General features: G+C 57.2%; 50 protein-coding genes and 3 tRNA genes (1 of these 53 cut by a window edge). 24 read left to right on the plus strand and 29 right to left on the minus strand.

Annotated features, from left to right (window positions below):
- Positions 1 to 769, minus strand: partial view of an efflux RND transporter periplasmic adaptor subunit gene (locus V6L81_RS08835; RefSeq protein ID WP_095003011.1) — the 5' portion only. 383 nt of this gene lie to the left of the window's left edge; the window shows 769 of its 1,152 coding nt (coding positions 1–769); it begins with the start codon at positions 767 to 769; the stop codon falls past the left edge of the window.
- A gap of 265 nt (positions 770 to 1,034) precedes the next feature.
- Between V6L81_RS08835 and V6L81_RS08840 the strand changes: the two genes are divergently transcribed.
- From V6L81_RS08840 to V6L81_RS08850, 3 genes are all read left to right on the plus strand, one after another.
- Complete coding sequence (locus tag V6L81_RS08840) at positions 1,035 to 1,691, plus strand: TetR family transcriptional regulator (RefSeq protein ID WP_095003031.1); 657 nt, start codon at positions 1,035 to 1,037, stop codon at positions 1,689 to 1,691.
- A gap of 393 nt (positions 1,692 to 2,084) precedes the next feature.
- Entirely contained in the window at positions 2,085 to 2,783 is a 699-nt protein-coding gene (locus tag V6L81_RS08845) for a CoA transferase subunit A (RefSeq protein WP_095020417.1), read from the plus strand.
- 2 nt (positions 2,784 to 2,785) lie between these two features.
- Complete coding sequence (locus V6L81_RS08850; protein ID WP_095003013.1) at positions 2,786 to 3,415, plus strand: CoA transferase subunit B; 630 nt, start codon at positions 2,786 to 2,788, stop codon at positions 3,413 to 3,415.
- 135 nt (positions 3,416 to 3,550) lie between these two features.
- On the opposite strand, the gene fdxA is transcribed toward V6L81_RS08850, so the two are convergent.
- Entirely contained in the window at positions 3,551 to 3,874 is a 324-nt protein-coding gene (gene fdxA, locus V6L81_RS08855) for a ferredoxin FdxA (protein WP_016779762.1), read from the minus strand.
- A 129-nt stretch (positions 3,875 to 4,003) separates the two neighbouring features.
- Positions 4,004 to 6,583, minus strand: a complete 2,580-nt coding sequence (gene mutS, locus V6L81_RS08860) for a DNA mismatch repair protein MutS (protein WP_095003014.1) — start codon at positions 6,581 to 6,583, stop codon at positions 4,004 to 4,006.
- 188 nt (positions 6,584 to 6,771) lie between these two features.
- On the opposite strand from mutS, the gene V6L81_RS08865 reads away from it, so the two are divergent.
- From V6L81_RS08865 to recX, 5 genes are all read left to right on the plus strand, one after another.
- Positions 6,772 to 7,497, plus strand: a complete 726-nt coding sequence (locus V6L81_RS08865; RefSeq protein ID WP_095019810.1) for an XRE family transcriptional regulator — start codon at positions 6,772 to 6,774, stop codon at positions 7,495 to 7,497.
- A 280-nt stretch (positions 7,498 to 7,777) separates the two neighbouring features.
- A complete protein-coding gene (locus V6L81_RS08870; RefSeq protein ID WP_095003016.1) occupies positions 7,778 to 8,122 on the plus strand; it encodes a phage holin family protein in 345 nt (114 codons plus the stop codon).
- Between the two features lie 22 nt (positions 8,123 to 8,144).
- Entirely contained in the window at positions 8,145 to 8,675 is a 531-nt protein-coding gene (locus tag V6L81_RS08875; RefSeq protein WP_186348334.1) for a CinA family protein, read from the plus strand.
- An 83-nt stretch (positions 8,676 to 8,758) separates the two neighbouring features.
- Complete coding sequence (recA, locus tag V6L81_RS08880) at positions 8,759 to 9,865, plus strand: recombinase RecA (RefSeq protein WP_016779767.1); 1,107 nt, start codon at positions 8,759 to 8,761, stop codon at positions 9,863 to 9,865.
- 8 nt (positions 9,866 to 9,873) lie between these two features.
- Positions 9,874 to 10,341, plus strand: coding sequence for a recombination regulator RecX (recX, locus tag V6L81_RS08885; protein WP_095003018.1), 468 nt, complete (start codon positions 9,874 to 9,876; stop codon positions 10,339 to 10,341).
- A gap of 167 nt (positions 10,342 to 10,508) precedes the next feature.
- Here recX and V6L81_RS08890 read toward each other — a convergent pair whose 3' ends face one another.
- The gene (locus V6L81_RS08890) at positions 10,509 to 11,624 is read right to left on the minus strand and encodes a TIGR00730 family Rossman fold protein (protein WP_095003019.1); all 1,116 of its coding nucleotides are present in this window, start codon (positions 11,622 to 11,624) and stop codon (positions 10,509 to 10,511) included.
- 207 nt (positions 11,625 to 11,831) lie between these two features.
- The gene (locus V6L81_RS08895) at positions 11,832 to 12,242 is read right to left on the minus strand and encodes a PA3611 family quorum-sensing-regulated virulence factor (RefSeq protein WP_095003020.1); all 411 of its coding nucleotides are present in this window, start codon (positions 12,240 to 12,242) and stop codon (positions 11,832 to 11,834) included.
- Positions 12,243 to 12,449: 207 nt separating this feature from the next.
- Between V6L81_RS08895 and V6L81_RS08900 the strand changes: the two genes are divergently transcribed.
- From V6L81_RS08900 to V6L81_RS08910, 3 genes are all read left to right on the plus strand, one after another.
- Complete coding sequence (locus tag V6L81_RS08900) at positions 12,450 to 13,205, plus strand: tRNA-uridine aminocarboxypropyltransferase (RefSeq protein ID WP_095003021.1); 756 nt, start codon at positions 12,450 to 12,452, stop codon at positions 13,203 to 13,205.
- A gap of 303 nt (positions 13,206 to 13,508) precedes the next feature.
- On the plus strand, positions 13,509 to 14,159 hold the full coding sequence (gene erdR, locus V6L81_RS08905) for a response regulator transcription factor ErdR (RefSeq protein ID WP_095003022.1): 651 nt from the start codon (positions 13,509 to 13,511) through the stop codon (positions 14,157 to 14,159).
- 75 nt (positions 14,160 to 14,234) lie between these two features.
- Complete coding sequence (locus V6L81_RS08910; RefSeq protein WP_016779774.1) at positions 14,235 to 14,597, plus strand: diacylglycerol kinase; 363 nt, start codon at positions 14,235 to 14,237, stop codon at positions 14,595 to 14,597.
- Here the strand turns inward: V6L81_RS08910 and V6L81_RS08915 are convergent.
- Positions 14,594 to 15,520, minus strand: coding sequence for a LysR family transcriptional regulator (locus V6L81_RS08915; RefSeq protein ID WP_095003023.1), 927 nt, complete (start codon positions 15,518 to 15,520; stop codon positions 14,594 to 14,596). The two genes, V6L81_RS08910 and V6L81_RS08915, sit on opposite strands and share 4 nt — an antisense overlap.
- 117 nt (positions 15,521 to 15,637) lie before the next feature.
- Between V6L81_RS08915 and fpr the strand changes: the two genes are divergently transcribed.
- Positions 15,638 to 16,417, plus strand: coding sequence for a ferredoxin-NADP reductase (gene fpr / locus V6L81_RS08920; RefSeq protein WP_019827846.1), 780 nt, complete (start codon positions 15,638 to 15,640; stop codon positions 16,415 to 16,417).
- 121 nt (positions 16,418 to 16,538) lie between these two features.
- On the opposite strand, the gene tsaA is transcribed toward fpr, so the two are convergent.
- The 5 genes from tsaA to rimO form a co-directional block, all read right to left on the minus strand.
- Complete coding sequence (tsaA, locus tag V6L81_RS08925) at positions 16,539 to 17,234, minus strand: tRNA (N6-threonylcarbamoyladenosine(37)-N6)-methyltransferase TrmO (RefSeq protein WP_095019814.1); 696 nt, start codon at positions 17,232 to 17,234, stop codon at positions 16,539 to 16,541.
- A 134-nt stretch (positions 17,235 to 17,368) separates the two neighbouring features.
- The gene (locus tag V6L81_RS08930; protein WP_095003025.1) at positions 17,369 to 17,830 is read right to left on the minus strand and encodes a DUF1456 family protein; all 462 of its coding nucleotides are present in this window, start codon (positions 17,828 to 17,830) and stop codon (positions 17,369 to 17,371) included.
- Positions 17,831 to 17,910: 80 nt separating this feature from the next.
- Positions 17,911 to 18,621, minus strand: coding sequence for an rRNA pseudouridine synthase (locus V6L81_RS08935; RefSeq protein ID WP_095003026.1), 711 nt, complete (start codon positions 18,619 to 18,621; stop codon positions 17,911 to 17,913).
- Positions 18,622 to 18,692: 71 nt separating this feature from the next.
- On the minus strand, positions 18,693 to 19,157 hold the full coding sequence (locus tag V6L81_RS08940; protein WP_095019816.1) for a GNAT family N-acetyltransferase: 465 nt from the start codon (positions 19,155 to 19,157) through the stop codon (positions 18,693 to 18,695).
- A 104-nt stretch (positions 19,158 to 19,261) separates the two neighbouring features.
- Entirely contained in the window at positions 19,262 to 20,602 is a 1,341-nt protein-coding gene (rimO, locus tag V6L81_RS08945) for a 30S ribosomal protein S12 methylthiotransferase RimO (RefSeq protein ID WP_086795996.1), read from the minus strand.
- A gap of 304 nt (positions 20,603 to 20,906) precedes the next feature.
- On the opposite strand from rimO, the gene V6L81_RS08950 reads away from it, so the two are divergent.
- Entirely contained in the window at positions 20,907 to 22,808 is a 1,902-nt protein-coding gene (locus V6L81_RS08950) for a potassium transporter Kup (RefSeq protein ID WP_095020421.1), read from the plus strand.
- Positions 22,809 to 22,978: 170 nt separating this feature from the next.
- Here V6L81_RS08950 and V6L81_RS08955 read toward each other — a convergent pair whose 3' ends face one another.
- From V6L81_RS08955 to V6L81_RS08975, 5 genes are all read right to left on the minus strand, one after another.
- Complete coding sequence (locus V6L81_RS08955) at positions 22,979 to 24,259, minus strand: virulence factor family protein (protein ID WP_095019817.1); 1,281 nt, start codon at positions 24,257 to 24,259, stop codon at positions 22,979 to 22,981.
- Positions 24,259 to 26,901 carry a bifunctional lysylphosphatidylglycerol flippase/synthetase MprF gene (gene mprF, locus V6L81_RS08960; RefSeq protein WP_338660622.1) on the minus strand — a complete coding sequence of 881 codons (2,643 nt, stop codon included), beginning with the start codon at positions 26,899 to 26,901 and terminating at the stop codon, positions 24,259 to 24,261. The genes V6L81_RS08955 and mprF overlap by 1 nt, the downstream gene beginning before the upstream one ends.
- A 259-nt stretch (positions 26,902 to 27,160) precedes the next feature.
- Positions 27,161 to 27,237 (minus strand) — tRNA-Met (locus V6L81_RS08965).
- Between the two features lie 161 nt (positions 27,238 to 27,398).
- A tRNA-Met gene (locus V6L81_RS08970) sits at positions 27,399 to 27,475 on the minus strand.
- Between the two features lie 193 nt (positions 27,476 to 27,668).
- A tRNA-Met gene (locus tag V6L81_RS08975) sits at positions 27,669 to 27,745 on the minus strand.
- 289 nt (positions 27,746 to 28,034) lie between these two features.
- Here V6L81_RS08975 and dinB point away from each other — a divergent pair.
- A complete protein-coding gene (gene dinB, locus V6L81_RS08980) occupies positions 28,035 to 29,096 on the plus strand; it encodes a DNA polymerase IV (RefSeq protein ID WP_095003345.1) in 1,062 nt (353 codons plus the stop codon).
- Positions 29,097 to 29,209: 113 nt separating this feature from the next.
- Here the strand turns inward: dinB and V6L81_RS08985 are convergent, their stop codons facing one another.
- The 4 genes from V6L81_RS08985 to V6L81_RS09000 form a co-directional block, all read right to left on the minus strand.
- Positions 29,210 to 30,163: a hypothetical protein gene (locus V6L81_RS08985; RefSeq protein WP_095003346.1), complete on the minus strand. Its 954-nt coding sequence runs from the start codon at positions 30,161 to 30,163 to the stop codon at positions 29,210 to 29,212.
- Between the two features lie 17 nt (positions 30,164 to 30,180).
- A complete protein-coding gene (locus tag V6L81_RS08990) occupies positions 30,181 to 31,896 on the minus strand; it encodes a proline--tRNA ligase (protein WP_095003347.1) in 1,716 nt (571 codons plus the stop codon).
- A 103-nt stretch (positions 31,897 to 31,999) separates the two neighbouring features.
- Positions 32,000 to 33,544 (minus strand): AmpG family muropeptide MFS transporter, encoded by a 1,545-nt coding sequence (locus V6L81_RS08995; RefSeq protein ID WP_095003348.1) that lies wholly within the window; start codon positions 33,542 to 33,544, stop codon positions 32,000 to 32,002.
- Positions 33,545 to 33,586: 42 nt separating this feature from the next.
- Entirely contained in the window at positions 33,587 to 33,940 is a 354-nt protein-coding gene (locus V6L81_RS09000) for an MGMT family protein (RefSeq protein WP_095003349.1), read from the minus strand.
- 141 nt (positions 33,941 to 34,081) lie between these two features.
- Between V6L81_RS09000 and V6L81_RS09005 the strand changes: the two genes are divergently transcribed.
- Entirely contained in the window at positions 34,082 to 35,095 is a 1,014-nt protein-coding gene (locus V6L81_RS09005) for a DUF481 domain-containing protein (RefSeq protein ID WP_095003350.1), read from the plus strand.
- Positions 35,096 to 35,273: 178 nt separating this feature from the next.
- Here the strand turns inward: V6L81_RS09005 and V6L81_RS09010 are convergent, their stop codons facing one another.
- From V6L81_RS09010 to V6L81_RS09030, 5 genes are all read right to left on the minus strand, one after another.
- Complete coding sequence (locus V6L81_RS09010) at positions 35,274 to 36,263, minus strand: fimbrial protein (RefSeq protein ID WP_095019393.1); 990 nt, start codon at positions 36,261 to 36,263, stop codon at positions 35,274 to 35,276.
- 10 nt (positions 36,264 to 36,273) lie between these two features.
- Positions 36,274 to 38,865 carry a fimbria/pilus outer membrane usher protein gene (locus V6L81_RS09015; protein ID WP_338660623.1) on the minus strand — a complete coding sequence of 864 codons (2,592 nt, stop codon included), beginning with the start codon at positions 38,863 to 38,865 and terminating at the stop codon, positions 36,274 to 36,276.
- A 99-nt stretch (positions 38,866 to 38,964) separates the two neighbouring features.
- On the minus strand, positions 38,965 to 39,642 hold the full coding sequence (locus V6L81_RS09020; RefSeq protein ID WP_095003365.1) for a molecular chaperone: 678 nt from the start codon (positions 39,640 to 39,642) through the stop codon (positions 38,965 to 38,967).
- Positions 39,643 to 39,735: 93 nt separating this feature from the next.
- On the minus strand, positions 39,736 to 40,257 hold the full coding sequence (locus V6L81_RS09025; RefSeq protein WP_095019395.1) for a fimbrial protein: 522 nt from the start codon (positions 40,255 to 40,257) through the stop codon (positions 39,736 to 39,738).
- A 783-nt stretch (positions 40,258 to 41,040) separates the two neighbouring features.
- Positions 41,041 to 41,799 carry an SDR family oxidoreductase gene (locus V6L81_RS09030; protein ID WP_095019396.1) on the minus strand — a complete coding sequence of 253 codons (759 nt, stop codon included), beginning with the start codon at positions 41,797 to 41,799 and terminating at the stop codon, positions 41,041 to 41,043.
- A 52-nt stretch (positions 41,800 to 41,851) separates the two neighbouring features.
- Here V6L81_RS09030 and V6L81_RS09035 point away from each other — a divergent pair, with 52 nt between their 5' ends.
- From V6L81_RS09035 to groL, 4 genes are all read left to right on the plus strand, one after another.
- A complete protein-coding gene (locus tag V6L81_RS09035) occupies positions 41,852 to 42,577 on the plus strand; it encodes a HugZ family protein (protein ID WP_095020921.1) in 726 nt (241 codons plus the stop codon).
- 71 nt (positions 42,578 to 42,648) lie between these two features.
- A complete protein-coding gene (locus tag V6L81_RS09040; RefSeq protein WP_095003356.1) occupies positions 42,649 to 43,119 on the plus strand; it encodes an FxsA family protein in 471 nt (156 codons plus the stop codon).
- Positions 43,120 to 43,360: 241 nt separating this feature from the next.
- Entirely contained in the window at positions 43,361 to 43,654 is a 294-nt protein-coding gene (locus V6L81_RS09045) for a co-chaperone GroES (RefSeq protein ID WP_016779794.1), read from the plus strand.
- 49 nt (positions 43,655 to 43,703) lie between these two features.
- Positions 43,704 to 45,344, plus strand: a complete 1,641-nt coding sequence (gene groL / locus V6L81_RS09050; protein ID WP_016779795.1) for a chaperonin GroEL — start codon at positions 43,704 to 43,706, stop codon at positions 45,342 to 45,344.
- A 226-nt stretch (positions 45,345 to 45,570) separates the two neighbouring features.
- On the opposite strand, the gene V6L81_RS09055 is transcribed toward groL, so the two are convergent.
- Positions 45,571 to 47,520: an LTA synthase family protein gene (locus V6L81_RS09055; protein WP_095020922.1), complete on the minus strand. Its 1,950-nt coding sequence runs from the start codon at positions 47,518 to 47,520 to the stop codon at positions 45,571 to 45,573.
- A gap of 203 nt (positions 47,521 to 47,723) precedes the next feature.
- Between V6L81_RS09055 and colR the strand changes: the two genes are divergently transcribed.
- From colR to V6L81_RS09080, 5 genes are all read left to right on the plus strand, one after another.
- A complete protein-coding gene (gene colR, locus V6L81_RS09060; RefSeq protein WP_016779797.1) occupies positions 47,724 to 48,407 on the plus strand; it encodes a two-component system response regulator ColR in 684 nt (227 codons plus the stop codon).
- Complete coding sequence (locus V6L81_RS09065) at positions 48,397 to 49,677, plus strand: HAMP domain-containing sensor histidine kinase (protein ID WP_095003358.1); 1,281 nt, start codon at positions 48,397 to 48,399, stop codon at positions 49,675 to 49,677. The genes colR and V6L81_RS09065 overlap by 11 nt, the downstream gene beginning before the upstream one ends.
- 196 nt (positions 49,678 to 49,873) lie before the next feature.
- Positions 49,874 to 50,554, plus strand: coding sequence for a class I SAM-dependent methyltransferase (locus V6L81_RS09070; protein ID WP_338660624.1), 681 nt, complete (start codon positions 49,874 to 49,876; stop codon positions 50,552 to 50,554).
- A 3-nt stretch (positions 50,555 to 50,557) separates the two neighbouring features.
- Positions 50,558 to 51,274, plus strand: a complete 717-nt coding sequence (locus tag V6L81_RS09075; RefSeq protein ID WP_095019398.1) for a lipopolysaccharide kinase InaA family protein — start codon at positions 50,558 to 50,560, stop codon at positions 51,272 to 51,274.
- Complete coding sequence (locus tag V6L81_RS09080) at positions 51,274 to 51,495, plus strand: hypothetical protein (protein ID WP_095003361.1); 222 nt, start codon at positions 51,274 to 51,276, stop codon at positions 51,493 to 51,495. The genes V6L81_RS09075 and V6L81_RS09080 overlap by 1 nt, the downstream gene beginning before the upstream one ends.
- A gap of 176 nt (positions 51,496 to 51,671) precedes the next feature.
- On the opposite strand, the gene V6L81_RS09085 is transcribed toward V6L81_RS09080, so the two are convergent.
- From V6L81_RS09085 to V6L81_RS09095, 3 genes are read right to left on the minus strand one after another with little or no spacing between them, the layout of a single operon-like run.
- The gene (locus V6L81_RS09085) at positions 51,672 to 52,769 is read right to left on the minus strand and encodes a DUF1513 domain-containing protein (RefSeq protein ID WP_095003362.1); all 1,098 of its coding nucleotides are present in this window, start codon (positions 52,767 to 52,769) and stop codon (positions 51,672 to 51,674) included.
- A gap of 14 nt (positions 52,770 to 52,783) precedes the next feature.
- Positions 52,784 to 53,848, minus strand: coding sequence for an imelysin family protein (locus V6L81_RS09090; protein ID WP_095003363.1), 1,065 nt, complete (start codon positions 53,846 to 53,848; stop codon positions 52,784 to 52,786).
- Between the two features lie 26 nt (positions 53,849 to 53,874).
- Entirely contained in the window at positions 53,875 to 55,290 is a 1,416-nt protein-coding gene (locus V6L81_RS09095; RefSeq protein WP_095019401.1) for a di-heme oxidoredictase family protein, read from the minus strand.
- Between the last annotated feature and the right edge of the window lie 717 nt (positions 55,291 to 56,007).

Below are 56,007 nucleotides of genomic sequence, written 5' to 3' on the forward strand. Positions count from 1 at the left end.
AACCGGTGGTTTCATCAACCGAGACTTCGGCGAACTCAAGGCGACCTTCCTGGCCGTACTCGCTGCCGTCAGGCAGGGTCAGCTTGACCTTGGCGGCGTTTTCACCGGCCTTCTTCAAACGGCCACTGGCCAGGTCACGGCGCAGTTCGAGCATTTCTACCGAGGACTGGGTCACGTCAACATAGATCGGGTCCAGTTGGGTGATCACGGCCAATGCATTGGCCTGGCCACTGGTGACCAGTGCACCTTCGGTGTACAGCGAGCGACCGATGCGGCCGGTCAGCGGCGCCAGCACCTTGGTGTAGCGCAGGTTAACCTGGGCGGTGTTCAGCGCGGCTTCTGCTTCCAGGCGGGCGGCTTCGGCGTTGTCGTATTCCTGACGGCTTACGGCTTGCTCGGCGACCAGTTGCTTGTAGCGCTGAGCCAGTGATTTTGCCGATTGCAGGGTGGCGCGGGCGCTGAGTACGGCGCTTTCATAGATCGCCGGATCGATTTGATAGAGCTGCTGGCCGATCTTGACGTCACTGCCTTCTTTAAAGAAGCGCTTGAGGATGATGCCGTTTACCTGCGGGCGTACTTCTGCCGAACGATATGACGCGGTGCGGCCAGGCAGATCGGTGGTCAAGGTAAATGGCTGGGTTTTCAGCGTGACAACGCCGACCTGAGGGATTTGCGGGGCAGGTGCTGCCTCTTCCTTTTTGCATCCGCTGAGCAGCGAAGCAAGGGCGATGGCAGCAACCAGAGCGGTAACAGCTGGCTTGAATTGCATGAAGATCCTCGGGTCAGGCACGCGAAAGCGCACAAGAATAGTGGAAGGGTAAAGAAAGCTGTTCCGGGTGGATAAATAGCTTGCTAAGTAATATACTTACATTCGTGTCTGTTTGTAAATAGTGGGACGCTGTCTCGCCAAGCCTTACAGCGCCATTTTTCATGCGTGTAGTAGACCGGGATAAGGCATAACAAGCGCCACCCGATGTTGGTCCGGGCAAGTGACCGTAGAGGCCCGGATCCTTCTGATTGAGGTTTTTATTGCCATGGTGCGTCGTACCAAAGAAGAAGCTCTTGAGACCCGGAGCAAAATCCTCGAAGCGGCCGAACAGGCCTTCTATGAGCGCGGGGTTGCCCGCACGACGCTGGCTGATATCGCCACACTGGCGGGTGTCACCCGTGGTGCCATTTACTGGCACTTCAGCAACAAGGCCGAGTTGGTTCAAGCCATGCTCGACAGCTTGAATGAGCCTCTGGATGAAATGGCCAGGGCAAGCGAAAGCGAGAACGAAGTCGACCCGCTTGGCTGCATGCGCCAATTGCTGATTCACTTGTTTCGCCAGGTTGCCATTGACCCAAAAACCCGGCGTATCAATGAAATTTTGTTCCATAAGTGCGAATTCACTGACGAAATGTGTGATTTACGGGCTCAACGCCAGATGGCGATGCTCGATTGCAACAGCAGGATCGAGCTGGCCCTGAGCAATGCCATTCATCGTCAACAGCTCCCTGAAAATCTGGATGTTCGCCGTGCTGCCATCTGCCTGCATGCCTATATCGACGGAATACTCGGACAATGGCTGCTGGTTCCCGACAGCTTTGACCTGTACACACACGCGCAATCCTGGGTCGATACGGGGCTGGACATGCTGCGCACAAGCCCAGCTTTAAGAAACTCCGGCAATATCCGAGAGGGAGTCTAGTAGGCTCAAGCAATAAGGCGAGTGAAGATTTTGCCCTTTGGGCCATTTGATGGCAGATGGCATTTATATACGTCTGGCCCGCGGGTTTAAAGTTAGCGAGCTAAGTATTTTGTAGCTAAATTGTTATCGTTTAGTTAAACGTCCCACAGCCAGATGTAATTAATCCTAAGCGATTGCGGATTAAGGATTACTGAACGGCGGCATCTTTCTCGGTTATTTTTTCCAATCAACCCTTCCTGCCTTGGCTTCCCCTACACTTGAGCAACGCTTTGGCCTCAGGCCAGAGCTGCCAGCAACGGGGGAGCGGGCAACTGCCAGGCTGTTTTCCTCTCCCGACTGAAGCAAACAGACTGCGACGGTGTGGTGTGTCGTGGACAATTCGAGGAATAACAAGTGAACAAGATTTACTCGAGTGCTGAATCCGCTTTGCAAGGCCTGGTCGAAGACGGCATGACCCTGGCTGTAGGCGGTTTTGGCTTGTGCGGTATCCCCGAAGCGCTGATCGCGGCTTTGCGCGATACCGGCAAGCGCGAGCTGACGGTGATCAGCAATAACGCCGGGGTTGACGGATTTGGTCTGGGGCAACTGCTGGAAACGCGCCAGATTCGCAAAATGATTTCTTCCTATGTTGGCGAGAACAAAGAGTTCGAGCGCCAGTACCTGGCGGGCGAGCTGGAGCTTGAGTTCACCCCGCAAGGCACCCTTGCGGAAAAGCTGCGGGCGGGCGGGGCGGGTATCCCGGCGTTCTTTACCAAGACTGGCTACGGCACGCTGGTAGCTGAAGGCAAGGAAACCCGGGAGTTCGATGGCGAGTGGTATGTCATGGAGCGTTCACTGCGCGCCGATGTAGCCCTGGTCAAGGCCTGGAAGGCCGATACCTCTGGCAACCTGCTATTCAATAAAACGGCACGCAACTTCAACCCTTTGGCGGCCATGGCGGCCAAGGTGTGTGTGGTGGAAGTGGAAGAGATTGTCGAGGTTGGCGAGATCGAGCCCGATCAGGTGCATTTGCCCGGGATTTACGTACAACGGCTGGTGCTCAACGCTGCGCCGGAAAAACGCATTGAACATCGCACTGTGCGGAGCGCCTGACCATGGCCTGGACTCGTGAAGAAATGGCGCATCGTGCCGCCCAAGAACTGCAGGACGGTTTCTACGTCAACCTGGGTATCGGTTTGCCCACCCTGGTGGCGAACTACATTCCTGAAGGTATGGATGTGTGGTTGCAAAGCGAAAATGGCCTGCTGGGCATTGGTCCGTTTCCGACTGACGATGAAGTCGATGCCGACCTGATCAACGCCGGCAAGCAAACCATCACGACTTTGCCGGGGAGCAGCTTCTTCAACAGTGCCGATTCGTTCGCGATGATTCGTGGCGGTCATATCAACTTGTCGATTCTGGGGGCGATGCAGGTGTCCGAGAAGGGCGACCTGGCCAACTGGATGATCCCCGGCAAGATGGTCAAGGGCATGGGCGGGGCGATGGATCTGGTAGCCGGGGTCAAGCGCGTTGTCGTGCTGATGGAGCACACGGCCAAGGGCGGCGTCCATAAACTGCTCAAGCAGTGTGATCTGCCGCTGACGGGCGTGGCCGTGGTCGACCGGATTATCACCGACCTGGCCGTGCTGGATGTGACCGGGCAAGGACTCAAGCTGGTGGAACTGGCGCCGGGAGTCACCCGCGAGCAGCTTCAAGAGGCCACGGGCTGCGCAATCAACGGTTAGGAGCCAAGCCTCTGGTAGCAAGTGCCGTAGAAACGAGGCTGCTGCTACGCAGACGACTGCCTTCTAGTTTTAAGGTGTTTTCGCCGAGTCAAATACGCAAAAAGCCCCAAAAGGGGCTTTTTGCTTAAACGTGAATCAGCGTTCCAGGTCGACGATCTTGCCTGGTTTGCCATCCCACTCGGCCGCGTCCGGCAGAGGGTCTTTGCGTTCAGTGATATTTGGCCAGATTTCAGCCAGCTCGACGTTCAACTGAATGAAATTCTCCATGCCGGCAGGCACTTCATCTTCAGAGAAGATCGCCTGTGCAGGGCATTCAGGCTCACAAAGCGCGCAGTCAATGCACTCATCCGGGTGAATCACCAGGAAGTTCGGGCCTTCGTAAAAGCAGTCCACCGGACAGACTTCTACGCAGTCGGTGTACTTGCACTTGATGCAGTTGTCGGTGACGACGAAGGTCATTTCTAATTCTCTCCTCAGGCGGCGGCAGCGAAGCCCTTCCAGAACGGGTTCGCCGGGTTCGGGAGTGATATCTAAAGACCAGGCTAAAAGGTCAGTAGCATCCCGAACCGCGCGCGATTCTAGCAGCTTTTAAAGGCGTGTCTTTAATGTGTAGAGCAAATCGAGCGCTTTACGTGGCGTCATGTTGTCCAGATCGGCCCTGGAAAGGTCATCCAGCACCGGGTGCGGCAGGCTGGCAAACAGGTCGCTTTGTTGTGGCGCAGGCTTTTTGCCAGGCTTCGCAAGTGGCACTTCATGGGGCAGGCTGGTGGTCTCCAGGCGGCTCAAATGCTCGCGGGCACGGCTGATGACTTCACTCGGTACCCCCGCCAGTTGCGCCACGGCCAGGCCATAACTCTGGCTGGCCGGGCCCGGCAGAACATGGTGCAGGAACACGATACGTTCATTGTGCTCGGTTGCGCTCAAATGCACGTTGGCGACCAGCGGTTCACTTTCGGGCAGTACCGTCAGTTCGAAGTAGTGCGTGGCAAACAAGGTGTAGGCGCGCAACTGGGCCAGACGTTCTGCTGCAGCCCAGGCCAGGGACAGGCCGTCAAAGGTACTGGTGCCACGACCCACTTCGTCCATCAGCACCAGGCTGCGTTCGGTGGCGTTGTGCAAAATATTGGCGGTTTCGCTCATCTCGACCATAAAGGTCGAACGGCCACCTGCCAGGTCATCACTGGAACCGATCCGGGTAAAAATCCGGTCAACCAGCGACAGCTCGCAACTGGCTGCTGGCACAAAACTGCCGATATGGGCCAGCAATACGATCAATGCAGTCTGGCGCATATAAGTCGATTTACCGCCCATGTTAGGACCGGTAATCACCAGCATGCGGGTGTTGTCATCCAGCCCCAGGTCGTTGGCCACAAACGGCGTAGTCAGCACTTGCTCGACCACCGGGTGGCGACCCTGGCTGATGCGCATGCACGGCTCTTCAACAAAGCGCGGGCAGTTCAGGTCCAGGTTCAGCGCACGCTCGGCCAGGTTGCTCAGCACATCCAGCTCGGCCAGGGCGGCGGCGGTGTCCTGCAGCGGTGCGAGGTGGCCGATCATCTCTTCGAGCAATGCCTCATAGAGCATTTTCTCACGAGCCAGGGCACGGCTCTTGGCCGACAGGGCCTTGTCTTCGAAGGCTTTCAGCTCAGGGGTGATAAAGCGTTCGGCGCCTTTGAGCGTCTGGCGGCGGATGTAATCGGCCGGAGCCTGTTCGGCCTGTTTGCTTGGCAGCTCGATAAAGTAGCCGTGGACCCGGTTGTAACCGACCTTGAGGTTGGACAGGCCGGTGCGGGCTTTTTCTCGGGCTTCCAGGTCAATCAGGAACTGGCCGGCGTTTTCGCTCAGTGCCTGCAACTCGTCCAGCTCGGCGTCATAGCCGGTTTTAAGCACGCCGCCATCGCGGATCACCGCGGGTGGGTTATCATTGATGGCTTTTTCCAGCAGTGCGCCCAGTTCGGGGTAGGTGCTGGTGATCGTGGCCAGTTGCTGCAAGTGCGGCGCTTCGAGGCCGAGCATGGCGTCTTGCAGTTCCGGCAGCGCGTTCAAGGCATCACGCAGGCGGGCCAGGTCGCGGGGGCGCGCGTTGCGCAGGCCGATACGGGCCAGGATCCGCTCCAGGTCACCGATTTCCTTGAGCTGTGGCTGCAGCTTTTCAAAGCGATAGCCATCGAGCAGGCAGGTAATTGAAGACTGGCGCGCCAGCAGCACGCTCAAATCGCGCAACGGACGGTTCAACCAGCGGGTCAGCAAGCGGCTGCCCATCGAGGTCTGGCAACGGTCGACCACCGATTGCAGGGTATTGTCGCGACCGCCGGCCAGGTTGGTGTCCAGCTCCAGGTTGCGGCGGCTGGCGCCGTCGAGCACCACGGTGTCGTCCAGGCGCTCATGGCGCAGGCTGCGCAAGTGGGGCAGGGCCGTGCGCTGGGTTTCCTTGGCATAGCTGAGCAGGCAGCCTGCAGCGCCGATGGCCAGGGTCAGGTTTTCGCAGCCAAAGCCTTTTAGATCCTGGGTTGAGAACTGCTGGCACAGGCTTTTCAGGGCCGAGTCACGCTCAAAGTCCCACGGCGCACGGCGACGAACGCCACGACGTTTTTCCGCTGGCAGGCCTTGTGGCCAGTCATCCGGGATCATCAGCTCAACCGGGTTGATGCGCTCAAGCTCTGCCAGCAGGTTTTCCCAGCCCTTGATCTCCAGCACCGAGAAGTTGCCACTGGTGATATCCAGCACGGCGAGGCCAAACAGACGCTCATCGCCCAGCACCGCGGCAATCAGGTTGTCGCGGCGCTCATCCATCAGCGCCTCGTCACTGACGGTGCCCGGGGTGATGATGCGTACGACCTGACGCTCAACCGGGCCTTTGCTGGTGGCCGGGTCGCCGACCTGCTCGCAGATCACTACCGACTCCCCCAGCTTGACCAGCTTGGCCAGGTAACCTTCGGCCGCATGGTAAGGGATCCCGCACATCGGAATCGCCTGCCCGGCAGACTGGCCACGTGCCGTGAGGGTGATGTCCAGCAGTTTGGCGGCTTTCTTCGCGTCTTCGTAGAAGATTTCGTAGAAATCGCCCATGCGATAAAACATCAGCTGGTCAGGGTGCTGGTTCTTCAGGCGCCAGTACTGCTGCATCATCGGGGTATGGCTGGACAGGTCGGAAGTATTTTTACTCATCAGGACTTAGGCGGATTCGTTCAGAAGTGGGGGAAAGGCAGGCCGTGGCCTGAGGTTTTCGCAATGGGCGCAAGGTTAACATGTCAGCCCCTTGCATCTACAGGTGCGCACCGGGCGCGCTGACTGGCTGCTATAAATAGAAGAAATAGCATTTGCCATCAATAAACACGGCCAGCACTATTGCCGCCATGTCAAAACGAACTGTTTCAACCGTCCTTAAAGAGCTGCTGGCCCGGCACGGTATCAGCGCGATGGCGCTTCACCGCAGTACGGGAGTACCGCAACCTACGTTGTCGCGAATATTGAGCGGCAAAATTGCCGATCCTTCCGACAGGCATATCTCCAAAATCGCCGAGTATTTCCACATCAGCACCGATCGCTTGCGCGGCCGGGAGGATGTGCGGGTGCCTGAAATCGAGCTACGTCACCCAGAGTTGCGTGATATTTGCCTGTGGGATGACGACACCCCGGTGGCGGACGATGAAGTGTCCATTCCATTTTTGCGTCAGGTTGAACTGGCCGCCGGCTCAGGGCGCTTTGCCATTGAGGAGAGCGAACGCGCCAGGTTGCGTTTCGGCAAGCGCAGCCTGCGCCATAACGGCGTGGAGTTCGATCAGGCCAAGTGCGTGACCGTACGCGGCGACAGCATGCTGCCAGTCCTGCGCGATGGCGCAACGGTGGGAGTCAATGCGGGCAAACGTACCCTTGACGAAGTGGTTGATGGCGACCTGTATGCGGTCAATCACAATGGCCAGTTGCGGGTGAAACAGGTGTATCGCCTGGCGGGCGGTATTCGTTTGCGCAGTTTCAATCGCGACGAGTTCCCGGATGAGGACTACGCCTACAACGATCTCGAGGATGAACAACTGGTCATTCTTGGTCATGTGTTCTGGTGGGGCATGTACGCCCGCTAACCATAAGTCTTGGAACACCCTGTGGGAGCGAGCCTGCTCGCGAATCAGCTTTCGCGAGCAGTATTTTCACCCAACCAACAGACAATTCTCACCGTATTTGCAGGTCTTGGCCGACTTGTTGAAATTGTCCGAATAAATATATGCACTGGTGCATTGACTGTATATCCATACATGCATAGTCTTTATTCCATTGCGGCCAACGATGGATCTCAGGCAGGGGTATGACGTTTCAGCCAGACCGGAAATTGGCGCTTATCAATAAGGACACAGGAGTGATCACATGATGAATGAACCGCAAGTCTTACTGGAAATGCCGGTTTTACTGGTCATCCTCCTTGCCTTGGTAGGCGGCGTTTTTGGCGAGATGTGGCGGGCAGACAAGGACGGCACCAGCGGATGGCCACTGATGCGGCGCCTGGCGTTGCGTTCGGGCGCGTGCGTGGTGTGCGGTGTCTCGACCTTTATGCTGCTGTACTCGGCCGGGATGTCGATTCTGGCCGCAGGGGCCCTGGGTTGCCTGACCGCACTGGCCGGTGCAGATGCGGCAATCAGCCTGTACCAGCGCTGGGCCGCGAAGCGGCTCGGGGTAGATGCTGCGCCCGGTGACTCGCGGATCGAGCCGTAACAGGCGCTTTTTGGTGTAGGTTATGGCGCAGACCCGCCATCAGGAGAGGACAGTGGATCAAATATCTCAACTTGCATCTGAACTCGGGCTGCTGTTAAAGGCTCTCAATGCCCAGGTGACAACCGCCGAGTCCTGCACCGGTGGCGGCATTGCCGAGGCCATCACCCGTATTGCCGGCAGCTCCGCGTGGTTTGAGGCGGGGTTTGTGACCTACTCCAACCAGCAAAAGACCCGGCAACTGGAGGTTCCCGAGCCTTTATTCACCCGGGTGGGGGCGGTCAGCCGCGAGGTGGTCGAGGCGATGGTGCAGGGTGCGCAGGGCCAAAGCGGGGCGCGATTTGCCGTGGCGGTCAGTGGTGTGGCCGGGCCGGGGGGCGGTTCGCCCGAGAAGCCGGTCGGCACCGTGTGGCTGGCGTGGGGCGCCGGCGACGAGGTATCCAGCGAGCGCAGGCACTTTGCGGGCAACCGCGATGAGGTGCGCCGGCAAACCGTGATTGCCGCTCTGGAAGGTTTAATACGCCGAACGGTACGAGAAATAAAAAATCAGGGGTAGGCGATCCTCTAACCCTGTGGAATAATACTGTCTACTTATACAGTTATCGGCCGTCGGGCCTTATTGATTACGAGAGGACTTTAATGGACGACAACAAGAAGAAAGCCTTGGCTGCGGCCCTGGGTCAGATCGAACGTCAATTCGGCAAGGGAGCCGTGATGCTGATGGGCGACCAGGAGCGTCAGGCCGTGCCGGCGATCTCCACCGGCTCGTTGGGTCTGGACATCGCACTGGGCATTGGCGGTCTGCCAAAAGGCCGTATTGTTGAAATCTACGGCCCTGAGTCGTCGGGTAAAACCACCTTGACCCTGTCCGTGATTGCACAGGCGCAAAAGGCCGGTGCTACCTGCGCCTTCGTCGATGCCGAGCACGCCCTTGATCCTGAGTACGCTGCCAAACTGGGCGTAAACGTTGATGACCTGCTGGTTTCACAGCCTGACACCGGCGAACAGGCACTGGAAATCACCGATATGCTGGTGCGTTCCAATGCGGTTGACGTGATCATCATCGACTCCGTTGCTGCACTGACGCCAAAAGCTGAAATCGAAGGCGACATGGGCGATACCCACGTTGGCCTGCAAGCCCGTCTGATGTCGCAAGCGCTGCGTAAAATCACCGGTAACATCAAGAACGCCAACTGCCTGGTTATCTTCATTAACCAGATCCGCATGAAAATCGGCGTGATGTTCGGCAGCCCTGAAACCACCACCGGTGGTAACGCACTGAAGTTCTACGCTTCGGTACGTCTGGATATCCGCCGCACCGGCGCCGTAAAAGAAGGTGATGTGGTGGTGGGTAGCGAAACCCGCGTGAAAGTGGTCAAGAACAAGGTGGCACCACCGTTCCGTCAGGCTGAATTCCAGATCCTGTACGGCAAGGGTATCTACCTGAACGGTGAAATGATTGACCTGGGCGTACTGCATGGCTTTGTTGAAAAAGCTGGCGCCTGGTACAGCTACAACGGCAGCAAAATCGGTCAGGGCAAGGCCAACTCCGCCAAGTTCCTGGACGATAACCCGGACATCAAGGATGCGCTGGAGAAGCAGCTGCGTGAGAAGTTGCTCGGGCCAAAAACCGATGCCGAACTGGCAGAGCTGAAAGTCATGCCAAAAATGAGCAAGGCTGCCAAAGAAGCTGCAGCGCTGGCTGAAGCCGAAGAAATGGAAAACGCCACCGACGGCGATAACTGATCACTGCCATGATTGCCGTCCTGGATACCCCCGTCGCGGTGCGACGGACTGCAATGGATCTGCTCGCGCGACGCGAGCACGGTCGAGTCGAGCTGACGCGCAAGTTGCGTCAGCGCGGCGCTTGCCCCGACATGATCGACGCTGCCCTTGACCGTTTGACGGAAGAGGGGCTGTTGTCCGAGTCTCGTTACCTTGAAAGCTATATCAACTACCGTGCCGGTTCCGGTTATGGCCCTTTGCGAATTCGTGAAGAGCTTGGCCAGCGTGGGCTGGTGCGTGGAGATATAGAGGAGGCGTTGCGAGAATGCGGTTTCGACTGGCAAGAGCGACTGGAAGAGACCTGGCGCCGCAAGTTTTCCGGTCAGTTGCCCGCTGATGCAAAAGAGCGTGCCCGCCAGGGGCGCTTTTTGAGTTACCGCGGTTACCCGCTTGAAATGATTGGCCGCCTGTTAAGCGGCCGGGAGTTTGATGACTGAAGCTGTTGGCGCTCGTACCCTTTAAGGTTCGGATTCAGTGGGCGCCACAAAACCTGTGGGAGCAGGCTTGCCTGCGAAGGCGGCAATGCGGTTTGCCTGCCAGATCGTGCCGCCTGCATCGCGAGCAAGCCCGCTCCCACAGTACCAGCCCACTTACCAATTCCGGCTTAATCAGCCAGCGACTCGTGCATCTGCGCCGTAGGCGCATTATCAGTTGCAGCCCAGTTTTGCGGCAGGTTGATAAAGTCGACCAGTTCGCGCAGCCGTCCCTGATTGCGCCCGCTAAACGCAAAGCCCAGGCAGGTCAGGTGGTTGAGTTTTGGGTCGTCATGTTCAAAGTGGCAGTATTGCTCTTGATGGAAGCCATCACTCAGGCAGATATCGGCAAACGCCTGCTGTATCTCCTTGAGTGCCTGCACACTGACCGGCCGCTTCATGCGGATCACAAAAGTTTTGTTCAGCCAGCGGCTTGAATGGAAGTTGCTGTAGAACTGGTTGATTTCAGCAAGGGCCTCTTCGGCGCTATGCACCAGGCGCATCAACTTCAAATCGTTGGGCAGGATGTACTGGTTGGCTTCCAGCTGGTTGTGAATAAAGTCCAGCGCCCCCTGCCAGAACTTGCCCCCCGGCACATCCAGTAAAACTACCGGCACCAACGGGGTTTTGCCCGTTTGCATCAGGGTCACTACTTCCAGCACTTCATCCAGCGTGCCAAAACCGCCCGGGCACATCACCAGAGCATCTGCTTCCTTGGTGAAAAACAGTTTGCGGGTAAAGAAAAAGTGAAACGCCAGAACATTGGGCGTGCCATTGATGGTGGGGTTGGCCCGTTGCTCGAACGGCAGGGTGATATTGAACCCCAAACTGTGAGCCAGGCCTGCACCTTCATGGGCGGCAGCCATAATGCCAGCGCCGCCGCCGGTAATGACCATCATGTCGGACTTGGCCAGCACGCTGCCCATTTCCCGTGCCAGGGCATAGAGCGGGTGTTCTACCGGGGTTCTGGCCGAGCCGAAGACCGTGACTTTGCGACGGCCCTTGAACTGCTCCAGGGTGCGAAAGGTTTTTTCCAGTTCGCGAATGGCTTGCAGGGTGATCTTGGCATTCCAGCGATCAAGGTCGTCATGGGCCATGCGCAATACGGTCAGCAGCATCTCGCGGTAAAGCGCCCGGTTAGGGCTGTCGGGTGCAACCCGCTGCAGTTGCTCGTCCACTTCTTGTGCAAGCTCAAGACCCTGCTCCTGGAAAAACAGCGTCAGGGAGTCATTGGATTGATCAGGCATGTATTTCTCCTTCTACGCAACATCCTTGAAAACGCCGCAACCTGAGCAGGCGCTGAGACACTGAGTGTCACAATGATGCTTCGATGATGGTCCTGAGATGTCTTGACTGGCAATAGCTAATTGCCTGACATACATGAAGTTTAGCGGAAGGAGGCAGGGCTGCAGAGCGGGGTCATACGCCGTACGGGGTACGGCGTGGCGGGGGATTTACTTTTTGCGCTGACAGTTTTCAGCGCGGAAATCCTGGATCAGGACCGGGCTGTTGGTTTTGTACTCCCTGAAGCTGTAGCGCAGCGTGGCGCCTTGAGCCATCAGGGTACGGAAACCTGCATTGCTGCACACGCTGCGACCCAGTTGCGGCACGGTCTCTTCTGGGTTGGAGCGCATCTGGGCGGCCAGTGTCGGGCTGGCTTCCAGGTTGTTGATCAGCACAGTGCCGTCTACCGTAAAGCCTTTATCCAGCAGGTCTGCATTGATTGCTCGCGGTTTGCCTTCATTACTTTTCTCTGCAACCTTGAGCAAGGTTTTGTTCAGCTCAAAATCCTTGAGAGAGGCTGCGTGTGCGGCCAGAGGCAGTGCAAGCATTAGAGCGACGGTCGGAATGATATGGCGCAGCATGAATCTCTCCTGATTTCAGTGACGCAGACTTGGACAGGCCATATATCTGTGCGTTCAGTGGCGCGGGAGTATAGGTCAGCATAGCCATGCAGGAAATGCCAAAGGTCATGGAATCGCGCCTCTGGTAAACTTGGCTCCTTTCTATTGTGAATCCGTTTATGCGCCAATTCTGGCGAATGGACGCTTGGCGCCTTTAAAGTAAAAATCATGACCCTGACGACCTTTTCCCCGAATGCTGTAGCCCGTTTACGAGACGAGCGTGAAGAGGAGAGCACCAAGCCCTACCTGGCCCGCGGCTCGCGGGCTCCGCGTTGCCATACCTGCCGTGTGATCGAAAGCCACTGCCTGTGCAGCTGGCGACCCCGGGTCGAGACACGTTCGGGGGTGTGTCTGGTCATGACTAAAAAGGAAGTGTTCAAGCCCAGCAATACCGGCTGGTTGATCGCAGATGTGGTCAAAGACAATTTTGCCTTTATCTGGTCACGCACTGAAACCGACGAAGCCTTGCTGGCGTTGCTGGCCGATCCACAATGGCAGCCGTATCTGGTGTTTCCCGGCGAGTACGTCGCGCCTGAGCGGGTAACGCACACGGTGGATCTGGACAGCAGCAAGCGTCCGTTGTTTATTCTGCTGGATGCCACCTGGACCGAAGCACGCAAGATTTTCCGCAAAAGCCCGTACTTCGACACCTTGCCGATTTTGAGCCTGCTGCCTGAGCGGCTTTCGCGTTACCGCTTGCGCCGCTCTACCCGCAGCGAGCATCTGTGTACCGCGGAAGTTGCCAGCCTGTGTCTTGAACTTGCCGGTGACTCCCAGGCCTCAAGTGCGCTGGATGCCTACTTCGATGTCTTCAGTCAGCATTATCTGGATGCCAAGAACCAGTTGCCGATCAATGAGTCCAGCGCAGCGCACCAGGAACTGGGCGTTTTTGTAAAAGACCTTCCCCAGAATCGGGCTCAATAGACTAAAGAAGTAGCGCTACAATTTTCCAACAGATGTAAGCGCGCAGCATGGCGGGTTTTTCGATGATGGCGCTCTAAGGGGTTCTACGTGGACCCGGGTGTCAGGTTTTCAGCTTGACCACCCTTGTTTCGCTGGGCATGCTTGGCGCCGATTCGGCTATCGCAGCTGTCAAAACACTTATATTTGCCGACGTTTCGCGTAAATCGCGCCCTTTGACGCACAGTCTTTGAGCTTTTGCTCGAGTTGCCTTAGCGAGTGCTGGAATTGATCAGTGCTCGCCTGAAAAACGGGATCATTTAAACAATGGCCACATACGAAATCCTGATTGCCGACGACCATCCACTGTTTCGCAGTGCCCTGCACCAGGCCGTGAGCCTGGGTCTGGGTTCTGATGTTCGCCTGGTAGAGGTCGCCAGTATTGCCGAGCTTGAAGCACAGCTGGCGGTAAAGGCAGATTGGGATCTGGTACTGCTCGATTTGAACATGCCGGGTGCTTACGGTTTCTCCGGCCTGGTGTTGTTGCGTGGCCAATACCCACAAATTCCGGTGGTGATGGTGTCGGCCCAGGAAGAAGCCTCGATCATGGTGCGTTCCCGCGAGTTCGGAGCCAGCGGCTTTATTCCGAAATCCAGTTCGCTGGAAGACATCCAGAAGGCCGTACGTGCCGTACTGGATGGTGATGTGTCATGGCCGCCCCAGGCGTTTGAGGATGTTCAGGTCTCGGCCGAGGCCAAAGCGGCCAGCGAAGGGCTGGCCAGCCTGACGCCCCAGCAGTTCCGCGTGCTGACCATGGTCTGCGAAGGTTTGCTGAACAAGCAGATCGCTTATGAGCTAAGCGTTTCCGAGGCAACCATCAAGGCCCATGTTACGGCGATTTTCCGCAAGCTGGGGGTTCGCACTCGCACCCAGGCCGCGCTACTCTTGCAGCAACTTGAATCAATTTCGAGTCATTAATCTGCGAATCTTCACGCTTTTTTGACGAAGCGTGAACTAGCGTTCCCCTCTCATTTTTTGTGCAGTTGCCTATCTATGTCGCCTTTCAAGGGTAAAACCGGTTTTAAACGGATTTTGAATGCTGGCGGTTACTCGCTGGACGGTTTGCGCGCAGCCTTTACGGGCGAGGCGGCTTTTCGGCAGTTGGTGCTGCTCAACGTGATCCTGATCCCGCTGAGCTTCTTGCTAAATGTGAGCCGCGTAGAGCGCGCATTGCTGATCGCTGTGTGCCTGCTGGCATTGATTGTCGAGTTGTTGAACTCGGCCATTGAAGCGGTGGTTGACCGAATCTCCCTCGACCTTCACCCCTTGTCGAAAAACGCCAAGGACATGGGCAGCGCTGCCCAGTTTGTGGTGCTGACCATGATTGCCGTGGTGTGGGCAGTGATTCTGCTTTAAGCAATAGTCGGCAATACGATCTCGTCGCTGCGCTGAACCCCGGCGGTGAAGGCGCGGCACAGCTCCAGAAATTCGCGCATGGCGGATGTCTGATACTTCTTTTTGTGCCAGATAAAGAAGAACTGCCGGGCCAGATCCAGTTCAGGCGTTTCCACTGCCACCAGGCTGCCGCGCCTGAAAGCGTCACGCAACGCCAGGCGTGAAATGCAGCCAATGCCCAGCCCCGACTCAACGGCGCGCTTGATCGCTTCGGTGTGTTCCAGTTCCAGGCGAATATTGAGCGACGTTTGATGATGGCGCATGGCCTGGTCGAACGTCAGGCGAGTTCCCGAGCCTTGTTCGCGCAAAATCCAGGCTTCACGGGTCAGCTCGTCAAGTGTGGCGCGACCACGAGCTGCCAGTGGATGCTGCGGGGCGCAAAACACCACCAGTTCATCCTCGACCCAGCTCTGCACTTCAATATCCGGGTGGGCGCAATCGCCTTCGATCAGACCCAGATCAATTTCGTAGTGGGCGACTTGTTGCACGATATGAGCCGTGTTCTGAACCACCAGCTTGACCTGACTTTCCGGGTGCGCCTGCATAAAGCTGCCGATCAGCAGGGTGGCCAGATAGTTGCCGATGGTCAGTGTCGCGCCGACGGTCAATGAGCCAAAACCGGACTTGCCATTAAGCAGGTCTTCGATCTCCTTGGCCTGATCCAGTAATGCGACAGCCTGTGGCAGCAATTGCCGGCCCAGTGCGTTGAGACTCAAGCGCTTGCCGGCACGATCGAACAGCTGGCAGCTGGTCTGGCGCTCCAGTTCGGTGATCGAGGTACTGGCAGCAGATTGTGAAAGGGCCAACAAGCCGGCAGCGCGAGACACGCTCTCTTGTTGGGCGACGGCGACGAAAACCTGGAGTTGTCTGAGAGTAAATCGCATATCGATATAACCGATAACCCTTATCTTGATAATTCAGTTAACAGATATTGTCGCCGCCATTAGAATGCTGTGCAATCGCGCCCATAGTCAGCGCAGGCGAATTTAGGAGCCCCGTACATGAGCAACATGAACCACGAACGTGTCCTCAGTGTTCATCACTGGAACGACACCCTGTTCAGCTTCAAGTGTACCCGTGACCCGGGCTTGCGCTTCGAGAACGGTCAGTTCGTGATGATCGGCCTGCAACAGCCCAATGGCCGTCCGCTTATGCGTGCCTACTCGATTGCCAGCCCGAACTGGGAAGAGCATCTGGAGTTCTTCAGCATCAAGGTGCCTGATGGCCCGCTGACCTCCCAGTTGCAGCACTTGAAGGAAGGCGACGAGATCATCATCAGCAAAAAACCTACGGGGACGCTGGTGCTGGACGACTTGAAGCCGGGCAAGCATCTGTATCTGCTCAGCACCGGCACCGGTCTGGCGCCCTTTATGAGCGTTATCCAGGATCCGGAAACCTACGAGCGTTTCGAAAAAGTGATCCTGTGCCACGGTGTGCGTTACGTCAATGAAGTCGCTTACCGCGAATTCATTACCGAGCACCTGCCGCAGAACGAATTCTTCGGCGAAGCGCTGCGTGAAAAGCTGATCTACTACCCGACCGTGACCCGCGAGCCATTCGAGAATGAAGGCCGCCTGACCGATCTGATGCGCAGCGGCAAGCTGTTCAGCGATATCGGTCTGCCGCCGATCAACCCGCAGGACGACCGTGCCATGTTGTGCGGCAGCCCGAGCATGCTCGACGAGACCAGCGAAGTGCTTAACAGCTTCGGCCTGAAAGTTTCGCCACGCATGCGTGAGCCGGGTGATTACCTGATCGAGCGTGCTTTCGTCGAGAAGTAACAAGCGCAGATCGATACAAATGTGGGAGCGGGCTTGCCCGCGATTGTGGAGTCTCAGCCACCGCATGGGTGACTGACAGGCCGTAATCGCGAGCAAGCCCGCTCCCACATTGCGTTTCAGGTCACGGCTTGGGAATCACCTCAAGCACACGGATCAAACCAGGCTCGGGGTAATGCCAGCGTACATCCAGATCCCAGAACTGCGCGCCGTATTCTCGTTCGGCTGTGGGCGTCTGGTAAGCAGGGCGTGGATCTTGCGCCAGGCATTGCTCGATCAGCTCCACCAGCGGCTCCTGAAGGCGCAGGGCTTCCCTGTGGGCCTGTTGCAGGGCGCTGTCGGCCCATTGCACGGGGATCAATACCGGTGCGGCGCTGGCCATGCCATTGCTGGCATCGCTGATGATATCGGCGTAGGGCACATAGGGTTTGATATCCAGAATCGGCGTGCCGTCGAGCAGGTCGATGCCGGAAATCCACAGGCGATTGGCTTCTACCTTGTCCAGCTTGACCACTGACTGGCCGATGCCGTTCGGGCGATGGGTGGCGCGGGTGGCAAACACGCCCATCGACTTGTTGCCGCCCAGGCGTGGCGGGCGCACCTTGAGGCGAGGCTTGTCTTCAAGTGCCTGATGAAACACAAACAGCAACCAGACATGGCTGACCTGCTCCAGGCCCTGCACCGCATCGCCCTGGTCAAAGGGTGCGACCAGTTCCAGCACGCCACGGGCGGCCGGTGCCAGTTGTGGCTGGCGCGGGATGGCGAACTTCTCCTTGAAGCAGGAGCGCACAAAGCCGATGGGGGAGACGGTGTAGGGCATGGGAGATATCGGGCTGGTGGGTCAGAACAGGCTCTTGTGGGAGCGGGCTTGCTCGCGATTCAGACGGCTCGGTCAATCTGAATCACTGCGGTGCTGCTATCGCGAGCAAGCCCGCTCCCACAGGAGGTGTGTATTCAGTCGCGAACGCGCAGGGTCAGGCCCTTGAGGAAGTTGCGTAGCAACTGGTCGCCACAGGTGCGGTAGTTGGTGTGGCCGAACTTGCGGAACAGGGCGCTCAGCTCGGGCTTGGACACCGGGAAGCCCGCAGCCTTGAGGATGGCGTGCATGTCGTCTTCCTTCAGTTCGAAGGCCACACGCAGTTTTTTCAGAATAATGTTGTTGGTCACCGGCAGCTCGACCGGCATTGGCGCACGGCTTTCGTCCTTGCCGCGCTTGAAGATCACCAGGCCATCCAGGAAGTGCGCCATCACGTCGTCAGGGCAACGTACAAAACCTTCTTCTTCGTCTTTTTTCAGGTAGGTCAGTACATCTTCCTTGGTAACTTCCAGGCCACCAAGCTTGATGATTTCGACAACCTTGTTGTCGCTGATGTCGAGCATGTAGCGCACGCTGCGCAGTACGTCGTTATGAATCATTTGGGTAATCCTGATATTCAGCAGTGAGCACCGCAGGCATTGCTGCGGTGTCGAAATGTTCGGGGTAGGGCTGTAAGTCGTTAGAACTTTTCTTTGGCGCTCATATAGCGCCATTGGCCTACGGGCAATTTGCCCATCGACACGCCGCCGATACGAATCCGGCGCATGGAAATCACGGTCAGGCCTACCGCCTGGCAGAACAGGGCAATCACACCTGGTTGCGGATTTTTCATCGCAAAACGCAGGCGGTTTTCACTCTGCCAGCTGGCCTTGACCGCAGGCAGCTCGCGACCCTTGTAGGTCATGCCGTGGTTGAGACGGTTCAGACCGTGGGGGGCCATTTCGCCAGAGACCTCGACCACGTATTCCTGCTCGATCTTGCTGGCATCGGCCGTCAGCTTGCGCACGATCTTCCAGTCCTGGGTAAACACCAGCAGGCCGCTGGCGTTGGCTTGCAGCTCATTGCCAACGCTCAGGCGCAGGAAGTGGCCCTTGAGCGGGCGCTTGCCGAAGCGGTGTTCTTCGCTCAGGGTGTCCGGGCCGATCAACGCCATGGCGCTGTCGGTATCCAGGCCCGCCGGGGCGTTGAGCAAAATGGTCACAGGCTCGGGCGCGGTGGCCTTGGCTTCAGGGTCCAGCTCGACTTTCTGGTTGTCGACCTTGAACTGTGGCTCGTCGATGACTTCGCCATCTACCGTGACCCAGCCACCTTCAATGAACAGTTCGGCCTCACGGCGGGAGCAGCCGACGAGTTCGATGAGGCGTTTGGAGAGACGTATCGGTTCAGACATGACAGGGGCCGTAAAGGAATTGGGCGGCTATTGTACCCGCCTGGCGCCGGTTAAGCCCGGCAACATTTGCCTTATGCACGTGCTGGGCGTTTATACCGCAGGTGCAGCAGGGGATAGGGCTGGCCCATGCCGTCTTTTTCGCAGCGCCCGATCACCTCAAACCCCTGTTTGAGGTAAAAGCCGATGGCTTGCGAGTTTTGCTCATTGACGTCGAGGCGTTCGGCATTCAGTTCATTGATGGCGAACATTAACAGGCACTTGCCGATGCCTTGCCCCCGGTAATCCGGGTGAACAAACAGCATTTCAACCTTGCCGGCCGCGACTCCGGCAAAGCCGGTAATGCGTTTGCTGACCGGGTCCTTGCAGCAGATCAGCATGACGGCGTCCAGATATTGGTCTTTGACCAGGCCGCGCAGAAGTTGAATATAGCTGTCAGGTAAAAAATCATGGGTGGCACGAACAGATGCTTCCCATACGTCGGTTAGTTCGGCGAAGTCCGTAAGACGTGGGGTATGAATGACCCATTGTTGTTGCATCGAGCGTGTCTCCTGACACAGGTGTGGAAGGCAATGGGTTTACGATAGCCGTAAAAAAAGCCCTGGCGCGAGAGCGGCAGGGCTTTTTGCGAGGCAGTCGCGAATTAGATCACTTCAGCCCACAGGTCATATTCGTCGGCGTCGGTGACGCGGCACATGATCTTGTCACCCGGCTTGATATCTTTTTCGGTCGCAATAAATACGTTGCCGTCGATTTCCGGGGCATCGAAGAAGCAGCGGCCTACAGCGCCTTGCTCGTCGACTTCATCGATCAGGACTTCGATTTCCTTGCCGATCTTCATCTGCAGGCGTGCTGCGCTGATGGCCTGTTGATGGGCCATAAAGCGATCCCAGCGATCCTGTTTGACGTCATCTGGCACGATGGCCGCGTCCAGCAGGTTGGCAGGTGCGCCTTCTACCGGCGAGTACTGGAAGCAACCCACGCGATCCAGTTGAGCTTCGGTCAGCCAGTCGAGCAGGTACTGGAAGTCTTCTTCGGTTTCACCCGGGAAGCCGACGATAAAGGTCGAACGGATGATCAGTTCCGGGCAGATTTCACGCCAGTTCTTGATCCGGGCCAGGGTCTTGTCTTCAAACGCCGGGCGTTTCATGGCCTTGAGCACTTTCGGGCTGGCGTGCTGGAACGGGATGTCCAGATACGGCAGGATTTTGCCGGCGGCCATCAGCGGGATCAGTTCGTCAACGTGCGGGTACGGGTAAACGTAGTGCAGACGCACCCATACGCCCAGCGAGCTCAAGGCTTCGCACAGCTCGGTCATGCGCGTCTTGACCGGAGCACCGTTCCAGAAGCCGGTGCGGTATTTGACGTCAACGCCGTAGGCGCTGGTGTCCTGGGAAATCACCAGCAGCTCTTTGACGCCGGCCTTGACCAGGCGCTGGGCTTCGTCGAGCACGTCACCCACCGGGCGGCTGACCAGCTTGCCGCGCATCGACGGGATGATGCAGAAGCTGCAGCTGTGGTTGCAGCCTTCGGAAATCTTCAGGTAGGCGTAGTGACGTGGCGTCAGCTTGATGCCCTGTGGCGGCACCAGGTCGATCAGCGGGTTGTGATCCTGGCGCGGCGGCACCACCTGGTGCACGGCGTTGACTACCTGCTCGTACTGTTGCGGGCCGGTCACGGCCAGTACGCTTGGGTGCACGTCGCGGATATTGCCTTCTTCGACACCCATGCAGCCGGTCACGATGACCTTGCCGTTTTCCTTGATGGCTTCGCCGATCACTTCCAGGGATTCGGCCTTGGCGCTGTCGATAAAGCCGCAGGTGTTGACCACCACGACGTCGGCGTCCTGATAGGTTGAGACGACGTCATAGCCTTCCATGCGCAGTTGCGTAAGGATGCGTTCGGAGTCGACCAGTGCTTTCGGGCAACCCAGGGAAACAAAGCCAACCTTTGGGTTGGCTGGCTTGGTGGTAACGGTGGACATGGCGAACCTCGGTATGTAGTGACGTTACATGCCCGTAAAGGCTGCACGACGAACGGGCGCTTATTGCGCCTCTGATCAAAAAAAGTGCGCAATTTTAGCTATGGTCAACGCACTTGACCAGCGTTATACGGGGATTTGCGACGAGTGCTGCGCTATGCTGCGCGCCGTTGCGAAAGCAGGGTTTTTAACTAACGTGATTTTGTAGGCAGGAGCCGTAGCTAACACTCGGGAAATCAGCGCATGCTGCTGATCAAATGTAGCGCAAGCCATTAAGAAACGCGGTCAATGGTCGTAGGAGTGGTTGATGGGGCAGGCAAGCAGTCAGGCGGCAGAAGACGGTCACTCGAAGGCCAAGCCTATCGGGATGCTGGTTGCAGCGGTCGGAGTGGTGTACGGCGATATCGGTACCAGCCCGTTGTACACCCTCAAAGAGGTGTTTTCCGGCGGCTATGGTGTGCAGGTCAACCATGACGGTGTCTTCGGTATTTTGGCGCTGATTCTTTGGTCGCTGATCTGGGTGGTCTCGATCAAGTACGTGCTGTTTATCCTGCGCGCCGACAACGAAGGGGAGGGTGGCATCATGGCCCTGACCGCACTGGCCAGGCGTGCGGCGTCGCCTTATCCGAAGTTGCGTTCGGTGCTGGTGATCCTGGGGTTGATCGGTGCGGCACTGTTTTACGGCGACAGCATGATTACCCCGGCGATCTCGGTGCTATCCGCCGTAGAAGGGCTTGAGCTGGCATTCGACGGCCTGGAGCATTGGGTCGTGCCGCTGGCCTTGATTGTGCTGGTGCTGCTGTTTTTGATTCAGCGCCATGGCACGGCCAGTATCGGCAAGCTGTTCGGGCCAGTCATGGTGGTGTGGTTTGTGGTGCTGGGCGGCCTGGGGATCCACGGTATCGTTCAGCACCCTGAAGTGCTCAATGCGCTGAACCCGCTATGGGGCGTGCGGTTCTTTGTTTCTCACCCTGGCATGGGCGTTGCCATTCTGGGTGCCGTGGTGCTGGCGCTGACCGGCGCCGAGGCACTGTATGCCGATATGGGCCACTTTGGTCGCAAGCCGATTGCCCGGGCCTGGTTCATCCTGGTGTTGCCCGCGCTGGTGCTCAACTACTTTGGCCAGGGCGCCTTGCTGCTGGAAAATCCTGAGGCGGCGCGCAACCCGTTCTATCTGCTGGCGCCGGCCTGGGCGTTGATACCTTTGGTCGGGCTGGCCACGCTGGCGACGGTGATTGCCTCCCAGGCCGTGATTTCCGGAGCCTTCTCCCTGACCCATCAGGCAATTCAGCTGGGTTATATCCCGCGCATGCATATCCAGCACACCTCAAGCGCCGAACAGGGCCAGATCTACATTGGCGCGGTGAACTGGTCGCTGATGGTCGGGGTGATTTTGCTGGTGCTGGGCTTTGAGTCTTCGGGTGCCCTGGCTTCGGCTTATGGGGTGGCGGTCACAGGGACCATGCTGATTACCAGTATTCTGGTGTCGGCAGTGATGTTGCTGTTGTGGAAGTGGCCACCTGTTCTGGCCGTGCCCGTGTTGATCGGCTTTTTGCTGGTGGACGGTCTGTTCTTTATTGCCAACGTGCCGAAAATCTTCCAGGGCGGGGCGTTTCCGGTGCTGGCGGGCATAGTGCTGTTTGTCCTGATGACCACCTGGCGCCGCGGCAAGCAACTACTGGTGGACCGTCTTGACGAAAGCGCGCTGCCACTGCCGCTGTTTATCAGCAGCATCCGGGTACAGCCGCCGCATCGGGTGAAGGGGACGGCGGTGTTTCTGACCGCGCGCCCGGATGCCGTGCCTCATGCGCTGTTGCACAACTTGCTGCACAACCAGGTGCTGCACGAGCAGGTGGTATTGCTGACGGTGGTCAACGAAGACTCGCCGCGAGTGCCCGCTTCGCGACGGTTCGAGGTGGACGCCTATGGTGACGGGTTCTTCCGGGTGATCCTGCACTTTGGCTTTATGGATGAACCGGATGTGCCTGATGCGTTGAAGCTGTGCCATCTTGATGAGCTGGATTTCAGCCCGATGCGCACCACTTACTTCCTTAGCCGTGAGACAGTGATTACCTCCAAACTGGTGGGTATGGCGCGTTGGCGTGAAGCCTTGTTCGCCTTTATGCTCAAGAATGCCAACAGCAACCTGCGCTTCTTCAAGCTGCCGGTTAACCGGGTGATTGAGCTGGGGACGCAGGTCGAGATGTAAACCCGTCCAGGCGCAATAAAAAAGCCCCGGCTCGCGAGAGTCGGGGCTTTTTTGGTTAAGCCGGGGCCTGTAACTGTGGGAGCGGGCTTGCTCGCGATGCAGGCGGCTCGGTGTATCTGGTAGATCGAGTCGTTGCTATCGCGGGCAAGCCCGCTCCCACAAAGGCTGACTTATTGGGCCGTCGCCTGATGTTTCTTGATCAGGTCCACCAGGCGCTGGGCGAGGGCCGGGTAATTCTCGTCGAAGTGATGGCCGCCGGGCAGCTTGAGGCTTTCGCCGACCGCGGTCTTGGCAGTGCAGCCGCTTTCATCGACTTCTTCTGCGCCATAGATGCACACGACTTTACTGGCTGGCAGCTTGGACATTTCTTCGCCGGTATCCGCTTCTGCGCCAGCCTTGCCCAGCCAGCCATCGACATGGATCTCAAAACTGCCGCTGCGGGCAAAGGCCAGCAGCATGATCGAGTCGACACGCTTTTGCTCCGCTTCAGGCAGGCGGTTGTAGGTGGCCGGCAAAACATCTGCACCAAACGAATAGCCCACCAGTACAAAGCGCTGGGTGCCCCATTTTTGCCGGTAGTGCTGCATCAGCTCGGTGAGGTCGGTGGCGCTTTGCTCGGGGGTCTTGTGCTGCCAGTAGTAGCGCAGCATGTCGATGCCCACCACCGGGTAGCCGATCTTGGCCATCTCGCCCGCCACGTCACGGTCCAGATCCCGCCAGCCTCCATCACCGGAGAGGAACAGGGTCACGGTGCTGTTTTGCTGGCCGGCAGGTACTTCGACCACCGGCATGCTCAGCCCGCCGTTTTCATCGCCCACCAGGATTTTGCGCAGCTCGTTGCTCAGGACTTGTGGGTAGTGAATGTCGTAGTCGCTGATGCTGGTCTGCGCATTCGGTTGATCGCGTACAAAAGCCGCGCTCGGGTCATCAGGGTTGTCGTTCCAGGCCACCAGCCAGTTACCGTGGGTGGCAGTTTTCGGAACGGGCAGTGTGCAGCCGGGTTCTTCCAGCTTGAAACCCACCGATACGGCTTGCGCCTTGTCGTTGGTTTGCGCGGCCAGCCAGCGCCAGGCCAGAGTGGCCCCAGGGCCTATGCCGCTGACCAGGGTTGCAGGCCCCTTGAGCTGCTGTAGCGCGGTTTGCAGTGCTTGCTGTTGCAGGGTGCAGTCGTCCTTGGGCAGGATCACTTGCACCAGTTGCGCCTTGCCTGCGCGGCTGAGGGCCATGAGTTGCTTGTCGTTCAGGGCTTCTTCGGCCGGAGTGGCAATCACCACCCGGGCCTGGGCTCTCTGTCCGGGTGTGACCCTGGTCAGGGTCGAGCCATCGCTCTGGCCCAGGTGTTCAATCGTCGGTTCCGGAGCCGGGCGATTCCACCACCAATAGCCGCCTGCTGCCAGGGCGACCAGAACTATCAAGGCAAGCAACAAAAACCGCCAGGAACGATGTTTCATTAACGTTTCACCAATCCAGTCAAGCCGCCTGCAATCAGGGCGGCGGTATCAGCCAGTGCCACCAGCGGATCAAGTCCGGCGGGTACGGCCATATAACGAGGTTCCCAGTCGGGCTGGAATTTGTCTTTAAAGCGACGCAAACCCTGGAAGTTGTACAGGTGCTCGCCGCGCTGGAACAGCATCGAACCCAAACGTTGGGTCAAGGGTGCGCCGCGACGCGGTTGCAGGCCGGACAGAGGTACCATTCCCAGGCTGAAACGGGCGTATCCATGCTTTTTATAATGCTGAATCAGGCCGACCATCATGAATTCCATGGTCAGTTTCGGCGCGTCCGGGTGGGCACGCATCAGGTCGAGGCTCGACAGCTCATGGCTGTGGGTCTCAAGCAGGTTGGCAAAGGCCACCGGCTTGCCTTCAAAGCGAATGATCGCGATGCGAAAGTGCTTGATGTAGTCCTCGCTGAAGCGCCCGAGTGAGAAGCCTTTTTCCCGCACATTCTTGCCGGTGAGCCAGGCGTCGGAAATGACCTTGAGCTCATCCATTGGTGCCTCACCCGGTTCGTGGATTTCCAGTGATAGGCCGTCACGGGTGCCACGGTTCCAGGTGTAGCGCAGGTCCTTCATCTCTTTGCCCTTGGCTTCGAGATCAAAGCGGTGCAAGTCGACCCGGGCTTCTTCACCGAGCTTGATCGCGGTCAGGCCGATGTCCATATAGAACGGCAGGTTCTCGGCGCGTACCTGATAGAACACGGGGCGGGCATGGACGGTGTCGCACAGGTCGCGAAACTGCCAGATCAACTCGGCACGTTGCTGGGGCGGTCCGATCGGGTCGTACAGCGCCACCAGGCTGCGCCCGCGGCGAGCGTACATCAGGAAGGCGTTGTCGTCGGGGTGGAACAGCAAGGCCTTGTCGCCGGTCAGTGCGAGGCCGCCGTCGGGCTGGTCGGAGGCAAGGATGATCTTGCCGGCCTTTTCCAGTTCGGTGGCATCGGGCAGGTGGATCACCGGGCAGGCGGTGCGCAGCAACCAGGTCAGGGATACGACCACCAGCAGTACCGCGGCACCCAGCAGCGAGCGCAGGCCCCGTGGTGCGTCCGAGTCAAGGGTGAACTGCCACCACAGTTGATGGCTATAAGGAACGTCCTGATAGGCGAACAACAGCAACCAGATCGAGGCACCCAGTACGCAGACACTGGCCACCAGATATAGCGGTGAAAAGGGCAGTTCGGTCAGGCGGCTCGGGCGGTAGAAAGAGCGGCGGAACAGGCCCAGCAGGCTGGCGGTGAGAACCAGGATAGTGGCTTCCTCCCAGTCGAAGCCTTTCAGCAGGGACAGCACGGCGCCGACCAGCAACAGGATAGTGGTCAGCATCCAGGCGGCGGACAGGCGGCGGCGCAAGCCCTGGGCCAAAAGCAGGCAGAGCACGCCGATCAGGCTGGCGCCAAAGTGCGAAGCGTCGACCAGGCGATGGGGGATCAGAAAACCGATGTGTTCGAGGCGCGTGTCGATTTCCGGTGTGGCGCCGGAGAACAGCAAAACCACGCCGGACATGAATACCAGCACGGCCAGTACCGGAGCGGCCAGGCCTGACGCAACCCGCAGGCTTTGGCGGGTGTGAATCAGGCGCTGAGCTTCGGTCATCAGCAGCATCAGGCAGGCAATCAGCAGCGGCAGAATCACATAGATCATGCGATACAGCAGCAGGGCTGCCGCCAATGGTGCGGCGCCGAGCTTGTCGGCGAAGGCTGCCAGCAAGATTGCCTCAAACACCCCGACACCGCCGGGGACGTGGCTGAGCACGCCGGCCGCCAGGGCCAGCAGGTAAACCAGCATAAATGCGCCGAAGGGCGGTGCTTCAGGCAACAGCAGATAGAGCACCGTGGCGGCGGCCGCGACGTCCAGAGCGGTAATGACCAGTTGCAGCAAGGTCAGGCGCGCACTTGGCAGGCGCAATGTGCGGCGGCCGGCCTTGACCAGCAGGTTGTCCGGGATCGGCTGCTCGGGCAGGCGTCGGCGGTAGATTCCTATTGCCAGCAAGGCAAACAGGGCCAGCACCGCAAAAGCGATAGCACCCAATATCCAGGCCGGGATATGCAGGGCGGCGGAGGCTGCGGGCAAATTGCTCAATGTGGCCAGTGCCGCCAGCGGTGGCAGGGCGCAGCCCAGCGATAGGCTGGCAAACAGAGTCATATGGGCGACTTCTGACGCCCCCGCGCCATACCGGGCATAAAGGCGATACCGCACAGAGCCGCCGGACAGCAGCGACAGGCCGATGGCATTGCCAATGGCAAAGGCGGTAAAGCCGCCCAGTGCCAGGGTTTTGGGTGGCAGTTTTACCCCCGCATAGCGGCTGGCTGACCACTCATAACCGAGCAGGATGATAAAACCCGCGGCAGTCGCAGCCACGGCACCGAAGAGGGCGGGCTTGGGAACTTCGAGGATCGAGTCATGCAGGGCGTACAGGTCAAGTTCGCTTAACAGATGGCGACATGCAATCAGTGCTATTGCAAATAACAGCAGCGTGAGCGCGAGCCCAATGGGCTGGCGATACTTGCTCAGCAAATCCAGCCAGCGCAAACGGGTCGCGGCTATGGGGTGGGCTGCTGTAACGGCTTCTTTGGGTTCTGGCGAGTTATCGGGCATCAATCACCTCGTGGATCGTGCGCGATAGGATGGAGGCATAGGCTCAAGTTACCAATCCTTTTGGTCAAAATATTTCTAAATGTGTTCAGCCGTTTGCCTGAGGTTCAGGATTGGTCTGAGAAAAAAGGGTAATTGTTGGCGGACAGCATAGATGAACGGACTTTCAGAAATATGACGTTTAATGTCAATAAACGCTTGCCCCTGACTTTTCGAGCGCGCACAAAAAAGGCCACTCTTTCGAGTAGCCTTTTTTGATGTTTGGTTGCGGGAGCCGGATTTGAACCGACGACCTTCGGGTTATGAGCCCGACGAGCTACCAGACTGCTCCATCCCGCGTCTGTGTGGTGGATTCTACAGCGAATCGTTAAGGTGTCAACCCTTAAATCACGTAACCGCTTGAAATACCCGGTTTTAATCCATTCTCTGCATTTGGCAGGAGGAGGGCAAAAACACCCGGGCACAAAAAAGGCCACTCTTTCGAGCAGCCTTTTAATGTTTGGTTGCGGGAGCCGGATTTGAACCGACGACCTTCGGGTTATGAGCCCGACGAGCTACCAGACTGCTCCATCCCGCGTCTGTGGGGCGCACTTTACAGTGATGGGCGGGGGAGTCAACCTTTAATGTATAAATGAGTTAAATAAGATCAAAGCTGGCATTGATTTTGGATATGGGCAGTTCGGTCCGTAGCAGCTGCTACGGGGTGGGTGGCAGCACAAAACACACGCGCACAAAAAAGGCCACTCTTTCGAGTAGCCTTTTTCGATGTTTGGTTGCGGGAGCCGGATTTGAACCGACGACCTTCGGGTTATGAGCCCGACGAGCTACCAGACTGCTCCATCCCGCGTCTGTGGGGTGGATTCTACAGCGATACGCAGGGCTGTCAAACGTTAATTTAGAAAAATTCGTTATGCGTCAATTGCTTAGCTAGAAAATACAGCTATAAAAAGACCTGCAGGCCCTGTTCCGTATGGGGTGTAGCTCTATTGAGGGTAGAGATTCGATTGAAAAAAACAATTCAGCTGCGATTTTTCCCGCGTCTGTCGGGGAGAATCAAGACTACTGGTGCTATATACAGTTCGCGGTGACATACTTGCGCCGAGTATTGCCTACCTCCTTGAAGAACACCGCCTTACATGACGCAGCGCAAAATCATCCACGTCGACTGTGACTGTTTCTATGCCGCTATTGAGATGCGTGATGACCCGAGCCTGGCAAACAAGCCGATGGCTGTCGGGGGCTCGGCTGATCGGCGCGGGGTCATCTCGACCTGTAATTATGAAGCTCGGGCTTATGGCGTGCGCTCGGCAATGGCGTCCCGGCATGCGCTCAAGCTGTGCCCGGACCTGGTTATCGTCAACGGCAGGATGGATGCTTATAAAGAAGCGTCCAGAGAGATTCACGGCATCTTGCGCGACTACACCGAGCTGATTGAGCCGCTGTCTCTGGATGAAGCCTATCTGGATGTATCCGACAGCCCGCATTTTGCCGGCAGTGCCACGCGCATAGCTCAGGACATCCGCCGGCGCGTTTCCAATCAGTTGCATATCACGGTGTCGGCCGGGGTAGCCCCCAACAAGTTTCTGGCCAAAATTGCCAGTGACTGGCGCAAGCCCAACGGCTTGTTCGTGATCACCCCTGATCAGGTTGATGATTTCGTGTCTGCCTTGCCGGTCAATAAGCTGCATGGCGTGGGCAAAGTCACGGCGGACAAGCTTGGGCGCCTGGGTATCGAAACCTGCCTGCAACTGCGTGATTGGAACAAACTGGCTCTGGTGCGGGAATTCGGCAGTTTTGGTGAGCGGTTGTGGGGGTTGGCGCAGGGGATTGATGAGCGTCCGGTGCAAAGTGACAGTCGGCGTCAGTCAGTCAGCGTGGAAAACACTTACGATACTGACCTGCCAGATCTGGCCTCTTGCCTGGAGAAACTCCCGGAGTTGCTAGAGACCCTGAACCGGCGTATTGGCCGTATCGACAGCAGTTATCGCCCCGGCAAGCCGTTTGTCAAAGTGAAGTTCCATGACTTTACCCAGACCACGCTGGAGCAGTCCGGTGCCGGGCGCGACCTTGAGAGTTATCAGGGGTTGTTGAGCCAGGCGTTTGCGCGCGGTGCCAGGCCCGTGCGATTGCTCGGGCTGGGCGTGCGTTTGCATGATTTGAACAGTGGTTTTGAGCAGCTGGAGCTGTTCAAGGGGTAGGCTGGTTTGCTGGTTGGGGGAGCGGGCTTGCTCGCGATGCTGGCGTGCGGTCTGTCAGGAAAACCGCAGCGATATCATCGCGAGCAAGCCCGCTCCCACATGTCAGAGTTGCGTCAACTGACGCCGGGATCCGCTACCAGTCTCCCGGCATTTTTGGTCAAGGATTGAAGAAATTCACGTTGCAGCTCAGGATCGTTGCGCGTGAGTTCGATCAGGCTTTGTTCCAGTTCGCTGGCTTCTTCTTCCAGCCCCAGTTCCGACAGGCGTTTGACCCGATGTACCCATTGGTTGACGTCGTCACCCTCCAGGTCGTCGTAGATCAGGTTATGTGCTTCGAGCAGCTTGCCACGCAGGTGACTGCTGATCGACAGGGTCGAATCGGAATGGGTTTCGTCCTGGGCGTCTTCCACCATGATGGTCAGCTTGCCGACGTGATTGAGATCCTGTTCGGCAAAAGGGCTGTCCAGCAGGTTGAGGCGCAGCACGCCATTGCGGTCTGTGGTCAGCTCGTGGGTCTGTTTGCCAGCCTTGATCACCACCGGGCGTTCGGCCCAGGGCAGGCTTGAATATTCCAGGCGCTTGTCACGCTGAACATCATCAATCCCCGCCAGGTTCTGCTCGGCGCGGCCATGGGACTGCACGTTCATCGCCGGGTTTACCCCTGCAAAGCCGTAGTTGATCCAGTCTTTGGTCACGCTGTCAGGCAGTTGCCCGAACATGAACACATTAAGCACATTGGCACCTACCCCGGCGACAATAGCCACCGCGCCCAGCGGAATCTCGTAGACTTCGCGCCAGGGTTGGTATGGGGTGTAGCGGTCGTAATGACGTGTGACATCGAACTCGGTGACCTCGAAGGTCTTCTGTTCATTGATGCGCACACGACGTTGCGGCAGCTCAAGCACAGTTGGCGAGCCGACATCGATCTGCAGGCTGTGGGCGAGCAGTTTGCGCTCGATGCGTTCCTCGTGCTCGCTGCGTTGCGACATGTGATTGGCACAGCCGCTCAGCAGCAGGGCGCCGCACATGGCGGCGCCCCCGAGGGTCAAGGTGTTTCGAGTGAACATGGCGTCTCTATCTGGTTTCAGCGAGCGATACGGGCCTGAAGGAAGGCAAGCACATCAGCAACGGGCAGGGCTTGCGGCTCTGCTTCGGTGCGGCTCTTGTATTCCAGATTGCCTTCAGCCAGGCCACGGTCGCTGACCACGATCCGGTGCGGGATGCCGATCAGTTCCATGTCTGCGAACTTGATGCCGGGGCTGGTTTTCTTGTCGCGATCGTCCAGCAGCACTTCAAAGCCAGCTGCAGTCAGTTCGGCATAGAGCGTGTCGGTAGCTTCACGTACGGCTTCGGTTTCGTAGCGCAGCGGTACCAGGGCAACCTGGAACGGGGCCAGGGCATCGCTCCAGATAATGCCACGCTCGTCGTTGTTCTGCTCGATGGCTGCGGCAACCACGCGGGAAACACCAATGCCGTAGCAGCCCATGGCCAGGGTGACCGGCTTGCCGTTTTCGCCCAGTACCTGGCACTTCATGGCTTCGCTGTACTTGGTGCCCAGCTGGAAGATGTGACCCACTTCGATACCGCGCTTGATTTCCAGCGTGCCTTTGCCGTCCGGGCTAGGGTCGCCGGCCACCACGTTGCGCAGGTCGGCAACGGTCGGTACTGGCAGGTCGCGCTCCCAGTTCACGCCGAAATAGTGTTTGTCGTCGATATTGGCACCCACACCGAAGTCGCTCATCAGCTCGACCGAGCGATCAATGATGCATGGCAGTGGCAGGTTCAGCGGGCCCAGAGAGCCAGCGCCGGCGCCGATGGCGTCACGCAGTTCGGCATCCGAGGCCATGACCAGCGGGCTGTGCACCAGCGGATGGTTGGCAGCCTTGATTTCGTTGAGTTCGTGATCGCCACGGATCACCAGAGCGATCAGTTTGCCAGCTTCGGCGGCGTGAACGATCAGGGTCTTGACGGTTTTCTCGATTGGCAGGTCATAGCCATCAACCAATTGCGCGATGGTCTTGGCATCCGGTGTGTCGACCAGGCGCAGCTCCTGGGTGGCAGCAGGGCGCGAAGTTTCGGCGGGTACGGCTTCGGCTTTTTCGATGTTGGCCGCGTAGTCGGAACCATTGCTGAACACGATATCGTCTTCGCCGGATTCAGCCAGAACGTGGAACTCGTGGGAGCCGGCACCGCCGATGGAGCCGTTGTCGGCTTCAACTGGGCGGAAGTTCAGGCCCAGGCGGGTGAACACGTTGCAGTAGGCCTGGTGCATACGGTCATAGGTGACCTGCAGCGAAGCGGTGTCTGCGTGGAAGGAGTAGGCGTCCTTCATGATGAATTCGCGGCCGCGCATCAAGCCGAAGCGCGGGCGGATTTCGTCACGGAATTTGGTCTGGATCTGGTACAGGTTGATTGGCAGCTGTTTGTAGCTGTTCAACTCGTTGCGGCACAGGTCGGTGATCACTTCTTCGTGGGTCGGGCCCACGCAGAACTCGCGACCGTGGCGGTCTTTAAGGCGCAACAGTTCAGGGCCGTACTCTTCCCAACGGCCGGACTCCTGCCACAACTCAGCTGGCTGGATACTCGGCATCAGCACTTCCAGAGCGCCTGCAGCGTTCATTTCTTCGCGAACAATGGCTTCGGCCTTGCGCATGATCCGCAGGCCCATGGGCAGCCAGGTGTAGAGGCCCGAAGCAAGTTTGCGAATCATGCCTGCGCGCAGCATCAGCTGATGGCTGATAACGACCGCATCTGAAGGCGTTTCTTTCTGTGTGGCGAGCAAATATTGACTGGTGCGCATGGTTAGCCGGTGCCGTTGCTGATGACTAGAAATGACTCGGCATTGTACGGGCGAGATCTGCCTGCGTACAGGGCGGGCGGGGGAGGTGTGCTCCCCCTCGTGTTTATTGGGCCTTTTCCAGGTCGACAACGGGCTTTTGCCGGGCCCGGCGGCTCTCCTGATACCAGTGCAAGGCAATCAGCAGCAGCGTCGGGATGCCCATCACCGCGGTAATGATAAAGAAGTTGTGATACCCGAACTTCTCGACCATGACCCCCGAGTAACCGCCCATCAAGCGCGGTAGCAGCAGCATGATCGAGCTGAGCAGGGCGTACTGGGTGGCGGAGAATTTGAGGTTGGTCAGACTGGACAGGTAGGCGACGAATGCTGAGGTGGCGAGGCCGGAGCTGAAGTTGTCGAGGGAAATGGTGACAATCAGCATCTGCAGGTTCGGGCCCATATCGGCCAGCAACATGAACAGCAGGTTGGTGCCTGCCGATGCTGCACCACCGATCAACAGAATTGGCAAAATGCCGAAACGCACGATCAACAAGCCGCCCATGCCCGCACCGACAAGGGTCATGATCAGGCCGAAAATCTTGCTGACACCTGCAATCTGATCCTTGGTAAAACCCTGGTCGATATAGAACACGTTGGCCATTACGCCCATGACCGTGTCCGACATGCGGTAGGTGGCAATCAACCCCAGCAGTAGCAGGGCTTGCCAGCGATACCGAACGATAAAGTCATTAACCGGGGTCAGAACCGGAGCCAGGCCGCGTCGTCCGATGGATGAAAGGCACAACACGGTGAGCAGGGTGTACAGGATGGCGCGTAGAAACGCCCGGTCTTCCAGTATCAGGTTTAGCGGGCTGACCCCTTCAAACAACACGCCAGCAAAATCGGTGTTGTAGAGCTGGGTGAACATGGCCGGGACAGATACCAGCAGTACGATCAGTACAAAAACTGACGCCAGCTGATGGCCAAAGCTGTAGCGCCCGGCCGACAGCTGGGTGCGCAACGGTACCGGCGGTTCGCGCATAAACAGGGTGGTGAGCAGTGCGGGGACCATCAGCAGGCCGAACAGCACGTAGGTGCCGGTCCAGGCCGAATGTTTGTAGTTGAAGCCCGTCGAACCGAAGCCTTCGGCAAAGAACAGGGCGCCCGCCGTGGCCAGCAGGGCCGCTACGCGATAACCGGACATGTAACTGGCGGCGAGCGCGGCCTGCCGGTTGTCTTCGGCGATTTCCAGGCGATAGGCATCGACGGCAATGTCCTGGGTCGCCGAAGCGAAAGACACTACAACCGCAATGGCAATCAGCCAGGACAGATGTTTTTGCGGGTCACAAAAGCCCATGCCGATCAGGCCCAGGATAACCAGTGACTGTGACAGCACCAGCCATGAGCGACGCCGGCCAAGTTTGCCGAGTAATGGCAGGCGCCATTGGTCCAGCAGCGGCGACCACACCCATTTGAAGGCGTATGCCAGCCCGATCAGGCTGGCATAGCCAATGGTTTCGCGGGCCACACCGGCTTCGCGCAACCAGACGGAAAGGGTTGAAAACACCAGCATGTACGGCAAGCCGGCGGCAAAACCGAGCAGCAACAGCACTAGGGTCGAGGGGCTGGAATACGCAGCTAGCGCTTCGCGCCAGGTTTTACGGGGCATGGACTGGAGTCTGCCTCTGGTTGCGGAAACAAAGGGCGCACTCTAACCGCAGTGCTCTATCTGGCGCCAGCCATGGCGTCGCATATCCACGCGATTATTCATGATGCTCAAGCCTTCTGCCCGCAAACGCGCGCGCTGTTCATCACCAGACGGGCTACCTGCAGGCAGACTGATACGACCACCGGCGGCAAGAACCCGGTGCCACGGCAGGCGCGTATCGTCGGGGAGCTGGCTGAGCGTTCGCCCAACCCAGCGCGCTGCGCGACCCAGACCCGCCGCTTCGGCGAGTTGCCCGTAAGTAACCACGTAACCTGCAGGCACCATCATCAAGGTTGAATACAGCGCCGTGCGCCGAATCTCGGCGGGAGTTTGAAGAATGTCTGGCAGTGTATTCAAGGGACACTTCTGGTCAAGATGGGGGTTGTTACAGAACTATAGAATGAACTCCGGCACAATGAGTCGGTCTTTCTTCCTCAAGGGCGTATCCATCCGGATAATGCCGGCATTCTTCCGTTTTTCTGAGTTTCGCATCCGCTTATGTTGTCCAGAACCCTGTTATGCCTTGTTGTCATGTGCCTTGCTGCGCCCGTGTTTGCCGATACGGTGTGGTTGAAAAACGGCGACCGCCTGAGCGGCAAGATCAAAGTCTTTGATGGCGGCAAATTACTGATTCAGACCGAGTATGCGGGGGCCGTGCCCATTGACTGGAAGCAGGTCAAGACCCTGGAAAGTGATCAGGAATTGCTGGTCAAGCAGGATGCCTGGACCGGTGAAAAGGCCAAGTCATTGCAGGCGGCCGAAGACGGCAGCGTAACCCTGGTCAACGGTGAAGCACCGAAAACCGTAGCTCTGGCCAGTATCCAGCAACTCATCAAGCCCAAACCGCTGGTCGAAGACATGGTCTGGAAAGGCAATGTTGATGTGGCGATGGACTACAAACGGGCGGACAAGGATACCGACGACTACGATCTCGATTTCAAGACCACTGCCCGCCACGGCGCCTGGCGTCATCACGCAGAGGGTGAGTACAACCGCGAGTTTCAGAACGATGTGGTAACCACGGATAACTGGACTGCCGAGTACGCGCTGGATTACTTCATCAGCGACAAGTGGTACTGGCAAGGTCGTTTGACCTATAACCGCGACCGGGTGGAAGACATTTCCCGTCAGCGTACAGTCGGTACCGGCCCCGGCTACCAGTTCTGGGATGACGAATTGGGCGCATTCTCGCTGGGCTCACTGCTCAATCGCACTGATTACGAATACTCTGACGGTAAGAAAGACAACTTCTACTCGCTGGCCATGAAGTGGGATTACAACCGTTACCTGATGGGCAAAACAGTCTCGTTTTTCACCAATGGTGAATTGGGCAAGTCGCTGGAAGGGGAGTCGGACTACAGTCTCGATTCCGAAATCGGCTTGCGTTACAAGGTCACGGAATGGGCATCGCTGAATCTAAAGGCCGAGAAAGACCTGATTGGCAGCTCGAGTGGCTCTGATAACGCCCTCAACAAGACCCGCTATACCGTAGGGTTTGGCGTGGTCTGGTAGTAAAACCGTACGGCATGACTTGAGAGGGCGGGCTTGGATCTTGTGGGGAATCAGAAAACACCCGTTTGAATTCCAAGGATGTTGAAATTCACCAATGCCTGCCTCATTAGAGACAGGGCTCTCCCTCAAAAACTAAGGTTCTGACCTGATATCTAGATGCAACCATCGACTTAAGGTATCAGTTGTAGGTCAGGGTAAATGTTGCCGTGCTGTTTGCCACGCCACCACTTACGCTTGCGCCGGTCTGATAATACCGGGCCGTCAGTGGGATTGAGTAGTTGCCGTCGTTCGTGACGGTCCCTACGGTAATATTAGTCGCCAGCTTTACAGGCGTACTGTTGTGAAGTAATTGTAAACCTATGCCCTTGGCCATGGTCCCGGAAGGGGTGGAGTTCAGCGCCAATACACCCTCGACGGCAGACGCATGGGGGCTGCCGTCCAGTTTGACCTGTACACGAGTGTTTGCATCGCAATTTAGCTCTATGGCGAATGGTGTTTCGGCGGCGACGCTACCGGGCCCAGTAAAAGTGCTCATCGGTATTCCATCGCCCATCGGAACGTTGATGGAAGCGCTGGTGACGGAGCAGGCAACGGGAACAATAGTATTAACGCCCACTAATGTGATGTTGGCGGTATAGAAGTTTCCAACAATGGACGCTCTGGCAATTCTTCCGGTGGTAAGAGTTCCTGCTCCTACGGCACCCGCCTTTGTTTTGATAAGTCTTACACGCATACCGCGGGGGATTGAAATATAATTGTTGGCGCCTAGGGGTTCGTCGTACGGTACGATGTAAGTGTTTGATTCATTATTTGTACTTATCCCGACCCCGTCAATATTGGTGTTGTATATTCGGTTTGCCAGGGGGCTCAGGACAGTAAATATTTCATTTGTCCAGCGGTATGTCCAACTCGTGTTGCACCCGAAAAAGGGATAGGAACTATGATATGGGCCGGTGCTTATTGTCGCCAATACGGTGCCAGCAGGACTGTCCCGCTGAACAATGATAGAACCAAAATTGATATCTTTTCTTATTTCTGAAGTGGCCCCGTTATAGAAAGAACAACTGGCTGTGGCGATGTTCGAAAAGGCAAGAATGAACAATCCGAAAGTAGCGTGACCTCTATGTTTTACGATAAGGTCACTGGCTTTATATTTGGCAAGAGTCATGGTTTTCCGCCTATTGACAGATGCTTGAAAGGGAGCTGATGGCGGGGGTGGCGTTTTGCTCTACAAGCAGCTCAGGCAAGATGAAGTGTGACGTGCATTGCTGGCCAGATTTATCCCCCCATTTTACATGCAGTGCTCCGGACTGCGGCACACCGCTGAGGTATACCTCGCCCTCCAGGCCGACAACGCCCTCATTATTAGAATGAGTTGAGTTATCCAGCAGTGTCGCGGTAGCGCCAAAAGGTACGGGCTTGCCGCCGTGACTCAAAGAAATCAATACACGCTTGCCAATACGAGTCTTAAAGTCTGCCAATACAAGCGCACCTTTGGTAGGAATCACCGTTTTGGTATTGATCTCAATATCAACGTCGTCAGTGAGTGTTGCGGTGTCAAGCGCTACCCGGTTTTTTCGGTATGTACTGAGATAGGGCACGACAGCATAACCACGCGAGTCGGTTTTTACACCGGTAGTATTCTTTACTTTGGCACCGGCTGCGTCAGGTGCCCGAACCAAGGCCATGGTTTCACCATGTTGTTGTGAAAGCGTGACACCATAAGGGTGGGCTACAATACCGCCTTGCAAGTTGTAATTGACTTGCTGTGATCGGGTGTCGTAGTTATAACCAATCCTGGCTTCTCCATAAGTGCCTTTGTAGTTTGCGTTGGCATTACCGCTACTGCCGACACCTTGGTTTGCGTACCGCTGTTGAATACTGTAGCTCAGGTTGTTGTCTGCCAGTGCGGTGCCGCTCAGGCCTACGTCATGAGCGCTGCTGCCTTGCTTGCTGGCGTTGAAATTGTAACTGGCCCAACTGTTAGGGAGTGTCTTGCCCAAAGGGAACTGAACTTTGAAGGAAAGTTGCTGATCTTTGTTGTTGCGTCCAGTATCAAGCGGTGTCTGGGTGAAAGTATACGCCAAGCCGTAGTTGATGCTGCGGTAACTGAGGTCATAACCTGCCGTCAGGCTGCGCTCATATTTGTTTTGACGCCAGAAACTTTGTTGGTATCCATTAAGATAGAAGTTTCCTTTGTCTCCAAAAGATTGGTTGATGCTGAGCTGCGTCTTGCTGCGTTTAGTGCTGGTTCCGCGCCAATTATTGAAGTTGTCGGGGTCAATTTCGTTGGCTTCCTGAAAATCGTAGTAGCCGCTGGTGGAGTAGCGATATCCGGCCAACGTAAAGGTAGTGTCAGTGGTATTAATGGTTTTTGAATAGAGGAAGCGGTAAGACTGCCCTTGATGGCTGGACCCGTTGCGTAGTTTGGCGTGTGCCTGTGTAGCATCCACAGATACCGCCCCCCAACCTTCCAGCGTATGGCCAATACCAACAGTCGTTGCATTATATTTTCCAGATGCCAGTAAGCCACCATAGAGGGTGTAGTCATAGGGCAGTCCGTAAATCAGCGTGCTTTGCATAAAACTTGGTTTGCTGGCTGCGCTGGCGTTGGAACGATATTGTCCTGCAGTCACTGAATACTTCAGACGCCCTTCACGTAGCATTACAGGTACCGCAGAAAATGATTGAGTTGAACGGCGTACGGTGCCATCACTTTCGGTGATTGCAATTTCCAAGTCACCACTGGAGGACGTGGGATACAAGTCAGTGATTGTGAACGCACCCGCCGAGACATAGGTTTGATAAATAATGTAGCCATTTTGTCGCACGGTGACCTGGGCATTACTCTGGGCAATGCCTCGAACAACGGGTGCAAACCCTTTCAGACTGTCGGGGTACATGTTGTCGTCCGAATTTAATTGAATACCGCGGTATAGCACACTGTTGAAAACGTCACTGGGCGTTGAGCTGTCACCCAACGTCAGTTGCCCCTTTAGTGACTGAATATCCTTTTGCGCATAAGTGTCGAGGTTCTGCCAGTTGTTGTTTCCGTTACGTGAATTATACGTAGAATAATTACGCAGCCTCCACGCGCCCAAGTTCAGGCCACTGCGTAAATTTAAATAATAGCTGTCGTTTGTCTTTGAGCGATTGTTGCTATCATTATTGAGCGTGTTGGAGCCGCTGAAACTATAGTTCAACAGTGCAGCCGAAAGGCCTTGATCCCATAGCTGAGGATCCACGTAGCCATGAGCCTGGCTTGTGAGTGCGGCTTGGGGGATGCTGATATCCAGCCGCTGCAGTTTGAAATCGAACCGGCTGCTGGCATAGGGGATGTAGTCTGACAATGTACTGATTGCGCTTGTTGAGGGCAGTTGCTGCAAGGCCGGGAAAGCTTCCAGCTTGACCCCCATCTCCTGGAGTTGAGGTGAGGTCAGTTCGGGTTGAAGTGTTCCAGCGATACTCACAAAGTTTACGTCTCGATGGGCTACCCGATTATCATTTAGATAGATATCGACACTGTATAGACCTGGTAGTTGCCCGCCCTGGTTGGCGAAGTACTCTAGGTCGATGGGCTTTTGTCCAGGATCACCCATTTCCAGAGCGTGGGGGTTGAAGTATTCCTGCGCAAAAGCTGAAGAGGGCTGGAAGGCGAGTTCTAATGTTGCGGGTATGCTGATCAATAAAGTCAGGTGAGTGCAGTGCAAGAGTGGCGCACGCTGGCGCACCTGGAATTTAAGGGCCTGGTAGAAAGGGGCTTTTTGCATGCGAACGACCTCGATACGACTGCAGTGAAACTCAGTCGCTATCGCTTGGCTGTGTGAAGTTTAGGGTGGCCTGGACAATAAAGTATGCAAAGTACCTGGCTACTGCAGTGCGGCACTTGCGGTGGGGGAAACTCCGCCATAATCGTTGATGGCTTGCCAGCTGACAGGTCCGGTCGCGTCGGGAGGAATCTCCCAGCTGAGCGTTTTTTGTGGGGCAACCATACCGGCATTTTGTATTTCTTTATCTCCCACGCGGACGTGAAAAAAAGAAACATGATACGGCGTTGGATTGTTAACTTTTAGCTGCCTGCCCTGGCGAGTAAAGGTCAATGCCTTGTAAGCTTCGGTCGCATCACCAGGGAGACCAGTAGGACGATAAAAAACCTTGATTCGACTTTTGACCGAAATTTGTAACTGGTTGGAATCGCTTTTCTCCGAGGCTGATATTGTTTTTACATTCACCCAGAATGCCGACTCTTTATCGGCGGGTAACTGCCCTCCCGTATGAATGATGCGCAGGGTGTTTTCTTGGTCTGCGTCAAGGCGAAAGAGGGGCGGCGTTATGATAAAGGGGGCTTTGTTGCTGTCGTGCAGGTTTTCTACCCAGGACTGAATCAGATAAGGCTCTGACGTTCCAGTATTGCTTACCGAGAAGGAAGAGTCTTTTCTTGCGGTGTCATAAATAACTCGAGTGCCTCCTATTACCACTCCCGCCGAAGCAGTATGAGTCAGGCTGGCGAGAGTTAGAGTAATACAGATGGACGTGAGCCATTGCATTGTGTGGTTTTCCTCAAGGTGCCTACCCCTTGCAAGGGGTAGGCACAGGTTGTCAGTACGCATTGAAATTACTCAATGCACGGCGAGTGGGGGCTAGTTGTAGTTGATAGTGAAGTCTGTGCTGCCGTTAGCCGGACCTGAAGTGACCGCCTTGGTAGCCATGTACTTGGCATAAAAAGTAAAGGTAGTGTCACTGGTGGTGGACAGCGTGCTGCTGGTGGAGCTTGTGCCGATCGGAATTTGTGTTGAGGCATCTTTTTCATACAGTGCGATGCCTACACCGGTCGCGACACCTGGCTCAGTCGTAAGTTTCAGGATGCTTGAGTTGTCACTGTCTGTGGGGCCGTCGAACTTTACGGTGGCCGTGCTGACGGTAGAAGGGCAACTGGTCAATACGATATCGAATTTAGTGGGTGACGAAGTAACACCGGCGGTGCTCAAGCTGCTCGTGGTGACAGAATTAAGTGGGACTGTCTGAGTGCCAGTCGCTGGCGTCACTGTGCATGCCGCGCTGAGAATAGTGCCCGTAAAGTTGATTGTCCCGTCCGCAGCATTAGCGATGCTTGCAATAGAGGAACCTGTCAGCAGTGTAAGAGCGATAATTTTAATTCGCATGCAGTTATTTCTCATGTCGTTTGGTTAAGTGTGTGGATAGTGCAATATATGAGGTGTTCCTGTTTTGCTGTTAAATTCTGTTTCTCTTGTTGGGTGGAGGTTATGTCGCCTTGAATTCCTGGTTGACATCACAGTTTCTCTTTTAAGAGATACTGTGCGGTAGCTGCTTGGGTGGGTATGTTCGTTGTTTGGCTTTTAAATGCTATATGGGCATTTGCTATTGTTCTTGTAAGAGTTTTCTGAGATGTTGCTGTGGCTAGACTATATAGCCGCTCACAGCAAAACCCCGGCATGAATGCCTGATATAACGGTCATGCCTGCGATGCCAGAGAAAAATAAGACCAATACCTGCATCGGCTACTGTATCAATCAGGTTTGCTCGAATATTCCCGGGATCAAGCCGCAGTAAAATTCCGCCTCAATCCAACAAGTGCGGGCTCGGGTATTGCGGGGCTATGAACTGCGCCTGGAGAGCGGTGGTGATAGGTGGGTAGCGCTAGTCACCCCCACCTTGAACATCGATTTAGCAAGCGTTGTGATTATCGGAGCAACGTTCAGTTCGAGCGAGAGCGTCGAGTGAAAGACTCGGCCGGCAAGGTGTTTGTTATCCGATTTTGATGTGTCGAAAGCCTGTGAATTGGCTTTCTTGGCGGTTTACCGCTTAGTCCGGCATCTGACAGCTTTGCGCTGACGCACTCCGAACGAGGAGAACGGTGAGGCCTGGATTGGGCGTCCAGGCCGTTTCATGATTGAACCCAAGCCTATCTTTGCGGGAGGTGATGCCTAGATCCGCAACCCGCCATCCAGTTCCAGAATGCGCCCGGTGTAGTAGTCGTTTTCAAAAATGTACGCTGCCGAATGAGCGATTTCTTCAACCTTGCCCATGCGCTTGAGCGGAATGCCCGAGGTCATTTTTTCAAGGGCTTCGGGTTTCATGCCCAGGGTCATTTCGGTTTCGATAAAGCCCGGTGCAATCCCGGCTACACGAATGCCGTAACGCGACAGTTCCCTGGCCCAGGTCACGGTGGCAGCAGCAACCCCGGCCTTGGCCGCCGAGTAGTTGGTCTGGCCGACATTGCCGGCACGGGAGATCGACGAGATATTGATGATCGCGCCCTCGCTGTTGAGCTCGATCATTTTCGCCGCTACCTCACGGGTGCACAGGAAAACTCCGGTCAGGTTGACATCAATTACCGCTTGCCATTGCGCCAGGCTCATCTTGGTCATAACGCCATCCTTGACCTTGAGCAGCAGGCCGTCACGCAAAATGCCGGCGTTGTTGACCAGGCCGTTGATCGCACCAAAATCTTCTGCAATTTGACCAACGGTTTGCGTAACCTGTTCTTCGTCAGCGACGTTGCACAGGTAGGCTCGGGCCTCGACGCCGTGCGCCTGGCAGGCTGCCACCGCCAGTTCGAGTTTTTCCGGGTTGAGGTCGACCAGTGCCAGTTTGGCGCCCTTGGCTGCCAGGTACTCGGCCATGGCGCGACCCAGCCCCTGGCAGCCGCCAGTGATAATGATTACTTTGTCTTTAAGTTGCATGAGTGCCCTGATCTCGACCGTTATCTACGGATTTTTATTAAGGAGTCATAAGTTGAGCGTTGAAGCTGCCAAGCATGCCCGAGAATTACTGCTCAAGGAATACCGTGGCGCCCTGGCTACCCAGTCCAAGGCCATGCCGGGATTTCCCTTCGGCTCCGTGGTGCCTTATTGCCTGGATGAGCTGGGGAGACCACTGATCCTGATCAGCCGCATCGCCCAGCACACCCACAACCTGCGCAAGGATCCCAAGTGTTCACTGATGGTGGGGGAGCGGGGCGCTGAAGAGGTGCAGGCTGTTGGCCGTCTTACCGTGCTGGCCGAAGCCGTGCAATTGAGCGATCCCGCAGCCATTGAAGCCGCAGCCGAGCGTTACTACCGCTACTTTCCCGAGGCGAAGGGCTATGACACTGCCCATGATTTCGATTTCTGGGTGCTCAACCCGGTTCGTCATCGCTACATAGGCGGCTTTGGTGCCATCCACTGGCTGGACCAGGTCACGCTGGCCAACCCTTTCGCCGGGCAGGTCGAGGTGCGGATGGTCGAGCATATGAACAGCGATCACGCCAATGCCATTGAACACTACGTCAAACTGACCGGCCTGCCGCAAACAGCGCCAGCTATGCTGGTGGGCATCGACAGCGAAGGCATGCACCTGCGCATCGGCGAAGGCGTGCACTGGTTGGCTTTTCCGGAGCCTTGCAACACTTCGACACAGGTGCGCGAAGCCTTGGTTTTGCTGGCCCGTGCCAGTGAGTGGCCGAAAAAACAGATGGTCTGACCTTGAATTTGCACAGGCGCGCCGTCATCTAGTCTTGGTTGGAAGATATTCTTCCGGAGAGGAATCATTTGATGCGCGCTTTTCTATTGCTCTTTCTGTTGTTTCCAGTGCTAGAGCTGTACGTCTTTTTCAAGGTCAGCACCGCCATAGGGTTTTTCCCCGCGTTGCTGCTGATCATTGCCGGCTCCATGCTGGGTGTTCTGGTCGTTCGCGTCGCAGGCTTGGCCACGGCGCTCAAAGCGCGCGAAAGCCTGAATCGCGGCGAGCTGCCTGCTCAGCAAATGCTTGAAGGCCTGATGCTGGCGCTGGGTGGTGGACTGTTGGTTCTGCCTGGTTTTATCAGCGATGCGGCCGGTCTGTTGTTGCTGTTCCCGCCAGTTCGCCGGTTTCTGGTCAACCGCCTGCGCAAGCGTGCTGAAGAACAGGCCATCCGCCAGCGTGCGTTTGCCGAAGACTTCGAAGCCGCACGACCACGTGCCCATCAGCCTTTGGGGCGTGAGCCCAATGTGATCGAAGGCGAGTTCGAGCATCGCGATAAATAAGGCTTTGGCGTTATCAACACGGCACCTTGGGTGCCGTGTCTGTTTCAAGTGGCACGCCAGGTTAAAAATTTCGTGGGCGTGCCCTTGTAATAAGTGGATGCGCCCTTATGTAACGGACACCGCAGGGTTTTACTGGCAACAGCAAAATCCCAACCGCGAATCGCACCCGGCATTTCCGGACTTGTAAACCCAGCCGGTATTGACACCGGCCGATGAACACCTCAATTAGGAGAGATCGACAATGAAGCTTCGTCCTCTGCATGACCGCGTCGTAATCCGTCGCAGCGAAGAAGAAAAGAAAACCGCTGGTGGTATCGTTCTGCCGGGTTCTGCTGCTGAAAAAGCTAACAGCGGTGAAGTGATCGCCGTTGGTACGGGTCGCGTTCTGGACAACGGTGAAGTGCGTGCACTGGCCGTTAAAGTGGGTGACAAGGTTGTGTTCGGCCCTTACTCCGGCAGCAACACTGTAAAAGTCGACGGCGAAGACCTGTTGGTTATGGCTGAGAACGAGATTCTCGCTGTAATTGAAGGCTGATTTCCCGCTCCTTTTCCCGTTACTACAAAGTATTTAAGGAAGAACGAACATGGCTGCTAAAGAAGTTAAATTCGGCGACTCCGCCCGCAAAAAAATGTTGGCTGGTGTAAACGTCCTGGCTGACGCAGTAAAAGCGACCCTGGGCCCTAAAGGCCGTAACGTGATCATCGAGAAGAGCTTCGGCGCTCCGACCATCACCAAGGACGGCGTGTCCGTTGCAAAAGAAATCGAGCTGAAAGACCGCTTCGAAAACATGGGCGCGCAGCTGGTTAAAGACGTTGCCTCCCGTGCCAACGATGACGCTGGTGACGGTACTACCACTGCAACCGTTCTGGCTCAGTCGATCGTCAACGAAGGCCTGAAAGCCGTCGCTGCCGGCATGAACCCGATGGACCTGAAGCGCGGTATCGACAAAGCGACCATCGCTATCGTCAAAGAACTGCGTCAACTGGCCAAGCCATGCGCTGACGGCAAGGCAATTGCCCAGGTTGGTACCATTTCTGCCAACTCCGACAGCTCCATCGGCGAAATCATTGCCGAAGCCATGGAAAAAGTCGGTAAAGAAGGCGTGATCACCGTTGAAGAAGGCTCGGGCCTGGAAAACGAACTGTCTGTTGTTGAAGGCATGCAGTTCGACCGTGGCTACCTGTCCCCTTACTTCGTGAACAAGCCAGACACCATGGTGGCTGAGCTGGACGGCCCGCTGATCCTGTTGGTTGACAAAAAGATCTCCAACATCCGCGAAATGCTGCCAGTTCTGGAAGCCGTTGCAAAAGCCGGCCGTCCACTGCTGATCGTGGCTGAAGACGTTGAAGGCGAAGCCCTGGCGACTCTGGTTGTGAACAACATGCGCGGTATCGTTAAAGTCGCTGCTGTCAAAGCACCAGGCTTCGGTGACCGTCGTAAAGCAATGCTGCAGGACATCGCTGTTCTGACTGGCGGTACCGTAATCTCCGAAGAGATCGGCCTGAGCCTGGAAAGCACTACCCTGGAGCACCTGGGTAACGCCAAGCGCGTGATCCTGTCCAAAGAAAACACCACCATCATCGATGGTGCTGGCAACGATGCGGACATCCAGGCACGTGTTACCCAGATCCGTGCTCAAGTGGCTGATACCACTTCGGACTACGACCGTGAAAAACTGCAAGAGCGTCTGGCCAAGCTGTCTGGCGGCGTTGCAGTGATCAAGGTTGGCGCTGGTTCCGAAGTAGAAATGAAAGAGAAGAAAGCCCGCGTTGAAGACGCCCTGCACGCTACTCGTGCAGCCGTTGAAGAAGGCGTGGTACCTGGCGGTGGCGTGGCACTGGTTCGCGCTCTGCAAGCCATCTCCGAACTGAAAGGCGACAACGCTGATCAGAACGTGGGTATTGCTCTGCTGCGTCGTGCTGTTGAAGCACCTCTGCGCCAGATCGTTGCCAACTCCGGTGATGAGCCAAGCGTAGTTGTCGACAAAGTGAAGCAGGGTTCGGGTAACTACGGTTACAACGCAGCCACTGGTGAATACGGCGACATGATCGAAATGGGTATCCTTGACCCGGCTAAAGTGACTCGTTCGGCTCTGCAAGCGGCTTCGTCGATTGCCAGCCTGATGATCACCACTGAGGCGATGATCGCTGAGATCCAGGAAGACAAACCAGCTGGCGGCATGCCAGACATGGGCGGCATGGGTGGTATGGGCGGCATGATGTAAGCCAGCCTTACCCCGCTACGCAAAAGCCCCGCCTGAGTAATCAGGCGGGGCTTTTTTGTAGGTCTGTTAAAAGCCCCTCACCCTAGCCCTCTCCCAGAGGGAGAGGGGCTTGACCGAGCCGATGCAGGATTCAACTCAATGCATTCAGGCTGTAGAGGGGCTGGGGTTTGCCCCAATCAGCCCCCTCTCCCTATGGGAGAGGGTTGGGGTGAGGGTCGTGGGTCAATTAGCGTTCTGAAACCTGCACATGTCCCTTTTGCGCCGGCTTCCAGCCCAGCAACTGCTGCTTGAAGCCATGACTGGCACCCTGGTAGTAGGCTATTGCCCGCTCAATCAGCGGATCAGTCGCCGCTACCCGCGATTCAATACTGGTGCTCAGCGCATCATCATGGCGGCGCAGCCCCTGACGCGGACTGAGAATGGCCAGGTCTTTGCCGTCAAACAAGCCCAGGTGCTGGTAGTTGCCCACGACCACGCGCGGCGGCAGCGGGTTGTCCTGCAACAGGTTGCGGCCAAAGAAGGTCGACTGGTAATCCAGGTTCAGCAAGCCGAGCAAGGTGGGCGCCAGGTCGATCTGGCTGGCCAGTTGCGAGTTTTCACGGGCGTCGATCAACTTGGGCGCATAGATAAACAGCGGGATCTGATAGTTGGTGATCGGCAAGTCTTCCTTGCCGGCACTGCCCGCCGTGTGGTCGGCAACGAAGACGAAAATCGTATTGTCGAACCACGGCTTTTTACGCGCATCGTTGAGGAATTGGCCGATGGCGTAGTCGGTGTATTTCACTGCGCCGTCGCGGCCGTTACCCGATTTGATGTCGATCCGGCCCTCAGGGTAGGTGTAAGGACGGTGGTTGGAGGTGGTCATCAGTTGCAACAAAAACGGTTTTTGTTGCGCGTAATTGGCATCGGCCAGTTTCAGGGTTTCGCGGTACAAGTCTTCGTCAGCCATGCCCCAGGCATTTTTGAAATGAATATCGGCTTCATTCACGCTGCTTTGGTCGACAACGCGGTAACCGTTGCCGCTGAAGAAGGCGTTCATATTGTCAAAGTAACCGCGCCCGCCATAGACGAACACGCTGTCATAGCCCACGCCATTGAGCTGCTGGCCCAGGCTGGCAAAGCCGCTTTCACGGCCGATACGCTTGACGATTGAACGCCCGGGCGTCGGCGGAATGGCCAGGGTAATGGCTTCCAGGCCCCGGTCGGTACGCGTGCCGGTGGCATAAAAGTTGTTGAAGTACAGGCTCTCTTTACGCAGCTGATCCAGATTCGGCGTCAGGTTGCGGCCATCACCGTTGCTGCCCAGGTACTTGGCACTGAGGCTTTCGATGGTCACCAGTACGATATTGGGCTGGCGCACAGCACCCGGGTTATCGATGTTGCGGCGGATATCCAGTGGGTCCTGGCCCACAAAGGTGGCGTTGGGCTCGGTCAGTTCGGCGCGCAACTGTTTGGCCACTACATCGGTGGGCAGGCTGGCGTAAAACTGCTGGTAGTCCAGCTCGTTGTTACGGAATGCGGCGAAGAACTGGTAAGGGCCATTGCTCGCCAGTTCATGCTGGTAGGCGTTGCCGCCCTGACCGCGCGGGCTGTCCTGGTCGAGCAGTTGCAGGCTCAGGCCCGCTACCAGCAGCAGGCCTGCAAAGGTGGCGATACGTCCACCCAGTGTCGGTAGCTCGGCATTCATGGCCGCATTGAACGGTTTACGCACTATCAGGCTCAATACAATGGCAGCCAGGGCGATGGCGCTGAGCAGGATGCCGATTGGATAGGATTCCAGTACGTTATTCAGCACTTCATCGGAGTAGACCAGGTAGTCCACGGCGATAAAGTTGAAACGCACGCCGAACTCATCCCAGAACAGCCACTCGGCCACGCCAGTAAAAAGCATGGCAAACAAGCTGACCGTCAGCAGGCCCTGCAGGAACCACTGGTGGCCGCGGCGACGCCACAGGGCTGGTGGGCATAACAGCAGATAGCCCCCCAGCGGCACGGCGGCATAGGCTAGAAAGCCAAGGTCGTAGAGCAAACCAATGCCAAACACGGGCAGCCAGTTGTTGCCGGCCTCTCCCAGGTGTGTAACTAGCAGAACGCCTCGGGTGATTAGAAAGGTCGCCAGCCAACAGCCAGTCAACAGCAGGAGATAGCGCATAGGCGCGGTGTGCAGCAGACGCATTAGTTGTTTTTCCTTAAACGCGGGGGTGCGAAAGTGTGCCGGCGCCACTGTATTGAGTTTGTGAACCGACAGTAAAAAAAATGTCATTTATGTGAGAGTCGTAACTAAATTGTCTGAGCGCCCTGTGGTGCTGGCCCTGCGGGGTTCTTGGCCTTAAGCTGCGCGGGCCAAGACGGCCGTAACTGTGAACGGAGAGAGTGCCCATGCGAATTCTATTGGTTGAAGACAACCGCGATATCCTCGCCAACCTTGCCGACTACCTGGGTCTCAAGGGCTATACCGTTGACTGTGCGCAAGATGGTTTGTCGGGCCTGCACCTGGCGGCCACCGAGCATTACGACCTGATTGTGCTCGATATCATGTTGCCCGGCATCGACGGCTACACCCTGTGCAAGCGCCTGCGTGAAGATGCCCGTCGCGATACCCCGGTGATCATGCTGACCGCCCGCGACCAGTTGGATGACCGCCTGCAAGGCTTCAAGTCAGGTGCCGATGACTATTTGCTAAAACCCTTTGCCCTGTCCGAGCTGGCTGCCCGCATCGAGGCGGTTTTGCGTCGTGCCCAGGGCGGCGGGCGACGCGAACTGCAGGTCGGCGAGTTGCGTTACGACCTCGATACCCTGGAAGTGACACGCGAAGGCCGTCTGCTCAAGCTCAATCCGGTGGGCTTGAAATTGCTGGCGGTACTCATGCAGAAAAGCCCCCATGTATTGCGCCGCGAAGTGCTGGAAGAAGCCTTGTGGGGCGATGATTGCCCGGACAGCGACAGCCTGCGCAGCCACGTCCACCAATTGCGTCAGGTCATCGACAAGCCGTTCGACAAGCCTCTGTTGCACACCGTACATGGCGTGGGCTATCGCCTCGCCGAGGTTCGTGATGGAGTTTAGGCAAAGTCTTTCCCAGCGGATCATCATCGCTTTTGCATTGATGAGCGCGCTGGTGGCAGGGACATTCGCTGTGGGCATTATTGCCACCGTGCACCTGGTCGAAGAAAAACTCATATCGGCAGGGCTGGGCGGGGATTTGCAGCGCCTGTTGCTGATGGACAACGGCGCGGAGTGGAACCATCGCCCCAAGCCGAGCCAGCTGTTTTATTTCAGTGGCGGGCGTGGCGACTTTGCCCTGCCCAAGGACCTGCGTCATCTGGATCCGGGCTTTCATGAGGTGTTCCGTGACCAGTTGTCGTATCACGCGATGGTAGAAGTGGTCGATGGCCGGCGTTATGTCCTGCTGCAAGACCAGAGCGATTTTGAAGAGCGCGAGCGCGTGTTGTTTGCTGTGGTCGCCGTCGGTTTTGTCCTGGCGCTGGCGCTGGCGGTGTTCCTGGGTTGGACCCTGGCGCGGCGGGTGATGGCTCCGGTTATCCGTCTGGCACGTCAGGTTCGCCATCGCGATCAGTTACTGGGGCTGGCGCCGCCGTTGGCCCCGGATTATGCGGCCGATGAAGTGGGCGAGCTGGCAGTGGCGTTCGATGCCACGCTGGGTCGGTTGCGCGACACCCTGACCCGCGAGCGTTTGTTCACCAGTGATGTCAGTCACGAGCTGCGTACTCCGCTGATGGTGCTGGCCAGTTCCTGCGAGCTGTTGCTGGAAAGCCCGTCGCTGGATCAGCGCAGTCGTTCACAGGTCGAGCGTATTTCCCGTGCCTGTGAGGAAATGCGCGAACTGGTGCAAACCTTCCTCATGCTGGCCCGTGCCCAGCATGAGGATGCCAACATGTCGCCTACGGTGACCTTGACTACCGTGGCCGAAGGCCTGATCAGCCTGTGGCGCGAGCCGATTGAAGCTAAGGGTCTTGAGCTGATCTACGACCCCGGCAATCCGCTGGATACCCGTTATAACGCCACTTTCCTGCATGCAGTCATGGGCAACTTGTTGCGCAATGCCTTGCACTACACCGACAGCGGGTTTATCCGGCTGACCCTGGAACCCAGCGGTTTTGTGGTGGAAGACAGCGGCGTGGGCATCCCTGAAGAAAAGCGCCAGGCGATGTTTCAGCCCTTTGTGCGCGGCAGCGAAAAACGCGGTGAAGGCCTGGGGCTTGGCCTGTCACTGGTGCAGCGCATCTGCGATAGCCAGGGCTGGCGGGTCACACTGACCACCATGGAGCCAAATGGCTGCCGTTTTCGTGTCGAGCTTGGTCCGGCCGAGGTTTGAAGTCTTTTCTGCGGCTTGCGTTCTGCAGGCCGCACACCCCGAAAGTCTGTACGTAAGTGGCCCTGCGCCAGTACTTTCAACCTGTAAAACCTTGAAATGTTTGTATGAATGGTCTGACAGAATTTTCACCTGTCCATGACCTGATGCACACGTCCCGCTGATTAAGGTAGTGCTCATTAGCTTCTGGAGCACTTGCATGAACTCGATCATCAAACTCAAATTTTCTGAAAAGTACGACCAGCATCACGCTACGCAATACCTGATCAAGCATCAGGACGGCCTGGCCCGACGTTTGTCGCACAAGCGCGATGAACAATTGGCGCGTCGCGCTTTGCAGCTGGCAGGCGAACCTCAGGTCGTTCTCGATTTGCCTTGTGGCGCGGGCCGTTTCTGGCCGTTGCTGGCACAAATGCCAAGCCGCGAGATCATCGGTGCCGATAACTCGGCGTCCATGCTGGAGGTGGCATCTTTGGCCCAACCCGCCGACGTAGTGAAACGGGTACGGCGCTTGCAGATGTCAGCTTTTGAAATAGATTTGCCTGACAACTCGGTTGACAGTGTTTTTTGCATGCGCTTGTTGCACCACATTGGCGATGCAAGCCACCGGATGGCTCTATTACGGGAGCTTCATCGCGTTAGCCGGGACAGTGTGATTATCTCATTGTGGGTAGATGGCAATTTTAAGGCCTGGAAACGCAAGCGTCTCGAGCGTCAACGCGCTGCAGAGGCAGATCAATACGGTTACCAAAATCGTTTTGTGTTACCTGCTGCTACAGTGGAGGCGGAATTCAAAAAGGCAAGTTTCACCGTTCAGGACCATTTGGACTTTATTCCGCTCTATGCGATGTGGCGGGTTTACGTATTACGAAAGAGATAACTCATGACCGTTGATTTTGTACAGCAATCCCCCTCTGCGACTGAAGACCCATTCGAGTTTTACTGGAATCAGCAAGGCGAATGGGTTGAAGAGCCCAATCAGCGTCGTGGTGGCGAGAGTGGTGTACAACGGATTCATGATGGTGAAGGGCGCTTGCTCTACGCCAAACGACAGGTGGGGCATACCTACCGTAGCTGGCGTTACCCGCTGGGTCGCCCGACGGTGTTGCGTGAACAGGATGCGTTGCTGGCCTTGAGCGCTTTGTCGGTTGGTGTGCCGGAGCTGGTGTACTGCGGAGCGCAACAAGCAACAGACAAGCAATGGCGTGCATTGCTGGTGACCGTGGGCCTGGAAGGCTTTGTTGAAATCGATAACTGGTACGCCGCCGGTGAGCGCGAGCGCTGCGGTGAAGCGGTACATGACCGAGTGCTTGAAGCGATAGGCCATACCTTGGCTCGTATGCACCTGGGCCGTTGGCAGCACGGCTGCCTGTACGCCAAACATGTCTTTGTACGGGTGACGGGGCAGGGCGAGGGAGCCGAGGTTGACGTGGCTTTGCTGGACCTGGAAAAAAGTCGGCAACGCCTGACGGCCCAAAAAGCCGCTTCCCACGATCTTAAACAACTGCGGCGCCATTCGTCGTGGAGTGCTACAGAGTGGGACAGACTGATCTACTTTTATAAAACAGTGTTTGGCAGCGCTATCAAAGGTTTACGGTGATGAAGCGAGAAATAGCACGAAGTTTGTTTCTGCTGGGTGCCCTGGTCATTGCTGGCGTGGCGTTTGCCGCATGGGAACAGCCTGTGACTCGAGTGTTGAGCGGGGCCCAAATAGGGGCTCATTGTCCGTTGCCGCGCGTGGTCAAAGCTGCGGTAGCAACCCGGCCCGACCACGACCTGTTGCTGTTCATGTTTGGAATGAGCCAGGGGCTGAAGAAGTAATAGCCAAGTCCCTGTAGCAGTTGACGAGCCGTGCGAGGCTACGTCCGGCTGCGCAGCAGTCGTAAAGCCATCCAGCGTTGGTGTATCTGATACACCGTGATCTTTGGGTTTACGACTGCTGCGCAGCCGGACGCAGCCTCTTTCCTTAGGCAGCGACTACAAGTGTTTCTGCAGCTCTACATGATATGCAAATGGTTGTCCCAAAGCCCCGAGGGTAAATCCAATGGCTTGGCTATCAGCTCGCTCTGACGGCAATCGTAGAAACGGCAACGGCCCTGGCCGGACGTAACCACAAAGCCATCCTCCACTGCACCCACCCCAGCACAATCCGGTAATGGCGCATCCAGGCGCAGCACGCCACTGTCCAGGTCCCAGATAAAGAACCGATTGCCCCGCGGAGCCGTCAGCGCAACCAGACGCAACTCGCTGTGAACCGCGACACTGGCGGTGTAATGGCCCATGGCGCGCAGTTGCTGCTCGGCCACCGGGAAGGGTTCAAATGGCTGGCCGGGACGCTTGATGGCCAACAGTTCCGACAACTCATGGGCATCCCCCATAAATTGCTGGCAAGCGACGATGGTGCCGTCACTGGCAATGCCCAAATGGCGCACACTGTTCATTTGCTGGCTCAGGGTTTCCTGGCTGATCAGGCTGCCATCACGGTGCATCAGCACCAGGCTGGGTTCCATCGCGTTCAGGTTCATTTCGACCCGGCTTTCGGCTTCGGTACGAATACCGCCGTTGGCCACCACCAGTGTTTCACCGTCAGGCATCCACGACACCTGATGCGGGCCGACGCCGTGGGTGGGAATTTCACCGCTGTGGATCAGGCGCTCGCCTTCAAAGCGATAAACCCCAAGCAAGCCACGGCCCGGATCAGTGGTGTCGTTTTCAGTGGTGTACAGCCACTCGCCGTCTTTATGGATGACCGCGTGCCCATAAAAATGCCTGTTGGGCCGGGACGTCAGGGTTTGCAGCAACTCCCCGTCTGTCAGGCTGATCAGGTAGCTTTCGGTACCGGGGCGCCGCGCCACGAACAGGGCAATGGGCAGTGTCGGATGGTTAATGATGTCATGGCAGCGCTGGCCGACCCGGGTGCTGAACACCTGAGTGCCATCCAGACGATAACCAACAGCCAGGTGATTGCCGTCTGCATCGTCGCGGGCACTCAGCAGCAACGGGCTTTGGCCTTTCTGTTTAAACAGTGACCAACCGCCCAGCGTGATTGCACTGAGCAATAAGCCACCAAGCTTGAGTGCTTGCCTGCGCATCATCGAACCTTCCTTTATCAATCGCCGTCGTTGGCGTTAAAGCCCAGCTGGATGCCCAGGGCCTTGGCCAGTTCGCCTTCGTGCAGGCGGTGAACCACGTTGAGGCTGTCGTAGATGGCGTTGAGCTGGGCGCGCCCGGCATCGTCAGCCAGCAACTCGTTGAGGGTGCGCTGGTTGTCATTGAACAGCTTGAGCGAGGTGGCGTAGGCCGCGTCGATCTTGTCAGCCAACGGTTTTTGTTCAGCGGGTAGCAGGCTGCGCAGGCCCTTGTTGTCGACACCGGCCCAGACGGTCTGGGCTGCGGCCAGGCTGGCGGCCAGGCTTTTGAGTGACGACTCGCTGCGCCATGCATCAGCCTGGAACGGTTGCGGGATGCCTTTGCTCTGGCGGCCCATTGGCGTGCCGAGTTTTTTCTTCAGGGTATCGAGTGCGGTGACCTGCACGCGCAGCACGTCAGCGATGGCTTCGTGGGAGTCGGCGTAGCGCTGGTTGGGGAACTTGCTCATTTGCGCGAGCATGCCGTCCGTGCTGTTCCAGCTGGCCAGAATCTCTTCGGCCAGTTGCTTCTGACGTTCGCCGATGGCAGTCAGCAGCGGGCAGTAACGGGCTTTTTGCGCATCGTCGGCCAGGTTGATATTGCTGTCGAACAGAATGTATTCGTAGGCAGACAGGCCTTGCACCACAACGCTGGACTTGGCCAGGGCCGCGGCATCGATCTGCGGCTGGGCGATCACCAGTTGTTCGACCTGACGGCCGACCAGGTTCTTTTTGTCCGGCCAGAACTGTACCTGCCACGAACGATTACCCTCGGCCAGAGGCCCGATCAGCAAAGGTTGCAGCTCGGCCCAGGCTTTTTGCGCATGCAGGAAGTCGGCGCGGGCCGTTTCCAGGGTTTCCTTGCCCTGGCAGTAGGCCAGTGCGCTGACGGCCAACTGGCGGTCAGCTTCAACCCAGCGGCTGTAGGTAGGCAGGATCACTTGTTTGGCGATGGCTGCCGAGGTGACGGCCTGCGGGTCTTGTGGCGAGCAGGCCGCCAGGGCGATGGCGGCAAGGCTGGTGAACAACAGCTTGGGTCGAAACATGTCGGGGTCCCCGATCTTGTAAAGCGTTAAAGAGAGTTCAGGAACGCCAGCAACGCGGCGCGTTGCTCGGCATTAAAGCGTAACACCTGCTGCCTGGCCGGTTCGGCCTCGCCGCCATGCCAGAGCACGGCTTCCAGCAGGTTGCGGGCACGACCATCGTGCAAAAACTGGGTGTGGCCACTTACCGCCTGGGTCAAGCCGATTCCCCACAACGGCGGCGTACGCCAGTCCTGGCCGCTGGCGGCGAATTCGCTGCGGTTATCGGCAAGGCCCGGGCCCATGTCGTGCAGCAGCAAGTCGCTGTAGGGGTGGATGACCTGATTGGCCAGCTCGGGCTCGGCGGCGTTGGCCGATGTGGTGAACGTTGGCGTATGGCATGAGTTGCAGCCGGCCTGGTAGAACAGGTTTTTCCCGGCCAGCACCTGGGGTGCGCCGACATCACGGCGGGCGGGTACGGCCAGGTTGCGAGTGTAGAACTCCACCAGGCGCAGAATGTTGTCGCTGACCTCGGGTTCGCCATCCGGGCCATTGCCGTTGGGCGCCTCGAGGCAGGCAGTTTGGGCCTTGGTGCAGTCATCGAAGGGCCTCAGGGAAGTCGTGAGCCCCATATCACCAGAAAAAGCGTGAACATTTTGTTGATTGAGGTTCGGTTGCCCGGCTTTCCAGCCAAAACGACCCAACACTGTCTTTTGTTGCGCGTCATCCCACACCCAGTTCGGGCGCCCGGCAATACCCTCACGTTTGTCGGCATTGGCCAGAATGGCTTCGTTGGGGATGGCCTCGAGCAGCCCCAGGCCGATCATCGGGGGTGCAATGCGGGCCGACATGCGGGTGTCGGGATGCATCGGGCCATAACCCAGCTGGGTAATCTGCAGGGTGGGCTTGCGCAGTTCGACTTCAGTGCCGTCCTTGAAACGCACGGTGACCGGCTCGTAATCGACCCGAACCTTGCCTTCGGGAGCTACACCGGGCACGGCCATATCCTGCAACTGGCCACCATAGACCGGCTCGGGCACGATGCCTGCTTGCTCGATCAGCGTGGCGTAAGCAGGGTCGTTGGGGATCGACAGGCGCACCAGCATCGACACCGAGTTCTTGGCGCCCGGAGCGGGAGGGTGGCCGCGACCATCCTTGATGTGGCAGTTCTGGCAGCCGTTGGTGTTGAACAACGGGCCCAGGCCATCACGGGCGGTTGTGGTGGACGGGGCTATGACCCAGGGGCTGCGAAAGAAGCTGTTGCCGACGCTGAAATCCAGGCGCCGGGTGGGCGACAAGTTGGCCGAGGGCATGGAAAACGAGTTCTGATCGGTTTTGCGCACCGTAGTAGCCCCGCCTGAGCGGGCTTCGCCGGGCTCGGGTTTGGTAAAGCGCGGGGCATTATCACAACCGCCAAGGCACAGGGCCATGAGCAGCAGAGACAGGCGAAGAGGCAACGAAGGCATCAAACGTCCAGATCAGCGAGCAAAATCGAGGGCGCAAAGTTTAGCAGGGAAGGGGAATTGAAATAAGAGGGATTAGCGTTTGCTGTGACTTGGGGCAGACAAATGACCCTGTAGAAACTCTGTTGCCGATCAAGCCCGCCTGTTGTTCGCAAATCCCTCATCCATACCGGCCGCTCGACCGCCTCGGCCGCTTTTGATCTGGCTTTTGATTTTGATCTGCTGGCCCCATCGGCAGGCCGAGTGGAGGTTCTGCGCAGTGGGTCGACCGGCATGGATGCCGGGAGAGCCGCGATGGGCCATGGATGGCCCGTGGCGGCGTGCCCACGGAGCGGGACCGGAGCGAGGGAACCTGAGCGCAGCGAAGGCCGTACGCCAGGGGCAAGCCTTTTTGGTTACTTTTTCGGCGTCTGGAAAAAGTGACTCGCTGTAAGAGCGAAACCAATATCCCAGTTAGACATGAATGCCGGATATGTACTCAAAGTTCAAGTTAGAGCCACCAAGTACATATCCATTCGATGTGCCACGGCTCTCTACGGGTTCCGCCCTCACTCCGGCACTGTTATGGGGGCACGCCGCGACGGGCCATCCATGGCCCATCGCGGTTGGCGCGGCGTCCTGCCGCGCCACCCCCATAACAGCACCTGCGTTCGGCCTTCTGTGAGGGGCATTCACGTCGCTTGGCTAATCGAGTGGCCACAGCAAAAGCAAAGGCAAAGG

It is taken from the genome of Pseudomonas bubulae, from assembly GCF_037023725.1.
Lineage (GTDB): Bacteria > Pseudomonadota > Gammaproteobacteria > Pseudomonadales > Pseudomonadaceae > Aquipseudomonas > Aquipseudomonas bubulae.

What these genes read in the sequence shown, in the direction of transcription:
- V6L81_RS08890 (WP_095003019.1), bottom strand. Translation starts at nt 11,624, where the DNA reads ATGCCTGATCAATCCAATGACTCCCTGACGCTGTTTTTCCAGGAGCAG.
- tsaA (WP_095019814.1), bottom strand. Translation starts at nt 17,234, where the DNA reads ATGCCCTACACCGTCTCCCCCATCGGCTTTGTGCGCTCCTGCTTCAAG.
- rimO (WP_086795996.1), bottom strand. Translation starts at nt 20,602, where the DNA reads ATGTCCACCGTTACCACCAAGCCAGCCAACCCAAAGGTTGGCTTTGTT.
- colR (WP_016779797.1), top strand. Translation starts at nt 47,724, where the DNA reads ATGCGAATTCTATTGGTTGAAGACAACCGCGATATCCTCGCCAACCTT.
- V6L81_RS09005 (WP_095003350.1), top strand. Translation starts at nt 34,082, where the DNA reads ATGTTGTCCAGAACCCTGTTATGCCTTGTTGTCATGTGCCTTGCTGCG.
- V6L81_RS09070 (WP_338660624.1), top strand. Translation starts at nt 49,874, where the DNA reads ATGAACTCGATCATCAAACTCAAATTTTCTGAAAAGTACGACCAGCAT.
- fpr (WP_019827846.1), top strand. Translation starts at nt 15,638, where the DNA reads ATGAGCAACATGAACCACGAACGTGTCCTCAGTGTTCATCACTGGAAC.
- V6L81_RS09090 (WP_095003363.1), bottom strand. Translation starts at nt 53,848, where the DNA reads ATGTTTCGACCCAAGCTGTTGTTCACCAGCCTTGCCGCCATCGCCCTG.
- V6L81_RS09080 (WP_095003361.1), top strand. Translation starts at nt 51,274, where the DNA reads ATGAAGCGAGAAATAGCACGAAGTTTGTTTCTGCTGGGTGCCCTGGTC.
- V6L81_RS08935 (WP_095003026.1), bottom strand. Translation starts at nt 18,621, where the DNA reads ATGTCTGAACCGATACGTCTCTCCAAACGCCTCATCGAACTCGTCGGC.
- fdxA (WP_016779762.1), bottom strand. Translation starts at nt 3,874, where the DNA reads ATGACCTTCGTCGTCACCGACAACTGCATCAAGTGCAAGTACACCGAC.
- V6L81_RS08985 (WP_095003346.1), bottom strand. Translation starts at nt 30,163, where the DNA reads ATGTTCACTCGAAACACCTTGACCCTCGGGGGCGCCGCCATGTGCGGC.
- V6L81_RS08840 (WP_095003031.1), top strand. Translation starts at nt 1,035, where the DNA reads ATGGTGCGTCGTACCAAAGAAGAAGCTCTTGAGACCCGGAGCAAAATC.
- V6L81_RS09010 (WP_095019393.1), bottom strand. Translation starts at nt 36,263, where the DNA reads ATGACTCTTGCCAAATATAAAGCCAGTGACCTTATCGTAAAACATAGA.
- V6L81_RS08950 (WP_095020421.1), top strand. Translation starts at nt 20,907, where the DNA reads ATGGGGCAGGCAAGCAGTCAGGCGGCAGAAGACGGTCACTCGAAGGCC.
- V6L81_RS08850 (WP_095003013.1), top strand. Translation starts at nt 2,786, where the DNA reads ATGGCCTGGACTCGTGAAGAAATGGCGCATCGTGCCGCCCAAGAACTG.
- V6L81_RS09025 (WP_095019395.1), bottom strand. Translation starts at nt 40,257, where the DNA reads ATGCGAATTAAAATTATCGCTCTTACACTGCTGACAGGTTCCTCTATT.
- V6L81_RS08990 (WP_095003347.1), bottom strand. Translation starts at nt 31,896, where the DNA reads ATGCGCACCAGTCAATATTTGCTCGCCACACAGAAAGAAACGCCTTCA.
- V6L81_RS09045 (WP_016779794.1), top strand. Translation starts at nt 43,361, where the DNA reads ATGAAGCTTCGTCCTCTGCATGACCGCGTCGTAATCCGTCGCAGCGAA.
- mprF (WP_338660622.1), bottom strand. Translation starts at nt 26,901, where the DNA reads ATGCCCGATAACTCGCCAGAACCCAAAGAAGCCGTTACAGCAGCCCAC.
- V6L81_RS08915 (WP_095003023.1), bottom strand. Translation starts at nt 15,520, where the DNA reads ATGCGATTTACTCTCAGACAACTCCAGGTTTTCGTCGCCGTCGCCCAA.
- recX (WP_095003018.1), top strand. Translation starts at nt 9,874, where the DNA reads ATGATTGCCGTCCTGGATACCCCCGTCGCGGTGCGACGGACTGCAATG.
- V6L81_RS09075 (WP_095019398.1), top strand. Translation starts at nt 50,558, where the DNA reads ATGACCGTTGATTTTGTACAGCAATCCCCCTCTGCGACTGAAGACCCA.
- V6L81_RS09040 (WP_095003356.1), top strand. Translation starts at nt 42,649, where the DNA reads ATGCGCGCTTTTCTATTGCTCTTTCTGTTGTTTCCAGTGCTAGAGCTG.
- V6L81_RS08930 (WP_095003025.1), bottom strand. Translation starts at nt 17,830, where the DNA reads ATGATTCATAACGACGTACTGCGCAGCGTGCGCTACATGCTCGACATC.
- V6L81_RS09055 (WP_095020922.1), bottom strand. Translation starts at nt 47,520, where the DNA reads ATGCGTCTGCTGCACACCGCGCCTATGCGCTATCTCCTGCTGTTGACT.
- V6L81_RS08875 (WP_186348334.1), top strand. Translation starts at nt 8,145, where the DNA reads ATGGCGCAGACCCGCCATCAGGAGAGGACAGTGGATCAAATATCTCAA.
- V6L81_RS08940 (WP_095019816.1), bottom strand. Translation starts at nt 19,157, where the DNA reads ATGCAACAACAATGGGTCATTCATACCCCACGTCTTACGGACTTCGCC.
- V6L81_RS08910 (WP_016779774.1), top strand. Translation starts at nt 14,235, where the DNA reads ATGTCGCCTTTCAAGGGTAAAACCGGTTTTAAACGGATTTTGAATGCT.
- V6L81_RS08895 (WP_095003020.1), bottom strand. Translation starts at nt 12,242, where the DNA reads ATGCTGCGCCATATCATTCCGACCGTCGCTCTAATGCTTGCACTGCCT.
- erdR (WP_095003022.1), top strand. Translation starts at nt 13,509, where the DNA reads ATGGCCACATACGAAATCCTGATTGCCGACGACCATCCACTGTTTCGC.
- V6L81_RS08955 (WP_095019817.1), bottom strand. Translation starts at nt 24,259, where the DNA reads ATGAAACATCGTTCCTGGCGGTTTTTGTTGCTTGCCTTGATAGTTCTG.
- V6L81_RS09030 (WP_095019396.1), bottom strand. Translation starts at nt 41,799, where the DNA reads ATGCAACTTAAAGACAAAGTAATCATTATCACTGGCGGCTGCCAGGGG.
- V6L81_RS09085 (WP_095003362.1), bottom strand. Translation starts at nt 52,769, where the DNA reads ATGATGCGCAGGCAAGCACTCAAGCTTGGTGGCTTATTGCTCAGTGCA.
- V6L81_RS09015 (WP_338660623.1), bottom strand. Translation starts at nt 38,865, where the DNA reads ATGCAAAAAGCCCCTTTCTACCAGGCCCTTAAATTCCAGGTGCGCCAG.
- V6L81_RS08900 (WP_095003021.1), top strand. Translation starts at nt 12,450, where the DNA reads ATGACCCTGACGACCTTTTCCCCGAATGCTGTAGCCCGTTTACGAGAC.
- recA (WP_016779767.1), top strand. Translation starts at nt 8,759, where the DNA reads ATGGACGACAACAAGAAGAAAGCCTTGGCTGCGGCCCTGGGTCAGATC.
- mutS (WP_095003014.1), bottom strand. Translation starts at nt 6,583, where the DNA reads ATGAGTAAAAATACTTCCGACCTGTCCAGCCATACCCCGATGATGCAG.
- V6L81_RS08995 (WP_095003348.1), bottom strand. Translation starts at nt 33,544, where the DNA reads ATGCCCCGTAAAACCTGGCGCGAAGCGCTAGCTGCGTATTCCAGCCCC.
- V6L81_RS09020 (WP_095003365.1), bottom strand. Translation starts at nt 39,642, where the DNA reads ATGCAATGGCTCACGTCCATCTGTATTACTCTAACTCTCGCCAGCCTG.
- V6L81_RS09095 (WP_095019401.1), bottom strand. Translation starts at nt 55,290, where the DNA reads ATGCCTTCGTTGCCTCTTCGCCTGTCTCTGCTGCTCATGGCCCTGTGC.
- V6L81_RS08865 (WP_095019810.1), top strand. Translation starts at nt 6,772, where the DNA reads ATGTCAAAACGAACTGTTTCAACCGTCCTTAAAGAGCTGCTGGCCCGG.
- groL (WP_016779795.1), top strand. Translation starts at nt 43,704, where the DNA reads ATGGCTGCTAAAGAAGTTAAATTCGGCGACTCCGCCCGCAAAAAAATG.
- dinB (WP_095003345.1), top strand. Translation starts at nt 28,035, where the DNA reads ATGACGCAGCGCAAAATCATCCACGTCGACTGTGACTGTTTCTATGCC.
- V6L81_RS09065 (WP_095003358.1), top strand. Translation starts at nt 48,397, where the DNA reads ATGGAGTTTAGGCAAAGTCTTTCCCAGCGGATCATCATCGCTTTTGCA.
- V6L81_RS08870 (WP_095003016.1), top strand. Translation starts at nt 7,778, where the DNA reads ATGATGAATGAACCGCAAGTCTTACTGGAAATGCCGGTTTTACTGGTC.